Genomic DNA, 57,671 nt, shown 5'->3' on the forward strand with positions numbered 1-57,671 from the left:
CCTTCTTCTCTAATCTGTGCTTCCACAATATGAGAACCAGGTACTACCCAAGCCGTTACGTGATCCGCCTTCTTACGACCTTTGACAATCGAAGCAAAGGCACGGAAATCTTCAATACGACCATTCGTACAAGAACCAATGAATACGTAATCCACTTTCTTTCCAATCATGGAATCGTTTTGAGCAAAGCCCATATATTCCAAAGACTTCTCATAAGTCGCTACTCCACCCTCAACGTCATCCGCATTCGGAATTTGCTTAGAGATACCCATTCCCATTCCTGGGTTTGTACCGTAAGTGATCATCGGCTCAATATCTGAAGCTAAGAATGTGATTTCTTCATCAAATGTAGCGCCCGAATCCGTCTTCAACGATTTCCAATAAGCTAATTGCTTATCCCAATCAGTACCTTTAGGAGCTAATTCACGACCTTCGATATAGTCAAATGTTGTTTGATCTGGAGCAATCATTCCACCACGCGCACCCATCTCAATAGATAAATTACAAACCGTCATACGGCCCTCCATTGACATTTTTTCGAACACATCTCCTGCATATTCTACGAAATAACCCGTAGCACCAGAGGTCGTTAATTTAGAAATAATGTATAAGGCAACATCCTTTGGCGTAACTCCCTTCCCTAATGTTCCATTGACATTAATGCGCATTTTCTTAGGCTTAGGCTGCATAATGCACTGAGATGATAGCACCATCTCTACTTCAGAAGTACCAATACCAAAAGCAATCGCACCAAAAGCACCGTGAGTAGAAGTATGAGAATCACCACAAACGATGGTCATACCTGGCAAGGTAATACCATTTTCTGGTCCTACCACGTGCACAATACCATTCTTGGGATTACCTAAACCCCAGTGAGAAATACCGTATTTCGCCGTATTCTTCTCTAACTGCAATAATTGATTCGCAGATAATGGATCTTCTACGGGTAAGTGTTGGTTAATCGTAGGCGTGTTATGATCCGCAGTCGCAAACGTACGCTCTGGGAATAATACGCCTATACCGCGTGTTTCAAGACCTAAAAAGGCTACAGGAGATGTCACTTCGTGAATAAAATGACGGTCAATGAAAAATACATCTGGACCATCAGCAATTTTACGAACGACGTGTGAATCCCATACTTTATCAAATAAGGTTGTTGGGGAATTGCTCATTATATCAATTAGTTTTAAGGCGCTTTTATTATAATTAAGCTACAAAAATGGCGTTTTTTTTGCAAAAATGCAAAGCAAATAGGCTGTTAAAGTAGAATTTTGCCAAATATTATACAAGTCAAAGGGATGCGCGGGAAATAAAAACAAAAGGATTTTGCCATTTAGCCCGCTCATTAGAAAGCACCAATTCGGCTGCTTTTCGACCCAATGTTTCAAAATCCGTCGAAATCGTAGAAATACCGTCAAATAACAAACGCTTGATAGGAGTTTCATTGTACGAGATAATTCCTATATCTTTCCCTAATTGTAACGATTCGTTGCGAATCCGCTCCAGTAAAATTAGTAAATCATCTTCCATTACGGTGATGTATACTTGGCCTACACTTACTGTAACATCAACTAACGATTCCACCACCTCATATTCAAAGGCATAATCCCGGCAAAAATTGATGAATCCTTGAACGATTTCTTTAGGGTAATAACTCTGCGTAGGAAAAACGAGCCGAATTTGCTGATAAGTGACTAATGAATCTTTGGCTTGTTGTAGACTTTGGTAAATATCATGTTCAAAATCTTCATACACTGCCCCAAACTTCCCTTGAATCCCGGGCAATAACTTATCCAATAAAACCAACTTCTCTTTGGGCAAAGAATTAATCAAATCAATTGCCATCTCCTCTCCCTCCACAAAATGAGGAATCAATACCAGGTGCGTATAATCTCGATCGCGACTATCTACAATCTTTTTGAAGAGATTAAAATCGTTATTGTAAATGTAAAAATCAATAGACCCTTGGTCTCCAATCGCCTTAACAAAGGCATCATAAATGATTTTCTTGTGAACACTTAACTTATTAAATAAAAGAAAAATACGTAGGTTTCTGGGCACTTCATCTACCTTAATATAGAAACCCTTTCCTCGAACAGAATCTATAATTCCTTGCTGTTTGAGGTAATTATACCCCTTCTCCACCGTGATCCGAGCCATAAAATGCTCAAAACTTACTTCATTAATCGACGGAAGCAATTCACCCTTATGTATTTTTCCCTGCTGAATTCCTTCAATAATGGCATTCGCTAACTGTCGGTACTTAGGCGTAGAGGAAAATTCATCGATTTGAATCAACTGTAACATTAGTGAATAGAATTACCGATCCCCACAATAATAACTGAAATCAAAATCACTACAATGCCACCTATAACGGTACGCATTGTCTTAGCTGAAACACCTTTCCATTCCTTGAAATAAAGACCCCAGAAATTCGATGTGATGATAATTGTAGCCATGTGTAATATCCAAGAACTCGCGCCATTCCCTAATTTACTCTCCCCCATTCCATAAAAGAAGAATTGCAAAAACCAGGTTGTTCCTGCCACAGCGGCAAAAAGGTAGTTCATGCGAAGTGGCGCTGAAGCATTTACATAATCACCAAAAGTCTTATTCGAAAAATTTAAGTACAGGCAATACACGAAGTTTGTCAAAAATCCTCCCCACAACACCACGATAAAAATGACATTGTTTTGGAACAAGGGATCACAGCCTTTAGCCACCGCAGCATCAGCCATATCCTTACCTGCTTCAATGCCAAAATTAAAGCAAGCCGAACAGAGTCCAGAGATCGTCGCAACAATTAACCCTTTCGTTAAACTAAACTCCTTAATTGTTTCCTGCTTCTGCTCTTGAGATAGCTCATTCTCTTTCATCATTCCTGCTTTACCGCAAAGAAAAATCCCAAAAACACAGACCAAAATCCCCAATAAAACCACTTGACCACCTGTACTTCCTACGATATGAGAAATCGTATCACCTTCCACTCCAGCTAATTCCCGGTAAATAGGCGGAACTAAGGCACCGAAAATACTACATAAACTTAAAGCAATGGACATCCCTAAAGACATCCCTAAATAACGCATGGCTAAACCAAAGGTTAATCCTCCAATTCCCCATAATAACCCAAAAACAAAAGTCCAGAAAAAGGTGTCCGAATCAATCGATTGAATAATTCCCATAAAATCCGGAATGGTTAGCCAAGCCGCCACAACTGGGACAATCAACCAAGAGAATACTCCACCCACTAACCAAGCACTTTCCCAAGACCAAACTTGAATCTTACGGTATGGGATATAAAAACTACCCGAGGCGAAACCGCCTAAAGAATGAAAGAAAAGACCTAAAATCGAACCCATAGTTGCTAGTTTATATTTCCCAAAGTCATCAAGTGTCCAATATTACCCATATTATCAGAAAAGAAATCGAAATTAAACTTTTAACAGTGAACATCTATACTTAGCCTACCTAGGTAAGTAAAATAAAAAAGCTGCAGTAGGAATTATCTCCCACTGCAGCTTTCTTTGAAATTAATTTATACTATTCTTTTACAATCGTTGTTGCAAAAGGCTTTCCTGAGGAAATGACATGTAGTACATATTTACCCACCCGAATACCAGAGAAGTCCGTAAAAACGATTTCCTTAATAGGCGCCTCATACGTATGCTGGTAAATAACAGATCCTAATTGATCATAAATAGCGACAAAAGTGGGCTTAGTGCTTGGCACAGAGAATCCAATAGTCAATTTATCAACAAACGGATTCGGATAAGTAGTGTACGTAATTGGATTTTCTTCTTGCACATTCAACTTAATCCCAGAAGCGGCAATACTGCGTTCTAACAAAGATGGCTGTTTAAATCCTTGACGAACAACCACACCACCATTGGAAGATGTACCAGTCACTGCACTTTGCTGACCTATGATTTGAGAATAATATTTACCATCAACCACCGTTGTAGCACCACCTGCTCCAATGGCAGAACTTATTACTTTTTGGGCATAAACCACTTGCAATACGCACAAAAGGACAATCGTCATTAACACACTTTTCATAACGCTATTTATTAAATGTAAGAATAAACTCTTTTATACTTTGACCTTCAAATTCACTAAAGAAATACTCTAAATCCTCAGAACAATCAAAACCCGAATCACTATACAAATTCTGCAAACAGGCTTTCTGTAAGCATCCTTGTTTTATTAACTTCTTCGCAAACTGAACACGTAAACGGTTCATTTCATCCGTGAAGTTAGTGAAAAGATAAAGTTCGAAAAAATCATGCAATTCTTTCGTATCCTTTTGGACTAATTCCCCGAATTGAACCAAAGTCAAATGAGGTTTCAAAAAGGGCTTATCAAATATATAGCAATCATTCATCGCTTGATCCATCTTCCACCAATAAACCTCTTGAGGATTTAATAGGCGTTTAAAGCGATCCACATTTAAATAAATTACCTGTGGAAAGAAATACAATGTACATACCATCACCATGTAAGCAACTAATGAGATGTATTTTATTTCGCTCGGATGATTAAATAATGAAAAATCCAAGACGTTTTCTAACCAAACACCAAAAAATACGGAGCTCATCCCAACGAATACCAACCATTGAAAAAACAGAAATATACTTAACCACCTACCTAAATTAGTTGCTTTGAAAAAATAGACCTTGTTGTTTATCAAGTAATTTGCTCCCCAAAGGCTATAAAAGGTTAATAATAATGGTCTTAATACATACAAATGAGCTGCATTAAAGACAAAACCTAAACGAATACGAAACATGGAAGTCCAATCACTAAATACTTGCCTAACAACTTCTACCTTGTAAGCATAAGCAGACAAATAATAGGGAACTGTATCAATAAAAACGAACAGAAATGGGATAAAGTGCAAAAAATCTACTCCTCGCAAAGCTGTCGAACCTGTTTTTAGACTTCTTAGGTAGAAATACAATAAGGGACCGATTAAAAAATAGATGGAGGAAAAATTTCCATACAATAGAACTGTAAATAACAAGCTATGGCCCAAAGACATAGAATAAACAGTCAAACAATAGACACCGGAAATAAAAAAAAGCAAGGCTAAATAAATGTTCGGATTTGCGAATAAAGATCCCCGTGATTTCAGAAAGATGATCGATGGCGTCATAAAACTAGTAAATAGCGTCATGACAAATATCGATTGAAATAGAAACAGCATTATGAAGTGGTTAGATATAAATGTAATGTACAAAAATATAATGAACCAAAATCATTACTTAGTAAATTACACACCTATTGATCTTGCATATGAAACTAAAAAAACGAATTACCCGGTTTTGGAAACTTTTAGGCCCTGGCTTAGTCACTGGAGCCAGCGATGATGATCCGTCTGGGATAGCTACCTATTCTCAAGCGGGTGCAGGCTTGGGGCTTTCTACTCTTTGGACGGCTTTAATTGCTTTCCCATTAATGGCTGCGATTCAGCAAATGTGTGCTAGAATTGGTTTAGTGACTAAACAAGGACTTACGGGTACCCTCAAAAAGCATTATCCAAAACCTGTTCTGTACCTAATGCTAGTATTTAGTTTCCCTGCCATTATCATGAATATTGGAGCTGACATAGCCGGTATGGGAGCTGTAGGAAACCTATTATTTCCTACCATCGACGCAAGTTATTTTAGCGTCCTTTTCACTCTTTTATTAATTGGGTTAATTATATATTTACCTTATGCCAAAATTGCGGCCGTCTTAAAGTACTTGTGTATAGTCATGTTGGTCTATTTCATCGTCCCTTTTTTATATAAACAAGATATAAACGAGATATTAATGGCCACATTTATCCCCAAAATTGAATTCACGAAAGAATATATTGCGATTTTAGTGGGCATATTAGGTACCACCATTTCACCTTATTTATTCTTTTGGCAAGCTTCAGTAGAAGTAGAAGAAATGTCTATCCATAGAAAATTAATAGTGAATAAGCGGATCATTCATGAAATGGAACAGGATGTAGATTTTGGAATGGGGTTTTCGGGCTTTGTCATGTATTTCATCATTTTGACCACGGGGACAGTTTTATACAAAAGCGGTATCCATCAAATCGACACCGTAGAACAAGCCGCCATTGCACTTAAACCACTAGCAGGCGACATGGCCTATTTGTTATTTGCTATTGGAATTATTGGCACAGGACTCATAGCTATACCTGTCTTAAGTGGGTCACTTTCGTATATTTTCACTGAAACTTTTGGATGGGAACAAGGTTTAAATAAGAAATTTCACGAGGCCAAGGGCTTTTATTCCATTATCGCCTTTTCCTTATTAGTAGGATTGTCCTTAAATTATGTAGGCATTTCTCCGATCAACGCCTTGATTTATACAGCGATTTTGTATGGAATAACCGCTCCCGTATTAATTGCCATCATTTTACATATTTCAAATAACAAGCTGATCATGGGAGAAAATACCAATTCTCCCCTTTCGAATGTGCTAGGACTAGCCGCCTTATTGATTATGACATTGGCAGCCGGGGCATTACTTTATTTGGAATTCATTGCATAAAAAAAACCATACTCCCTTTTCAAGAGTATGGTAAAAAAAATGTGGACCAGCATGGGCTCGAACCATGGACCCCCTGATTATGAGTCAGATGCTCTAACCAACTGAGCTACAAGTCCGCATTGTACATCCCCTAGAGGAATTCAATGTGACACAAAATTAAGGAATACTAACCTTTTTAGCTAAATTTCGGAAAAGAATCTCCCATGTACCCGACTAAAATTATTAATGATCCGATTTACGGTTTTATTAAAATCAATAATCCATTAATTCTTGAACTCATTGATCACCCTTATTTTCAACGACTTAAGCGAATAAAGCAATTAGGATTGGCTGAATTTGTTTATCCGGGTGCACACCATACTAGATTCCACCATGCATTAGGAGCTATGCACTTAATGGATCAAGTTTTAGATAACTTAAAAGCGAAAGGCTATTCGATTTCAGCAGATGAACGCCAAGCAGCAGAAATTGCCATTCTATTGCATGATATTGGCCATGGACCATTTTCACACGTATTAGAATACACCCTGCTAAATGAAGTAAAGCATGAAGATGTTTCCACTCTATTAATGGCAAAATTAAATCAGCATTTTAAAGGTAAATTAAGTCTTGCTATTGAAATGTTTGAAAACAAATATCCGAGAAAATTCTTTCATCAATTAGTTTCATCTCAATTAGATGTCGATCGTCTTGATTATTTAAGCCGGGATTCTTTTTATACCGGTGTCCGGGAAGGCTTTATAGGTTCTGAAAGGCTATTGAGCATGATGGACTTGAACAATGAACAATTGGTCATTGAAGAGAAAGGAATCTATTCGACAGAAAACTTTTTGATGGCACGTCGTTTAATGTATTGGCAAGTTTATTTGCACAAAACTGCTATTGCTGCAGAAACGATGTTAATTCAAATTTTACGCCGGGCTAAATTTTTAATATCTGAGGGCCAAAAATTACCCTGCTCAACACCCTTAAAAACATTCCTTAAAAGTAGTTACACTTGGGAGGAATTCTCCTCTAAAGAGAGTTTGTTACTTGCTTTCACTGAATTAGATGACCATGATGTTTGGGCTGCGATAAAAGAGTGGAAAAATTCCAACGATAAAATATTAAAACATCTGTGTACGCATTTTTTGGGAAGAAAATTATTCACTTGCAAATTAGGTTCTCAACCTATTCCTAAAGCCAAAAGAGTCGAAATCGAAGAGAATATCAAACGAGAATATGGAATAACAGACGAAGAATTATCCTACTTTGTAGTGGAGGGTTCCACCTCTAATGCAGCATATGTACAAGGCGACAACACCATCAAGATGGTCGACAAACAAGGTCATGTAGTCGAGTTACTCGAAGCATCCGATTTACCCACGATACAAGCTTTAAGTAAGATTGTAAAAAAATACTATTTTTGTTGTCCAAAGAGCGTATATTTGCAAGGAGAATTGAGCTAATGGATATTCTCTTTGCCTTTATTAAACAACGTGTGACCGAATGAAATTTACTGTTGATCAAATAGCCCAATTAATTCAAGGAACAGTAGATGGCGATGGTTCAGCAAGTATAAGTACGTTTAATAAAATTGAAGAGGGAAAAACGGGCAGTATTTCCTTCTTGGCAAATCCGAAATACGAATCCTATTTATATCAATCTGAGGCTACAGCCATCATCGTGGCAGCTGATTTAGTCTTAAAAGAAAAGCCATTAGCGACTTTAATCAAGGTTAAAGACCCCTACTCTGCTTTTACCCTATTACTCCAAAAATACCAAGAGTTTACAAGTGTAAAAGAAATAGGTATTCAACAACCTAGTTACCTTGCTGAGGACGCAAAAACAGGCCTTAATCTATATTTAGGCCAATTTTCTAGTATAGGTAAAGGCTCTACAATAGGGAAAGATACCTATATAGCTGCGCATGTGACGATCGGGAATAAAGTTTCTATTGGAGATAATTGCGTCATTTATCCTGGTGTTGTTATTTATAACGATACCGTGATTGGAAACAATTGCACCATTCATGCCAATGCAGTAATCGGATCTGATGGATTCGGATTTGCACCACAGGCAGATGGCACTTTTTCAACCATTCCTCAATTAGGTAATGTGGTCATTGAAGATGGTGTGAGTATTGGCGCGAATGCTACGATAGACCGAGCAACCATGGGTTCTACCTTGATCAAAAAAGGGGTGAAAATTGATAACTTAGTTCAAATTGCCCATAATGTGGAAGTTGGTGCGAATACGGCTATTGCAGCCCAAACAGGTGTATCTGGTTCAACTAAAATAGGTCAAAACTGCTTAATCGGAGGTCAAGTAGGTGTGGCAGGGCATATTAGTATTGCAAATAAAACCATCGTAACCGCACAATCAGGGGTTACGAAAACCGTTCGAAAAGAAGGACAAATATTAGGTGGAACGCCGGCCTCCCCTAATAGTGAATATTTGAAACGTAATGCCTTATTACGTCAATTACCGGACTTATTAAAACGATTAGAATCTTAATAACGCGTATGAACAATAAGCAACATACTATTACCAAAGCTGTAACCCTATCTGGTGTAGGTTTACACACTGGCGTAGTTGCCAACCTGACTTTTTTACCTGCTCCTGCAAACCACGGGATCAAATTCCAACGTGTTGATTTGCCAGGTCAACCTATCGCAGATGCGGATGTAGATTACGTCGTGGATACATCTCGCGGAACAACCATTGAGCACAATGGAGCTAGAATTAATACCGTAGAACACGTATTAGCGGCTCTTGTAGGTCTAGAAGTAGACAATATTTTAATTCAATTAGATGGACCTGAACCTCCAATTATGGATGGAAGTTCTATCAAGTTCGTAGAGGCTTTAAAAGATGCTGTCCCATTAGAACAAGATGCACACCGTAAATTCTTCGAACTAACAGAAGAGGTACGTTACAAAGATCTAGAAAATGGCATTGAATTAGCTGCATTACCATTAAACGACTACCGTATGGCGGTGATGGTAGATTATAATTCCAAATTCTTATCTAGTCAACATGCGAACTTAAGCCATGTTTCTCAATTTGAGAAAGACTTCTCCATGTGTAGAACATTCTGTTTCGTACATGAATTAGAGGTTTTATACAAAGCAGGTTTGATCAAAGGTGGGGACTTAAATAACGCCATTGTAATTGCAGATAAAGACTATTCAGAATCTGAATTAGCCCACTTGTCAGAAGTATTAGGTAAACCGAAGATTTCCGTTTCTAAAGAGGCGGGTATCTTGAACAATACTAACTTGCATTTTAATAACGAGATGGCTCGCCACAAGTTATTGGATTTAATGGGAGATTTAGCTTTAGTAGGTCGCCCTATAAAGGCGCAAATTTTGGCATCACGCCCAGGTCATGCTTCTAACGTTGAATTAGCGCGTAAGATCAAGAAATTGATGTTAGATGCGGAGAAGAACAAAGTGCCTACCTACGATCCAAAACAGCCTCCTATTTTCACGCACGAACGCGTATACGAGCTTTTGCCTCACCGGTATCCATTCCAAATGATTGATAAAATCATTTATTTGGATGACAATAGCGTAGTAGGTGTAAAGAATGTGACGATGAATGAAAATTATTTCATGGGTCACTTCCCAAACAATCCGGTGATGCCAGGTGTTATGCAAGTGGAAGCTATGGCGCAGACGGGTGGTATCCTTGTATTGAGCTCAGTAGAAGACCCAGAGAATTATTGGCCCTATTTAGTGGGAATTGAAAACTGTCGCTTTAGAAAAAGCGTTATCCCTGGAGATACAATCATATTTAAGTGCGAACTGCAAGCACCTATCCGCAGAGGTATCGCTAAAATGATTGGTAAGGCTTACGTAGCTGGTCAAGTAGTTTGTGAAGCAGAAATGACTGCTAGTTTAGTACGTAAATCGTAAGATTTTATATATGATTCATCAATTAACTCATATTGATCCTAAAGCTAAAATCGGTGCTAATGTAAGTGTCGATGCTTTCACTTCTATTCATGAAGATGTAGAAATTGGTGAAGGAACCTGGATAGGGTCAAACGTAACGATTTATCCGGGTGCGCGCATTGGTAAAAATGTACGTATATTCCCAGGTGCCGTTATCTCCGCCATTCCTCAAGATTTGAAATTTGGAGGAGAAACAACGACTGCTGAAATTGGTGACAACTCTACCATTCGGGAATGTGTGACCATCAACCGGGGAACTACTGATAAGATGAAAACGGTCATTGGCAAAAACTGCTTAATTATGGCCTATGTTCACGTTGCTCACGATTGCTTTATCGGAGACAATTGTATTTTAGCCAATGCCGTGCAAATGGCTGGACACGTTACAGTGGGGGATTTTGCTATTATTGGCGGATCGACAGCTATACACCAGTTCGCTACTATCGGTCAACACGTGATGATTTCAGGTGGTTCTTTGGTTAGAAAAGATGTCCCTCCTTTCACTAAATCAGGACGTGAACCATTATCTTACGCTGGTATTAATTCTGTAGGATTGCGTCGTCGCAATTATACAGATGAGCAAATAAATATTATTCAAGAAGCTTATCGTTATTTGTATCTGAAAGGACTCAACACGAATGCAGCCTTAGCTGAAATTGAATCTCAATTACCTAATACTTCGGAGAGAAACGAAATTCTAGATTTCGTTAAAAATTCCGAAAGAGGTATTATGAAAGGCTAAAATGCGATGGAAATTCTTGTTCAAAATCTTTCTAAAAAGTTCAGACAGGAATTTGTCATTCAATCCTTTACTTATTCATTCCATTCAGGCAATTCGTATGCCATCACAGGTCCTAATGGTTCAGGAAAATCCACCTTACTTCAATTAATCGCTCAATATACTTTACCTAATAAAGGTTCAGTAGAGATGGTGGGTATAGATGATGAATTAGCCTATAGCCAAATTACCTATGCAGCTCCCTATGTCGAGTTAATTGAAGAATATACTTTACAAGAACATCTAGAGCTCCTTAAAAAAAATAAATACCTCCCCCCATCGGCGAGCATAGAATCATTTGAGGCCTTTATCGATTTACAACCAAATCGATTTAAATTAATAAAAAACTATTCGTCTGGAATGCGCCAAAAAATCAAGCTAGGCTTTGCGTTACTTTCAGATAGACCCGTTTTATTGTTAGATGAGCCTACCACGAACTTTGATGAACAGGCAAAAGAATGGTTTTTCAAAAGGCTTAACGATCAGCGAGAAAAATTAATCATTATCGCTTCAAATGAAATAAGTGAGATCACGTTCTGTTCAGAAAAAATTTCAATTTCTGACTTTAAATAAGTCGACGTAGCCGAATTTGAGTTATTCCAATAACAACAGCTATAAATCCCCCATAAAATACTACGTCCTCGTAACTGACTAATCCCATACTCATTCTATGGTAATGAGCAGATAAATCAAGCATTTCTACTCCCAATTCATTTGCTCCTTGCCAAAACAAAAAATTGAAAACGAGGCCTAATAAAAAAGCCGCGGGTTGCCTTTTTGTTAAACTAGAAGCTAAAACCCCGAGGCAAATAAAACAAAAATTTAAGAGTATCAGGGATAGATAGCCGCCAAATATAAGGGATGAATCAAAATTATTCCTAGGTAACCCTAATTTACCAATGGTATACACAAATAGGATACTAGGCACCAAAGTAATCAGTACCATAGTGAATAAGGATACTATCTTGGCCAGTAAAATTTGACCCATAGTTAGTGGCAAGGATCTTAGTAATTGAAAAGTCCCCTTATCAATTTCGTCTGAAAAACTATTCATTGATAAGGCGGGTACCAAGAATAAGAAGAACCAAGGACTTAAATCAAAGAAAACAGACAATTCAGCAAAGCCGAAATCCAACACATTTCCATCAATGAACCATACATAAACGCCCATTAAAACAAAAAAAGACGTAACTGTTCCCCAACCCATCCAAGAGCTAAACAAACCTTTTACATCTTTTAGAATTAGGGATAACATATTAGTCGAAGATGGGCTTTTCGCGTTTAACGATAGCGGAAACGATTAAGCCTAACAAGAATGTAATAACGAAATAAAAAAGAAGTAGTAAAAAAAATTGAAAACCCGGTTTATTTATAAAAATCAACAAATGTTCAATTTGATTCAAATTACTTTTACTAATAGATTGGTCTTTAAATCGATCTTTGGCTATTTCAATATTTTTAGACAAATATTCAATATTAATAAACTTCAAATAAATATAATTAAAACCACCATTAATAAGACCAAATAACGCACCCAATAAAGTTGTTAAACCTAAACTCTCTCCATAAGAAATATAGCCTCCATTAGAACTCCGAAATTCAAAAAGACAAAGAATCGAAAAAATAAAAATCAAAACAAAAAAACCAATTAAGGATACCCAACCTATAAATTCTTGGAACTCGAAAGACCAACCCATTAAATCAACAATGACCGTATATAAAAAACATACGATTCCATGAATAAAACCATATTTTAAGGCTATAATAGAAGAAGATGCTGTTGATTCTGTTGTACTTTCCATCCTATTTTTTATAATAAAGTGATATTAACAAATTAGGTAAAAAACCTAAGGCAATCTTTTGCGCAAAATCATCCTTTGCGATACTATATGCATCAATTGATTTTATCCCAGCGTGCAAGGAATTATAATATTCTCCACCCTCTTGACTAACAATAACCTCCTTATACGAATTCAACTGTAATAAACTTTGCTGAATGTAGTCATCCAATAGCTGTAAACCCAAAGTAGATTGAAAGAAATAATACAAAAAGTAGGCACTTAGAATAGCCGTAATAATAATCAACAGATATTGTAAGGCAAAATAACCTAGAAAATGCCTCTTTTCTCCACCGTGACGCTTGGGAAACCGCGTCACATACCACCATTGAAAAAACAATAAAAAGACATAAGTTGGGGCCTTTTTACCACCAATGGGAATGATGCCGAATTGCTGCAAAACCATACTATAAGCAACTAATAAGATGATAAATAGTACAGCATACAATACAAATCGACCTATTTCAGCAAACCAATTATTGACCATAGGAATAAGTTAAACCAGTAAATACGCCTACAATTTGGTGTGTGAATTTATAGCCTGTAAAAATTGAATTCTTTGATTTAGAAACAATATCTGCTGTTGAATACTCCTTTGATGCAGTAGAAAGTAGCATTCCTTTCAGTTCTTCTCCTACCTGTAACTCAGGCAGTTCAATTCCTAAAAAAGCCCCTGGTGCATGGGACAAATACTTATCTACCTGTACAATTCCCTGTTGCTTAGCTTCACTAATAAAAGCAATCGCCAATGTCTCTAATCCAATCGTACCAAAGCTCGCTAGATCAAATTCTAAGTCTTTATTCTCGACCTCTACTGGATGATGATCCGAAACCACAGCCTGAATAACCCCGTCTTTTAAACCTTTCCACAAGGCTAACCGATCATTTTCAGTGCGTAATGGAGGATTCACTTTCTTCAAGGTATCAAAATCAGAAACAGCATCCTCTGTGAAGATGAGGGAGTAAATGGCAACATCAGCGGTAACCGGTAATCCTGCTTGTTGAGCTTCCCCTATCAATCTTACCGACTCAGCCGTAGAGATGCAAGTAAAATGAAGTGAAAAATCAGAGTTAGCTAAACCAAATGAATGTTGCATCACATAGGCTAACAAATCTAGATCGCGCTTGACATGCATCGTTTCAGCTAAAGCAGGTATACCTTTTAAACCTAATAAGGTACTTTGAAGTCCTTCATGTATTTGTCCAAATAAGGACAGGCCTTTCACATCAGGCCGAGAAATAACTTTTACAGGCAAGGGTTGTAAATATTGCAGGCATTTTAACATCAAATCCGTATCCTGCAAAGCATCAGCACCATGGCTAAACCAGGAAGCTCCTGCCTCATGCAAATCCATCAAATCACTAAAATTCTCCGCTTTATTCCCTAAGGTTAATGGGGCAGCAGGAAAACAGGTTACTCCGGAACCAGCTAATTTTTCAGCGATATAGTGTATAGCTTCTGGCTGCTGAGGGACAGGGTCACCTGTAGGCAATAATAGAAAGTCTAAAACACCACCTTTCCAGGCGGCAGATTTCAAGCTAGACCAATCTTCCTTGTGTTCTCCACCTGGTAAGGTATTGTGTACGCGAAGATCAACAACAGTTGGAAACCACTGCAAATCGACTCCTGCAATAACTTGATCTGCTTCTACTTGAATCGAGGGTGCTATTTCTACCCAACAACCATTTTCTGCTAACAAATCAATTTTCTTTCCATAAAAAGTGGAACGACTATCTTGAATTAAAATCTGTTTAAATAAGATCCGCATTTGTTTTTGGCTTATAAAAAAACCCTGATTAACAGGGTTTTAGAATCAATGTCCGATAAAAGATTTATAGGTTTCTACATCCATCAATTGGGAAAGGTCACCAGCGTCAGCTGCCTTAATTTTCACAACCCACCCAGCACCGTATGGATCTGAGTTAATTAATTCTGGACTGTTATTTAATGCTGTATTGAATTCAACGATCTCTCCAGCTACAGGTAAGAACAAATCAGAAACTGTTTTAACTGCTTCCACTGTTCCAAAAACACCATCTTTTGCTATGGTCTGCCCCACTGTCTCCACTTCAACGAAAACGATATCTCCTAACTCACCTTGAGCAAAGTCCGTGATACCTACGATAGCGACATCGCCATCCAATTTAATCCACTCATGTTCTTGAGTATATTTTAATTCGCTTGGAAAATTCATATGATTATTATTTGCTCACAAAGGTCACGAAAATCTCGATTTTTTGCAAACGATTTGAGATTATTCACTTAAACTATACCGAATTTGAAATCCGCCAGCCACCGTAGAACGATAGAATGAATTAGAAACCAACGGATTGTTCATCATCTTATCGAAATAGGCCGTAACCGTTAATTTATTATTGACATTATAACTTAATTGTGGTCTAAATTGAAAGTTTACGAATCCTTGTGTCACAATGGTTTCTGCATCTAATTTACGTTGAAGCGTACGTGTATCTCTGATGGTCAAATTCATATTGAAACGTAAATCATTGGGTAAACGAACAGCTCGGCCGTTGATCTTGAAAGGGATTAGCATATTCGCTTTGGTAAAACCTACCGCTACCGTGAAATCCTTATTCGCTAATTCCGCCACTTGTGAATTAGCTAGATTCAATCCTACATTCCGATCTTGATTGTATTCTAAACGCAAAGAAATCTTACTCTTTGTCACCGCATTAATTCCCACTAAGGGCGAGAAACGTTCCACAAAAGAGATTGTACTCATGACATAAACGGGTATTAATGTATTCGTCACTGGATCAAATCGGGACGAAAGTGGGTACAATAAACTGTTCAATGAAAGATTCATATAATCTGTTGCAAACTGACCATACTCTAAAGAGGAGACAAAATTCCCCACGTTATAGGTGCTCGAGTACATATGGGAAATGGTGAACGAGGCGAACTTACTCTTTATACCAGGCAATAAATTCAGTCCATTATAATCCACTTTCCAGTTAGGAAGAGGAATATCATAGAAAGGTGAATACTTAACGTTGTTTGCCGAAACGCCAGAGTAGGCAGCAAAAAAGGCCGGAATTAATACATCCTGTGAATTCTGATTGTAGGTTCCTATCTCCGTCGGCTTAGATCTATTTAATCGTGATAATAAAATAGAACGATTCGATCTGAATTCTTCAAAAACAGTTTCTGGGTTTGAGAACGCCGTCATGAACGATAAAAATGACATGGAGTAATTACCTGAGCGGATCGGACTTTGGGATTTAAAAGGACCTCCAGCTATTTCTGGTCGGAAAAATTCCTGGTAATTATCTCCCCGATTGTAATTGCCATCCACTTGAATACGTAAATCCTTTGTAGGCTCTAACTGAGTAGAATAGGTGAGTTTTTGGGTCCTTAACTGAGTAAATGGGGTATTTTGAACCGTACTTTTCGTTAACCAACCATTGTTTGCCGCTTTGAATCGAATCGCATCATCTTGCCCCCCACTTATAAAATCTAACCCAGGGGCCTGATTCAAGGCATTCATTCCCAATACACCAGGATTAGGCATAAAGCCTGGTAAGGTGGTTGATTCATTCCTCGAATAATTCACTTGGATACCCCGTAATGTTAGCAGCAATCGAGTGACTGACTTTAAGGCATTATTAGCTGGAATAACAATATCATCATCATCACCAGGATTTCGAGCAATATTCTTGCCAAAAGAACGCGGACTATTTGCCCATCGCAAAGCTTTCACGCGATTGTATAATGCCACAAAATCAATTTTTCCACTAATCGCCTGTTCCCGTGTGTTCTTTATAATATTTCCAAAAGGTAAGCCTAACGAATCTCGAATGTCAAACGAGTTAGCATAATAATTATACCCAATACGGTGTGTGTAGTCTGCATTCATCCAATCCGTTAACACCGATTTCTGCAAAGGCAAACGCCAAACCATGCCGGCTTGTTGATCAAAACTTTTAGCCCTCCCTAAAGCACGTAAACTAATTAGCACTGAATCACGCTTTTCTTGCGTATCCAAATCACCAATGGGTTCATCAATAATCGAATTTACCTGAGCATTGTAATTAAGCACTACACTCTTAGTTAAATTCCAATTCAAGGCATATTGACGATTTAAAAACCAATATTTCTCAAATTGTGGTGCTACTCCTACAGTGGTAAATTCAGCATTACGAAGCTGGGTCTTAATAAAACTACGATCCATGTCTAATCTAACCATCAAAGAAGACGGAACGAGATTTAAATTAAAGTCTTTAATCAAATCAAAAGAAACCTTTTTGAAAGGTTCGAAAAATTTAGACGAAGTCGTATAAGCATATAACACACTCCCTTTATGGCTAAAAGAACTGTATTCCGCGATTAGTGGACTCGTCCGAAGCATTTCTGAATAGGCGTAGCTAAAGGTAAAATTAGAAAAATCCCAAGGATAAAATGTCTTCGATTGAGCGCTACGCGATTTCTTCACATTAGAAAAGTTAAATCCTTTTCGCTCCGTATTATCTTCCACTAATGTTAAATATGATTGCTTTTTAGACTCTGAGCTGAATTTCTGTATGGAGTTTCGCAAGAAAATATCAGGATCAAAAGGATCAAACTCTGGCGATATATTTCGGCGGTCATAGGTAATAAAGAATGGAATTTTAAAGCCCCATTTCCTAGGCAACAACTTGTCTAAGTTTAAATTAGCTGTTATACCGTACTCTAAATTATTCTCGCGACTACGTTCAGAAATTTTGGCCTGTACCCCACCGAAACCATAATTCTTAAAGCTTCCATTCAGTTGAATCGTACCTAAATCAGCTAACTTCAAACCTAATTTACCAATAGCTGCCTCTCCTGAAGTTTGGTCAAAACCTGAAGCACGCAACTCATTCACCCAAATACAGAAAGTTTTATTTGTATTGCTTGTATTACGAACGCCTATCATCGTGACCATCGTCGCACTCTGATCTGGCCGCCCCATTACCGTAATTTTATAGGTCTTTCCCGTGGAACTAGTAATAAGCATCGTAAAACGCTCATTTAGGCTTTTACCTTGCTTATCACGCTCCGTCTTTACTTGTTTCACTAAATCAAACTCCATATCGAACTCATTCTCTATTGGCCAAACTTCGGTATCTAAACTTTGCCCTTTCTGAGTTTGAGTTAATCCTGTATTTTCAATTTCATAATAATTATCTGTTAAATCCGTACCTATCCGCAAGAAAGCACTCACTTGGCCATTAATCGCGTCAGGACTCTGCATCGATACAAACATCTTTAAACGCTTATAATTGATAAAATCAAATAACGTATTTTTAAATACAGCCCTAGCATCATTTGGTCGCAAATTATCGACACAAAGACTCATCGATTGTTCATTCAATCGTGCATTATTAATCGTTGTGATATCTTGATCACGTACAAATCCTGGAGGAACAACATAAGGGATAGCTGTTTCCCCCTTATTCGCTGGACCATTTTCCTCAATATTGACACTAGAAACCCGGAATTTAGCATCATATGGCTCAGGTAAATCTTGGCCACTTCGTTTATCTAAATCTCCTACAAATTTGCGATAGCTATAACCAGATAATTGTAATTGGGCAAAACGTAAAACAACTGGCTCCTGAAACTCTTTTAAAACCATCCGCATAAATCGAATGGATTTGAACGAATTAATCTCCCCAGCCGGAGTCTTATAATTTCGTTTATCTTTAATAGGTATCCGGAACAAGTACCAATTAACTCCTCCCTCTGTAATTTTATCTACCACAAATCCATTTCCAATTTGTAAGCCATTCGGCTTTAAATCGACCTCATATTCAAAATAGGCCTCGTTTTCATTTACGGTATTATCATTATTTAGATCTTCGCGATCCGGTAACATGCTGTTTGCCTCCGTAAAATTTGTATTGGATGGATTAGCCGTTGTAGGGCTATTATTCTCCATTCCTAAATAATTTTTATAGCGCTGTATTAAGGACTCTGTACCCGTAAACTTTTGATTTAAATAATAGTCAAAGTCATCCGCTGCTGGGTCATTTTGTATTTTAGCCAAAGCCGAAGCATCCGTCACCCGACCTTTAATCTGATCTAAATAAGCTTTAAAGTGGGTTGTTTCTGTTAGTGTATTGGCATCATCAGAAACGTTAGGCAAACCGTCCATTCCTACGTCTTGCTTCTCACGACCCGCTGAATTATCAAACGCATTAATGACAAATTGACGCGCAGGGGCCAATCCCCAATCGGTTTTTTCTACATTCTTTCCAGTACCTGTGATGATTTTTTCCCCAGCAGGAATACCATTTTCAAAATTCGAGTAACCATCTGGAATAAAATCTTCCGAAACATCTCCTAGATGAAAAACTAATTTACCCCCAGTCTCATTATTTTTATTGAAAACACCATCTCTAATCTTCCCTGCTTCACCTCCGATAAATGGATCCATCAACCAAAACTCAATCTGCTCTACATTCGCATTATCAAAATCGGTATCAGAACTAATTGCCCTCGTTATAGCTCCAAAATTAGAGGCGGGTGTAGGAAGTAACCCGGACGATGATAAGTTAGTGTTGAAATTATATAAACCTCGCTCTGATGGGAAATATGCCACATCCAAGACTCCAATCGGAAGATTGGTAATATTGTTAGCGAAGTCTTTATTGGGGAATAAGCCTTTCGGTGTAACTACTCGCTCATAGGCATAGGCGTTTACTTTAGTAGGATCTAATCCTGGGACATCTAAAGCAAAACCACCTTGGCCATAAATACTGGCATCTACCGTATAGGCGGATATTTTAGCCCTATTATAACCCGCAGCTAATTTATTTCCTGCTAGCACATACGATTTAGGGGTAGCAGCTGATTTCCAAAGCGTAGGCTGTGAACTTAAATTATAAATCACACGAGCAGCCTCGAAATCATCAATAAAGGCATTTCCTTGAACTCGATCATTCACATTTGGAATTAACTTCGCAAATTCACCTTGAAAGTCAATCACCGATGTTTCTTTCGTAGAAATCAAAGGTAGTTTATCCAACAAACGAGTAAGTCCCTGAGAATTTTGTAAAATAGTGGCATCAAACCCTAACAAGGTATTATTTACGGGTTCATTCCCCATCGCCACCCGTCTAAAAAAGGCGGGGGGACTTTCTGACATATTTTGAATGGTGGCTCCTAAATGGACATTCTTACCCAAATTATAATCAAGCCTTGTTCCTAACAACGTACGGATTTGATTAGAAAACAAATCTGGCTTTTCATAACAAACTTTAATTTCTCTACCTGAGCTAAAAACTCCCTCATTAATGATTTTTACTCGCCCAGATTGCGGTTCCACTATATAATCTGTACCTGCTGACAAAGATTGTCCACCTGCTGTCACCGTAACAGATTTAGCCTCTACACCAAAAGGCAATGAAATATCTCCGCCTACCCCAGACTGAAATGAACCTTTGATGAAAAATTTATTCTTTGACGATAACTGAGCAGCATCCGTTTGAGTCCCGGAATATAATTTATCAAAGACATATTTATCGACTAAATTAGATTCTGCAGAAGTAAATTTCGCTCTTAAACTAGCCCCGAAAGGTTCTAATACAGGGAAAATAATCTTCCCGTTTTTGGAATCGATTGTAATATCTTCTACATAATCAAAGTTTCCATCCGGTTGTGGATCTCCCGCAAAGTTCAACTTGTCTAGACCTAATACCTTAACTAAAGGAACATCTTTAAAATTAGAACCCTCAATTAAATTACTATTGTCAATCCCTGTTGCATCATCTTTGTAAACAATACGTAATTGAAAATTCTGTTTCGTTAAGGCCGAAGTATTTAAGGAATAGATATTCTTCATCATCAAATCCCAAATCGGATGGGGCTTACCCGTCAAACCAGCATTTAAATTATTACGAATAGTACTTGATTTTAACATTTTAAGGAGTAGAACCTCATCATCTTGACGAGCCTGGTAATCCTCCGTTAACTCCCCTACTTTATATTTTCGCCCATTCAACGTGTATTCATACGAGACGGCTAATACCTCATCATTTCGCAAAGGAGCTATTAAGGATATATAACCTAATTGCGGATTGAATTTGAATTCACGATCTGTTAAACGTTTAGCCCCTTTCAAGACATCAAAATCAGTCCCACGTTTTAAATTATACACCGTTTCTAATCGATCAGTTGCCTCATTCGACTTCCGTAAATTCGCATCTGCCAAAAGCTTCGCATACATACCATTCGCCTTATTATCAACAGGGCTCGTCGAATTGATAGGTTGAACTAACGGGTTTGTATTATTAAATGGACTAGCTTCTCCTAAGTCATACAGTGAAACTAAATTCCGTAATGTTTCCGTACTCTGTGTCCGATTAGTCACATATACCTCCACACGGGTAACCGTAATTCCACTTGAAATGACTGGCAAATTATTTAAGGCTCTTTCATAATTATTTCTAAAGTAGGAAGACAAAAAGAAGTGCCTATTTTCATCATATTGATCCACTCTCACTTCAAAATTCTTTCCTTGAGTACCTCCTTTTAGCGTTATACAATCTTGCTTAGACCGTTGCTGTGCAGCTACGACTGTCATATCAAGCGCTCCAAACCGCAATAAAGTTTTAACACCGAACAAATTTTGAATACCCGGAATTAATTGTGAATTCAAAGTCCAAGAGGTATTTCCGACTTCGATGTTTTGGAGAATATCTTCCTCCTGCGTCTTCCAATTCAGTTTCAATTGATTCTGAAAATTAAAACTAGCTTTGGTATCAAAATTGACATTCAGATTCAACTTATCCCCTATCTTACCTTGAAAGTTAATCTGCGCCTGTTCATTAAAGAATAGATTACCCACATATCGCAACTGAACAGGAATAGCCGGGTTATCTACAAACTGCCCCATGTATCCCACATCCAACAGTAAGGAACCGTTTGGCTTAAAGGAAACTTCCGTTCCTCCAAAAATCCGATCAATGGCAGGTGGTAATTCAATTTTAGGAAATAGACCCCGGGATTTCAGATTACTACTCCCATCTAAACTTTTAGAATACGTTCGCCAAAAACTACGATTAACTTCTTGATTTTGTAATCGATTGTACTGATTAAAATCAGTCAACACATCGGTCCCCGTGGCATCTTTTTGAATGACCAGCTTAGGATCTGATTCAAAAGAGTAATTATTTTTAGCCTTTTGTGAATAAATAGAAAAGGGTGATTTCCCCGAGGGGTGGATTGGCTTTTTCAAGGATAATCGGGGCTTTTTACCCGATTTTCCAACTGAATCCACCTGAGAATAACTTGTAAGAGACAAAACCATTCCGAGCACCAAAAATAGGAGCCTATAGTGGAAACAGACTTGTCTTCTGAAATGATTCAATTATCGCAAAGCTAATTTGATTAAATTTTCAACCGTTGCGTCTGGATTCGATTTCAATATCGTATCTAAACTTTTTTCTGCGGCTGTCCTAGGAATACCTAACGTAACTAATGCAGCCAAAGCTTCATGCTTATTTCCATAATTAGCATCATGTGAAGCAATTCCAGCTTCCACAAATAAAGCATCTTTCTTGCATTTATCTTTTAATTCAAGAATTACGCGTTGTGCAGATTTAGACCCAATTCCTTTAATCGATTGAATCAATGCAATATTTTCATTCATAATTGCCGAACGAATTTCGTTCGAAGAAAACGATGACAACATCACTAACGCGGTACTTAATCCGATACCTGAAACCGATATCAAATCAAGAAATAACAATTTTTCATCCATCGAATGGAAACCCACTAACGTATGAGAGTCCTCTTTCACCTGCAAATGAGTAAAGAGTTTACAACTTTCTTCACCATCTGATAAAGCACCGTAAGTTTGCAACGATATCTTCACTTCATACCCTATCCCATTCACATCAATAATTACATGCGCACGGTCTTTGTGGGCTAATTTTCCTTTCAAATAGGCTATCATGATTATCTGCGTTTACGGCGTTTTTTTGATTTACTCTTTTTCTTAGACGACTTTTTCTTTTTAGAATGCTTACGTCGACTTGACTGCTTACTACGTTTTGACGAACTTTTTCTGTATGAAGACTTCGTGGAAACAGATTTATAATAATATAAAATTTGCCCTTTACGTAGCTTACTTCCCTTAATTCGATTCGTCTTTTTGAGTGCTGAAACAGTCAGTCCTAATTTCTTGGCTACCCTCGTTAAATTTTCACCGCTTCGAACTTTGTAGGAAAATCGTTTAGATGTATAACTTGGGCTTGCGTCAAATTCCTCCTCCTCATCTACTTCAGTAGAGTCTGAATCATCTTCTAACTCCTGAACTTTTCCTTTCGCATCATATCGGGCCGAATCTAAAATTTTGACCCTGTTTTGTGAAAAGTAATCAAACTTACTTTTGGGAATATGAAGCTTAATGTTTTGGGTATTTTTAGGCAAAAAATGACTCAGAATATGCGGATTAAGCTTTTTTAACGTATCTAATGAGAAACCTGTTAATTTGGTCAAAATCGACAAATTTAAATACCCACTCACCATAATACTGTCCTTAGGTATATCAATTACCCAGTTTTCAGGCTGTATAGAATGATCCCAATGATAATTCATCATATAGGTCATCGCAATAAATTGAGGAACATAAGCTCTAGTCTCTTTAGGTAAACAAGCATATATTCCCCAAAAATCACTTGCACCACACTTGCGGATAGCTCTTTTAAGATTCCCAGGTCCTGTATTATAGGCTGCTAAAGCTAAATGCCAATCCCCAAAAGTGGTGTACAATTGCTTTAAATACCGGCAAGCCGCATCAGTAGCCAGTTCTGCGTCATATCGTTCATCAATATATTGATCCACTCTTAAGCCAAAGCCATCACGAGCTGTGTAAGGCATAAACTGCCATAAACCACCTGCACCCTTATTTGATTTTGCTTTATTTTCTAAACCAGATTCAATTAATGATAAATACTTTAATTCATCTGGAAGACCATATTTCTTTAAATATTTTTCATATAGTGGAAAATAAACATCCTTTCTTTCCAACATTTTTTTGGTAAAACTAGCTTTACGGAAAGCAAAGATTTCTACAAATTGATGTGTGACAAAATTATAATTGAGCGGAATTTCATTCTCCAACTTTGTTAATCTATCTCTAATTAGACTAGGATCAATCAACATTCCATTGGTATTACTTTGCCCAACTTTAGCGATAGAATCTATCTGCTTAAAATCATAAGCCGGCTGGTAAGCCCCAGTAATTTGCCCCTGAGTTACCAAGGAACCTAAGAAAAAAAAGAAAAACAGAATTTTAAGCCTCATAAGCAGTTAATTTTTCACCCAAATCAAGCATTTTAGCCTCTTGAAATGGGCCTGTCATTAATTGAAAACCCATCGGTAGACCAGCAGAATCTAACCCCATAGGAATAGATAATCCGGGTATACCTGCTACATTCGCTTGAACTGTAAATAAATCACCTAAATACATTTGAATGGGGTCAAGTGTCTTTTCTCCTAAACGATAGGCGGTTGTAGATGTGGTAGGGGAAATAATAAAATCATAATCCGACAAGATAGCCAGTGTTTTATCTTGAATCAAGCGTCGCACTTTCTGAGCTTTCGTATAATAGGCATCATAATAATCTGCACTTAACACAAAAGTGCCCAGCATAATACGCCTTTGAACCTCCTCACCAAAACCTTCTTGACGTGTACGTTTGTACAATTGAATTAAATCAGTTGGATTACTCGTCCGATGACCATATTTAACTCCATCAAAACGGGCTAAATTCGAACTTGACTCCGCTGTCGTCAACACATAATAAGTCGGCAATAAATGATCAATATAGGGAAAACCTACACCATCAACGGTATATCCTAATTCCCTCAACTTCGCTACTTTTTCTTCAAAAGCAGCCTTAATCTCGGGTTGAAGACTTGAGTGCTCCACCACTTCTTTAATATAGGCAATACGTCTATTATCTGAAATAGGTGGAGGAACGCTTGATGTCAAGGTACTATCTTGACCGTCATCCCCTTTAATCATATCTAATACTAGGCGAGCATCCGAAACATGGGAGGCAATCGGCCCAATAGTATCAAAAGAGGACGCATAAGATATTAATCCCCATCTAGAAACTAAACCATATGTGGGTTTCAATCCAATCACACCACAAAATGCCGCTGGCATACGAATCGATCCGCCTGTATCCGTTCCTAGTGAAACTTGACACATTCCTGCCTGAACGGCTACTGCTGAACCGCCAGAACTTCCACCCGCCACATAAGCATGATTTGCAAAATTCAAAACAGGGCCGTAAGCAGAATTTTCATTCGTACTCCCCATCCCAAACTCATCACAGTTTTGGCGACCAATGATAATCGCATCTTCGTCTAGCAATCGCTGCACAGCAGTCGCAGAAAAAGTAGATGTAAACGACTCTAAGATTTTGCTACCCGCATAAGAATGATGCCCCTTATAGCAAAGTAAGTCTTTAATTCCGACCACTAATCCGGCTAATTTACCAGCCGACCCAGCTTTAATTTTAGCATCAACCCGCAAAGCTTGCGCTATAGCCTCATCCTCATAAACCTCCAAAAAAGCATTTAATACTTCATTATGAGCATGTATCTGATCTAAATGGCTTTCGACAATAGCAGAAACAGAAAGCTTACCAGCTAACAATTTCTCCCTGATCTTCGCATAGGGCTGACTTTTATAACTCATTAAATAAGGGGAATCTGTATAAACACAAAAGCATAGTTGAATTTCTTCAACTATGCAGATATAAGGTAGTAGAAAGAGATTACTCTTTCGTTTCTTCTAATTCTTTATTGATTTGATCTTTTACATCATTCTTCGCGTTTTGAAACTCGCGAATACCTTTTCCTAAGCCTTTCATTAATTCTGGAAGTTTCTTTCCTCCAAAAAATAATAAAATCAATAGACCAATAAATAGCATTTCACCGCCACCTAGGCCATTTAAAAATAAAAATATGCTTGCAGTCATCATATCGTGTTTTGTCTAAATTTTCGTAAATATATTTAAAAAAGGTTAATTATTCGTGTATTTAAAGATGTTTTTCAAACTCATCTAACTCCTCTTTGATGGCCTTTCCCACCCAAACTACAATCGCCAAATCATCCGCAAATCCAACAAATGGCAAAAAGTCAGGAATAAAGTCAAACGGCATCACAAAGTAAAGTAGAGCTGCCGTGATTTTAACTAACGTAACCAGCGGTAGTTTAGTATAAGATCCTTGCACATAGGACTTAATTAACTCGCTAAACAAGACAATATAGCGATTCAACAACTTCACCACAGTTAAATTGTTTGTGGCAGCTGTTTCTTGAACCTTTTGCAAAGCTCCTTTTATCAAGGTCAAAAGTCCTACTTGATTTTGATTAAAGAGTAAGGTGCTCTTTTCCATTGCTTCCTTGAAAAAAGGCGAGTCCACAATACGCTTTACCCAAGTCCTTGAATGTGACATAATAATTTCGATTAATGCTTAAATATAATGAAATCATTTAAGGATTTGTCGTATTTTTGTATCGTTTTTTGAATCATTCTTACCAAAAATTATAACAATGAAAATCACAGTAGTAGGAGCAGGTGCTGTAGGAGCAACTTGTGCTGACAACATTGCCAGAAAAGAATTGGCAGATGAATTAGTTTTATTAGATATCAAAGAGGGTATCGCAGAAGGTAAAACGTTAGATATGTATCAAACAGCTAGCTTGTTAGGTTTTGATACAACCTTAATCGGTTCTACGAATGATTACACAAAGACAGCTAACTCAGATGTAGTGGTAATTACTTCAGGACTTCCTCGTAAACCAGGTATGACTCGTGAAGAGTTGATCGGGGTGAACGCTGGAATCGTGAAAAGTGTGGTAGAAAACATCTTAAAATATTCGAAAAACCCAATTATCGTCATCATCTCTAACCCGATGGATACGATGACATATTTAGCTAAATCTGTAGCTGGATTAGACAAGCACCGAATCATCGGTATGGGTGGAACCTTAGACTCAGCCCGGTTCAAATGCTATTTAGCAAAAGCAATGGATGTGTCTATCAATGATATCTCCGGCACTGTTATCGGTGGTCACGGTGATACAACGATGATTCCATTGAAGCGTTTAGCAACTTATAACGGTGTTCCGGTTTCTCAATTCTTAGATGATACAACTTTAGATAAAGTGGTGGCTGATACGATGGTAGGTGGAGCTACTTTAACAGGCTTATTAGGAACATCTGCATGGTACGCACCAGGAGCTGCTGGAGCCGCTTTAGTAGAAGCAATCGTTCGTGATGAGAAGAAAATCATGGCATGTTGCGTATCACTTGATGGAGAATATGGCCAAAAAGATATCTGCCTAGGCGTTCCTGTCGTTTTAGGCAAGAATGGTTGGGAGAAAATCGTAGATTACAAATTAACTAAAGACGAGCAAGCTGCATTCAATAAATCAGCTGATGCGGTTCGTAATATGAACTCGGTATTAGATACCTTATCTTTGTAATTACTTCAATTTAAAAAGCCTCTCCTATTCAATTAGGAGAGGCTTTTTTATGGCATATACTAACAGTGGACAGTCGGCAGTGAATAGTTATTTTGATCGAATCGCGATCACTGGGTCCATCTTAGCGGCCACCCAAGCAGGGATAATACCGGAAAGAATCCCAATAAAGCTCGAAATAAACAGCCCAGTCACGATATTCTTCATAGAAAGCACCAATGGCAAAGCATCCTGCGGTATCAAGGTTAGTAAGACGACTAGACCAATTCCTACTAAACCACCAATCAAACTCAAGAATACTGCTTCAAAAAGAAACTGGAATAGTATAAAATAGTTCTTAGCACCTAGCGATTTTTGGATACCGATAATATTAGTGCGTTCTTTCACGGAAACAAACATTATATTGGCAATACCAAACCCTCCCACTAATAAAGAGAAACCGGCAATTAATGCCCCAGCAACGTTCAATGCAGCAAAGATTCCATCAAAGAATTGATTTAACCCGTCTAAACGATTTACCGCAAAATTACTTTCTTGTTTCGGCTTAATGGAACGTAAAGAACGCATAAGACCTGTTACTTCTCCCTCTAAATTCTCTTGACCTACATCATCGTCCATCGCTTTAATAGCGATATCAGGCGCTGGTTTGTCTTTTTGAAAAACAGCTGAAAATGTTGAATAGGGAATGAATACCTTTTCATCCGGTGTCCCTCCAAAACCCAACATATCATTTCCTTTCTTCTCAATGATACCTATTACTTGAAATTTAATTCCATTCAACTTGATTTGATCTCCAATAGTAGCTTGCAGGTTTTCAGCTACTTTAGACCCTATAATAACAACATTCAAAGCATTTTCTGACTCAATTGGTAAAAAATAACGACCAAACTGCACAGGAACGCTCGTAATTTGATTATAATCATAACTAGCCCCTGTCATATTCACATCCATACTAGAACTACCTCGTGCAGCTGAAGCAGAACGACCATTATCAATAATGGCAATAGCTTTTGCAGACTTCAGATTATCTTTTAAGAATTGAAATTCTGAATATTTCATTTCCGGGCGATTCAAATATTTCCACCACGGATAGTTATTCTGCATAATCCAAGGCCATTTACCAACGTACAAAACGCCAGAGCCAGCAAAAGAATCAATCTCAGAACGAATATTCTTATTTAGGGAATCGACAGCCGTAAATACAGCTACAATGGCAAAAATCCCTACACTAACACCCAATAACGATAAAGTGGTGCGCATTAAATTCGAACGTAATGCCTGGTAGGCAAAAATTAAACTCTCGTAAACTTGAATTAAAAACTTCATAAGATTTTGCTAGAATTCAAATTTAGAAAATTAATCCCTAGAAATACGCTTCCTTTTTATGAACAGAGTGTATAAACTTTAAATGGCAATATGACCTTAAGATTGGATTTTGTAAATTCACTTTTCCTTTTGGAATTATGAGCTGGAGCAATTACGAAGTACGTTTATTGAAAGACCATTTTGAAGGTCAACTGTTTTTTGATGAGAGCCAATCCTCGCAAATTGCTAAACGTATATACGCTACTGATGCCTCTGTTTACCAAGTTAAACCAGCGGCAGTCGCCATTCCAGCTACGGTAAAAGACATTAAAAGGCTGATACAATTTGCTAATCAAGCTAAAACAGGATTAATTCCAAGGGCTGCAGGCACTTCTCTCGCAGGTCAAGTAGTAGGCGATGGGATTGTGATGGAAATCTCAGCTGCCATGGGGAAAGTCATTTCCCTTAATCGGAAAGAGAAATCCGTTTGGATTGAGCCAGGTATCGTTCGAGATGATTTAAATAAGCATCTAGCGTCAGCTAATTTGTTTTTTGGACCTGAAACCTCCACAGCAAATCGGGCCTTATTAGGTGGAATGCTAGGTAATAATAGTTGTGGACTTCATAGCATTGTTTGGGGAAATGTGCGCGATCATATAGTGGAAACACGTGCATTTCTATCCGATGGAACGGAGATTCATACACATCCTTTGACGCGAGAGGAATTTTACCATAAGACAACGCTACAAAACTTAGAGGGCAAGATTTACCGGGAGATTCACCGGATGTTGAATAACCCAGAGGTTCAGTCTTTCATTCGAACCAAATTTCCCAAAAAGTCCATAAAGCGCAGAAATACAGGTTATGCCCTGGATGCCTTAGTAGATATGCAGCCATTTACTCCAGACGGAGAGCCGTTCAATCTATCCAAGTTATTAGCTGGATCAGAGGGAACTTTAGCCGTGGTTCATGCCATGAAATTGAATTTATTGGATCTACCTGAGCCAGAAGTGGCTTTAGTTTGTATTCACTGCCATAGCTTACAAGAATCACTGCAAGTAAATATTGAGGCACTCAAGCATCCCATTTTGGCTTCAGAATTAGTAGACGACTATATACTTTCTTTCACCGAGGGGCATCCTAATTTCGAAAAAGACCGTGATTTTATTGATGGGAAGCCAGCCGCTATTTTAATGGTGGAATTTCGCTCTTCGAACCGAGCAGATTTAGATAAGCAAGTGTCAGCTTTTATTAAACAGATGCAAGCGCAAAAATTAGGCTATGCTTATCCTACTTTGTATGGTGCTGATATTGCCAAAGGTTGGGACATCAGAAAAGCCGGTCTTGGATTAATCAGAAACCTACAGGGAGATACTCAGCCCGTAAATTTAATCGAAGATTGTGCTGTAGACCCTTTGGATTTACCGGCATATGTGGCTGAAATTCAAGCTTTGCTTATCAAACACAAAATCAAAGCGGCTTATTATGCACACGCTGGAGCAGGAGAATTACATATAGAGCCTTTTATAAATTTAAAGAGCGAAGACGGAATTTTCATTTTCCGCCAATTATTAACTGAAACTGTAGAAATTCTAAAAAAATATCAGGGATCCTTAAGTGGAGAACATGGAGATGGACGTCTTCGCGGAGAATTTATTCCCGCCCTGATGGGGAAAGAAGTGTATCGTTTTTTCAAAGAGATTAAGCACGTATTTGATCCAAATAATATCTTCAATCCAGGTAAAATAACAGACAGTCCCGCCATGGATACCGCGTTTCGATTTACTCAAAAGAAAGCGGCTGAACCAACTTATTTCTTCGATTATGGGGTTTGGAAAAATCCACTCGGTCTAGCTGAGAAATGCTCAGGTTCAGGCGATTGCAAAAAAACAGCCTTGAGTGGTGGCACCATGTGCCCAAGCTATATGGCAAGTTTACAAGAAAAGGATTCGACGCGAGCGAGAGCTAATATGCTTCGTCAATTATTAAGTTCACCTCAGGAAGAAACATTTAGCAATCCAGCGCTGCATGAGATATTAGATTTATGTTTATCCTGCAAAGGTTGCCAAACCGAATGCCCATCCGGCGTTGATATGGGTAAGTTGAAAGCGGAAACGATGCAACAGTCTTATCTGAAAACTGGCGTTCCATTGCGTACGAAATTAATAGGTCACTTCCCTACCCTACAACGTTATGTAAGTTACGTGGCACCTTTGTATAATTTTATCGTCGAATTTCCATTAACATCCTCTCTTGTTAAACTTGCGATGGGCTTTTCCATCGAGCGAAGTTTGCCTACGGTGCAATTCACCAGTTTAGAAAAATGGTTTGAACGCTATGCAAAGAAAAATCCACAAGAGGTTTTTGAAAATGGATATGTCTATCTTTTAGCCGATGAATTCACGAATCACAATGAGGTTCCACTAGGCCAAAAGACGGTTAAATTATTAAATCAATTAGGTTATGGGGTAGTGATACCTACAGGTATTGTGACTGGCCGTAGTTTTATTTCCAAAGGGATGTTAGTAGAGGCCAAAGCCTTAGCAAACACAAGCGTCGATCAATTAGGTGACCTCATTTCAATAGAACATCCCTTAGTGGGAATTGAACCTAGCGCATTATTAACTTTTCGAGATGAAATCCCTGCACTAGTTGATCCCGAAAAAAGAGATAAGGCCACTAAATTAAAGCCCAATTGTCTGTTAATTGATGAATTTATCGCGCGCGAATTTAAGGCCGGTAAAATTTCAGCCGCATCATTTCACGGAAAGCAACAGAAAATAATGCTACATGGCCATTGCCACCAAAAATCAATCGCCGGACTTACCTCCACCCGAATTGCCCTAACCATTCCAGCTCAATACGAAGTAGAATTATTACCTACGGGATGCTGTGGAATGGCTGGTTCTTTTGGCTATGAAAAGAAACATTATAAGTTATCTCAACAAATAGCTAACCTAGTATTATTCCCTCGTTTGTTAAACAAGCCCATTAAAAGTATCATTGCCACTAACGGAACATCCTGTAGACACCAAATCAAAGATGGTATCGAACAAACAGGTTACCACACGGCAGAAATTTTATTCAACGCACTAAAATGATCCAATACAACATCTCCCTTTTCATTGAGCCCAGCATTACAGAATCCGCTCTAAAGGCCTTGAAAACAGTTATTATACCAGAAATTGAGAAACAAGTTTTCATCGACCAAATCCATTTGTTCGAAATAAGTTCACACCAAGAACCCGATTCAAATGGCTATTCCTTACAATGCTGGCTACCTAAATTTGAAGAGGCTCATCAAGAATTTATTGAGGGAATTGTGTCAGGTTTTTTCCAAAAGGAATTTGCGAACCAGTATGTGTACTTTCCGAGTCAGTTGAAGAGAGTATAGAAGTCCGGAGGAAATGAGTCCGGAGGAAAAGAGTTAAAAGATTAAGATAGTAAAGATTGGAAAATGATTTCCCGCCTGACTTCGGACTATTTCCCTTCGGACTACCTTGCCCAATCAATCGGAGTCTGACCACTCCCCACCAGGTACTCATTAATCTTCGAAAAAGGCTTCGTCTTAAAAAAACCACCTCGATTAGCTGATAATGGAGATGGGTGCGAAGCTTCAATAATAAAGTGTCGTTTGAGATCAATAAATTTAGACAACTTTTGGGCGTAGGCACCCCATAGAACAAAAACAACGTTCTGTTTCTCCTTACTTAATTTTTGGATCACTTCTTGTGTAAAATCCTCCCATCCTTGTTTCGCGTGCGAATTGGGTTCGCCTGAACGAACCGTTAAAACAGCATTCAGTAGTAGAATTCCTTGGGCAGACCAGCCTTTTAAATCACCATCCATTCGAATCACTTTAAGATCGTCATATAATTCTTTGTAGATATTTCGCAGCGAAGGTGGTAAAGGGAATGCAGGAGGAACAGAAAAAGACAAACCTTGAGCCTGACCTAAACCGTGGTAGGGGTCTTGACCAATAATAACTACTTTAGTACTCTCAAAACTACAGCATTGCAATGCGGCAAAAATCTGATTTATTGGTGGATAAACGACCTGCGATTCTAATTCCATCTCGAGGTATGCACCTAACTTTTGGAAATAAGGAGCAGAAATAGACGAATTCAACACCATTTTCCAGTCATTATTCAAAGTTTCAGCTAATTTTACACAGAGATTATTCATTATTCCAAATCATAGGATGACAGAAGCATATTCAAACGGATACTTGGTTTCAGTAGATACAACCCATCTACCTGAATTTGAACTAAATCCACCTTACAAGCATTTTTTCTCCTACCAAATTACAATCAAAAATCTAAGTAATCAACCGGGACAATTGGTGAGTCGATATTGGGAGATTGTAGATGGAATAGGGTCGAAAGAAACAGTTAATGGATTAGGCGTTGTGGGTCAACAGCCCATTATTGAGTCAGGAAATTCTTTTACTTATACTTCAGGATGCCCATTAATCTCTTCTATCGGTAAGATGAGTGGTCACTATGTATTTTTAAATTTAGAAGACCAGTCTACTTTCAAAGTAGAAATTCCCGCCTTTGAACTCATCCCTGCCTACCATTTGAATTAATGAATCGGCTACAATTTTACTTTAAGGCGCAAACAGCACACGGATTACACTCTCCATCCATCTATACTTTGTATTGTGAAGTACTAAATCCCTATTTAAAAGGGCAACTAACTTATCCTCAATTAATAGAGGGACTAAGGCATCACTATTCAGATTGTGCTATTATAGAAATGGAACAAACAATGGATCCAGCACAAATATCCCAAAACACGGTAATCGTCGTTAAAAATCCACATGCAATAGAAGAGAATTGGTATGCCATGTACTCACATGAAGCGGTGATTCAGACGGTTGATCTATTTGACTTAGGGCTCCTATTCTTTAAACCCATATGCCCTAAACAGCATTTCTATTTACGCAAAATGGCCTAAAAAAAGGGGCTCAAATTGAGCCCCTTTTGATTATTTGTCTGCTTTCGCAATATCGACATTCACTCGCTTACCCTTGATTTGGGCGCCGCTCATTTTGTCTAATACGACATTCGCATATTCTTTCGGTACATCCACAAACGTGTGTTTGTTCTCGATTTGAATTTGACCTAATACGTTTCCTGGTATACCTGATTCTCCAGCAAAAGCTCCCACGATGTTCGATGGAGAGATTTTTTCGTTAAATCCAATGTTCACCACTAGACGTACCATATTTTCATCTGATTTGTAAGGCTTACCATCGCGATCCACACGAGGACCACGTGGAGCTGAGTTACGATCACCGCCTCTTTCGAAACGACCACCGCGGTCTCCACCACGATCTCCACCTCTTTCAAAACGGCCAGCACCGCGACGATCACCGCCACGATCGCCACCGCCCCAACGATCACCGCCACCGCCTCTTTCGAAACGACCACCGCCACCGCGTTCATCGCGACCATATTTACGTGAGCTACGTTCCATATCGCCTTCGAGATTTTCATCTCCGAATTCGTTCTTCACGACACCCATGTTCATCTTCACTAACGCAGCCACTACTTGCTCCACAGTGAAACCAGCATGTTGGAAATTAGGTAAAGCATCATCGAATAACTCTAGACCGCCTTCAGCGATTGTAGCACCTACCCGATCAATAAACATACCCTTTTTCACACCTACTACGTCAGAGAAAGTAGGAATCACTCCTTTATCAATCTTTACTTTCGTATAATTCATGATATCACGCAAACGATTGCGCTCAGCTCCTACTACTAACGTAAATGCCTTACCAGACTTGCCAGCACGACCTGTACGTCCGATACGGTGTACGTAATATTCTTCATCTAATGGAATATCGTAATTGATTACAGCATCCACATTATCTACGTCCAAACCACGTGCCGCCACATCCGTCGCCACTAAGAAACTTACATTTCCACCACGGAAACGATTCATTACTTGGGTACGTTGTGATTGACGTAAGTCACCGTGAAGACCTTCAGCCGCGTATCCACGCAACATCAATTCTTCCACTACTTCGTCCACACGTTTCTTTTGGTTACAGAAAATCAAGACTAATTTCAACGAATAGAAGTCGATCAAACGAGTCGTCACTTCCATCTTAGCACGTCCTTTCACATCGTAGTATAATTGCTCGATGTTCACGTTCGTGATTTCGTTCTTAACCACCTTCACTAACTTAGGGTTAGTTAAATAACGGTTTGTCAAGGCCATAATCGGCTTAGACATTGTCGCTGAGAACAAGACTGTTTGACGCTCATTTGGAATTTCTTCCAAAATACTTTCGATATCCTCACGGAAACCCATATCTAACATTTCATCCGCCTCATCTAAAACGATCATCGAAGCTTGATTTAATTTCAACGCACGACGCTCGATTAAGTCGATGACACGACCCGGTGTTCCCACCACAATGTTAGCCCCTGCTTTCAAGGACTTGATTTGACGATCGATGGAATCTCCTCCATATACCGTCGTCACCCAAACTCCTTTAGTAAACTTAGACAACTTCTTCATTTCCTCAGAAACTTGAACCGCTAATTCACGCGTAGGACATAAGATGATTGCTTGAACATACTTCTCAAAAGGAACAATATGCTCAATCATCGGAATACCGAACGCGGCTGTTTTACCAGTACCTGTCTGCGCTTGACCGATGACATCACGACCTTCCATGACGAAAGGAATTGCTTCTGATTGGATGGGAGAAGCAAACTCAAAGCCCATTTCTTTTACTGCTTCTTGGATTCCTTCCGACAATGGAAGCGAATCGAAGCGAATTTTTTCACTCATTTGATATATTTAATTACGATGCCCGAACACATCCGTAATTTAACTCCTGCCGATAGCCTTTGAATAAAGGAAAAAAGAGAGTTCCTGCGGATGTATTTAATAAACAAAGCACAAAAGTACTCTTTATTAAAGTAGCATCCAATAAAATTGTACTATTTTAATGAGGAACGCTTCTTAAAGCTGAAAATGATTTGATTATTCGAGGAATTAGGCAAAGTAGCTACGGTGATTCGCTTCTGATTTAAGCCCTCACCTACTAAGCGATTCTTTAACACGTAAGCGTGTTCTTTGGCTACTGTCCCTCCTTTTGCAGACGAAACTTGTACTTGCAAATCTACCTCCTTAAATTTATTCATACCGGCGGCAATTTGCTTAAATAGGTACGTTTTAGGGGAAGCTAACAACTCTGTTTTATCACTAAAATCAAGCTCCGTACAGGTCAAGTCCAAAGGCGTGACCACCGTAGAATCTGACAGATAGGCATGAAATGCCACCACTATTGATCCTTTAGGTACCTGAAAAGGCTTACCCTCTGGCCAGGATAAGGAAACTAAGGAATCATTTGATACCTTGGCAGAATCAACCACCGCTTTTGTTAAACTATCGTTTAATTTATTTAAACTATCGATTGGGATAATTTGATCGGCGTCCTCTTTTACCACAACCTCTTCTGAGCCACTATTACGTAAGATAAAAAACAAACCGATTGCCACCACAACGATACCTGCGATTACGCTAGCAATTAACTTATAATTACGCGCAGGACGATCATCAGCTGCCACGAAAGGCTCGTCAAAAACAAATGAATCCCCTTTCAATACATCATTTAACACCAAAATATCAATTAATGCCACTTGTAATTTAGCCGGTGTCAAGGCATAGAAATCGGATGTAGCAGGTTGATAATACTCTCCAAAAGACTTATAATCCCGCAATGCATCGTAATCATATTCTTTCAGGCGGTACCCGTACAAGGCATAACTCAAAGTTAAGCCTTTGATGATGGTGGAACTTTTGGCCCCTAATTGACCTCCTAATAAAGTCGCAATCGCACTTTTCTTATCCGGTAATAGGATACCCATCATTCCTTCACCAAAACGATACATCGCCTCATAATCCGGCATCCCCATACCAGAACTCAGTAACTTAGCCACGTCTTCCTGAGGAGCAGATTTTGCTAACGTGAAATTATACAAAGCATTGAACCGAATACGATTACGGAATAACTTTAATACACTCCCTAAAACAACTGCTTCAAAGGCTGGAATTAATTCCAACACTTTCTCTTGCTTCTCTGTGCAAAGATCTGCTAGACGTTTGGCAAAAAACGCTTTTTCTTCGGGAGTAATTAATGTAAATACCTGGCTCATATGGATTATTTCTAGAACAAAATTACCTTATTTTTTTTATTTGCTTACCTTTGTAAGATGAAAAAGGTGTTATTTATTGACAGAGATGGGACTTTAATTGAGGAACCTAAAATTGACCAACAAGTAGATAGCTTTGAAAAGCTTGCTTTCTTGCCTGGGGTCATCTCAAATCTAAAGAAAATAGCTACCATAGCTGACTACGAATTAGTGATGGTGACTAACCAAGACGGCTTAGGGACGGATTCTTTCCCGGAAGAAACCTTTTGGCCAGCACACCAAAAAATGCTAGACATCTTTGCATCAGAGGGAATCATCTTCCAGCAAATTCACATAGACCGTAGTTTTGCTCACGAAAATAAATCAACACGTAAACCAGGTATCGGTCTATTAGGCGAATATTTCACGAACGATTATGATTTGGCAAACTCCTATGTCATCGGTGACCGTATAACAGATATTGAATTAGCAAAAAATTTAGGGGCCAAAAGTATTTTAATAGGTGACCTTGAAATTCCTGTTGAATTACAGCCATACACGGCGTTGCAGTGTGCAAACTGGATTGACATTCACGAATTCTTTCTATTACCAGCTAGACGCGTATTCCATGAGCGCAACACGCATGAGACTAAAATCGCTATCGATTTGAATCTAGATGGCAAAGGAGTAGCTAAGAATGAAACAGGCCTAGGATTTTTTGATCATATGTTAGACCAAATCGCAAAACACGGAAACCTCGACTTAGCGGTCAAAGTGGATGGCGACCTACATATTGATGAACACCATACCATTGAAGATACAGGTATCGCCCTAGGTGAGGCTTTTTCTTTAGCTTTAGGGACAAAGAAAGGCATAGAACGTTATGGCTTTTTATTACCTATGGATGATTGCTTAGCGCAAGTGGCTATTGATTTCTCTGGTAGAAATTGGTTAGTTTGGGAAGCTACTTTTAAACGTGAGATGATCGGTGAGATGCCTACTGAGATGTTTTATCACTTTTTCAAATCGTTCTCGGACGGAGCGAGATGCAATCTAAACATTCAAGCTACGGGGGAGAATGAGCACCACAAAATTGAAGCCATTTTTAAAGGCTTTGCTAAGGCTATCAAAATTGCCGTAAAACGCGATAGAAAAAATTTAGATTCTTTGCCTAGTACCAAAGGACTTCTTTAAAATAATTTGTAAATTTGCATCATTAAACAATAATACAATGGGATATTCAGGAGCAGCGTTTTTTATCATCTTATTTGCAATTTCAATTGTAGTAGGTGCTAAACTTCAAAAGATCTATAAAGAGAGAGGAAAATAATCCTCTCTCTTTTAGTTTAATTTCCCCTCGTCAGCAAAACTATAAAAGCTAGACGCCCCCACAATTAGGTGATCTACCACATCAATACCAAATAGTCTCCCCGCTTTGACAACCTGTTTAGTTAACTCAATATCCGATCGACTTGGTCGCATTTGATTACTGGGATGATTATGAGCCAAAATAATCGATGATGTTAATCGCTCCAAGGCAGATTTATACAATAAGCGAATATCCACTGTAGTTCCTGCTACACCACCAATGCTTAATTTCTCTGCTAATACAACCGTAGAGGCGCGGTTAAGATGAAATACCCAAAACTCTTCCCGAATTAAATCTGCTAAATAGGGTTTAATCAGACTATAGGCATCGATTGAATTGCGAATAACCTGTTTAGAGCTTGATTCAAAAATCTGTCTTCTACGCCCTAATTCTAAGGCTGCTACCAATAAGGCACCTTTGGCCGGTCCAATTCCTTTCAGTTTTTTAAAATCGTAATAATTATAACGAGCAAGTAAACAAAGGTCGCCATCAATGGCATTGAGTAATAATTGCGCTAAATCCGCAGCTGAATGTTCCGCAAATCCAGAACCAATCAAAATGGTCAAGATCTCGACCAACGACATATCGCTTGCTCCTAGACGAGCTAATTTTTCTCGAGGCATATCCTCTTTCCTGACGGTTTTCATTCCAGAAAGGTATGCCTTATAAACGAATAAACCCCTCTTGTGGAGGGGTTTATCACTATCTTGATTATCTAATTATTAAGCAGCTACTTTGTTCACTAACTTAGCTAACTTAGATTTTTGATTCGCAGCTTTATTCTTGTGGATGATGTTTTTCTTAGCCAATTTATCCAAAGAAGAAGAAACTTGCTTGAAAAGCTCAACCACCACAGATTTATCAGTCGTCAATCTCAATTTCTTGATTAATGTACGAGTTGATTTGTGTTGGTAACGATTACGTAAACGCTTTGCTTCGTTAGAACGGATACGCTTTAGTGCTGATTTATGATTTGCCATCTGTTAAATAAAATTCTCTTTTTACAAAATTGAAATGCAAAAGTAACCAATATGAAATTAAATAACAAGGACTGCCTTAAAATTTATATGTTTATTCTGTGTGTTTTGACAGCACAAGCTGAAACAGGTGGAACCTGGGGATTCTTTGGTCATCGAAAAATAAATTTACTGGCTACCTATACCCTTCCCCCTCCCCTATATTCTTTTTACCGACGTCATCAAAAAGAACTACAAGAACTAGCAGTATTGCCTGATTCTAGACGTTATATATTGGATATCGAAGCAGCCAGGCATTATATCGATCTAGATCAATACGACCTGAATCAAGTAAGTTTTAGCTCCTGGGAACAAATGCTACGCAAAAAATCGGAAGATTCACTTCAAAAACACGGCATCGTCCCATGGCACATTCCAATAGTATACCAACGTTTAGTTCAGGCATTCTTAAAAAAGGATACACTTCAAATCATCAAGTTATCCGCAGAATTAGGACATTACGTGGCAGATTCACATGTCCCTTTGCATACAAGTTCGAATTATGATGGCCAAAAAACAGGCCAAAGTGGCCTGCATAGTTTTTGGGAATCCCGTATTCCAGAGATTTTAGGAACCCAATTAGATCAATTTAGTGGTCCCGCAACTTACATTCGGGATGTGCAATATAGCGCCTGGACTTGGGTACTTGCTTCACACAAACAATTGCCTCACTTGTTTTCAATGGCTTCTAAAGTAAGCGCTTCCTTGCCAGAAGGTGATAAATATAGTTTTGAACAAAAGGGCCAAGCTTTAATCAAAACACAGAGCCTAAAATACAGCTTTGCGTACCACAAGGCATTAAATAGACAGATTGAATCTCGTTTTTTAGCCGCCGTACAACACGTAGGAGATTTGTGGTATTCGGCTTGGCTTTCCGCCGGTCAACCATCTTTCGAATAAATTTTGCAATTTTGCAGGATGAAATCCACTCTTTTTATTCAATTGAAGCCGGGGAAAGACGCACCGGTCAAACGTTTTCACCCTTGGGTATTTTCTGGAGCAATAGCAAAACAAAGCCCCAATCTTCAAGATGGAGACTGGGTTAGCGTCTTTAGTTCACGAGACGAATTCTTAGGAACCGGTCATTACCACAATGGAAGTATTGCCGTAAAAATAATCTCTTTCCAAGAAATTGAATCGAAGAGTACGTTTTGGGAGAAGCGCATTCAAAATGCGTGGGATCTACGCTCATTATTGCCTTTAGAAAAAACCAATGCCTTTCGCCTCATTCACGGAGAAGGTGATGGCTGCCCAGGTTTAATTATGGACCTCTACAAAGATGTACTGGTTTTTCAAGCCCATACTATCGGTATGCACCGCGATCGTGATGAGATTGTGGAAGCGATAAAACAGGTTTTAGGAAAGAAAATTAAGGCTATTTATGATAAAAGCCGGGAGACATTGCCCACTGAATATGCCCAAAATTGCACAAATGGCTATGTTTTTGGCGAGGTAGCCGTACCCTATACCGTAAAAGAAAATGGAATCTCTTTCTCCATTAACTGGATTACTGGCCAAAAAACGGGCTTCTTTATAGATCAACGTGAAAACAGAGCCCTATTAGCTAAATACGCTAAAGGCAAATCAGTACTGAATACGTTCTGTTATTCAGGAGGATTCTCGCTCTATGCATTAGAAGCTGGTGCAGCTTCCGTTATTTCATTAGATGCCTCTGCTAAAGCCATCGATTTAGTTAACGCTAACATCGAATTAAACAAGATGAAAGACTTGCAGCATGAAGCCATTGTAGGCGAAACCCTACCCTATTTAAAGGCCAATGAAGACGAATTCGACATTATCGTCTTAGATCCACCTGCCTTTGCAAAATCAATGAATGCGAAACACAAGGCACTTCAAGGTTACCAAAAAATTAACGAATTAGCTTTAAAGAAAATAAAGAAAAACGGTTTACTATTCACTTATTCTTGCTCTCAAGTCATTACGCGCGATTTGTTTTACAACATGCTCGTGGCCGCAGGAATCGCAGTAGGCCGAGAAATTCAGGTGATTCACCAAATGACACAGTCACCTGATCATCCTATTAATCTATTTCATCCTGAGAGTAATTACTTAAAAGGATTTGTACTGAAAGTCTTATAATCAAAAAAGGCAGCTCGAGAGCTGCCTTTTTCATTAGTCTACAAATCTAAAAAGTCGATTCCAACGAATCTTGTTCCAAGAGAATAAAGGCTTATTCGGATCTAACGACATCCAAACAAAGAATGCCTTACCTACGATGTGATCTGACGGAACGAATCCCCAGAAACGAGAATCAGCCGAATTGTGGCGATTATCCCCCATCATAAAATAATAATCCTGCTTAAAGGTATAAGACGTAATTGCCTTACCATCTATCGTAATTTGATAACCATTAACGACTACATTCTTATTCCCCTCGTATTTCTGAATCGCTTCTCCGTACAAAGCTACATTTCCGGGTGTTAATGGAACTGTTAAACCTTTCGCAGGCACCTTTAAAGGACCATAGAAATCTCGGTTCCATTTAAACAAGGTTGTATCGTGTGGGAAAATATCAACAAAAGTGACCCCTTTAGGATCCTTGAATAAATTGGTATCAAACGTTTTCTTAAAAGGCAACGCTTGAATCTCCTCCATCATGGCTTTCGAAGTATTCATTTTATACCCCCATAAAACATTTTGAGAATCAGGTTCTGCTAACGGTAACCAATCTGCAGAATCATAACTGGCATCTGGGGAATTACGTATACCGTATTCTTCAAAAAATTTCTCATCTAAATTTTCTTTCGATTTCATGAAAATTGGATGCTGCATCCGGACTGGATTTTCCATTGATTTTCCATTCACAGTCACTTGTTGATCACGCACCTCTAACACATCACCGGGAGTTGCCACGCAACGTTTCACATAAAAAGTACGCAAATCTACCGGTGCATCTCCATCTTCATCGAAATTAGGCACATTAAAGACAACCGCATCCCCTTGTTTGACAGACGAGAATCCCGGAAGACGGAAAATAGGTAAATCTAACCAACGTAAATAGGAGGGAATATCCGTAAACCAAATTTTTTGGTGCGTTAATGGTAATTGCAAAGGTGTCTTAGGCGTACGAACCCCGTAATGCAATTTACTAACGAATAAGAAGTCCCCTACCATTAAAGAACCCTCCATGGAGGGAGTAGGAATCGTATATGCTTCAAAAATAAAAAAGCGAATTAAGGTGGCAGCCACAACAGCGAATGCAACAGAATCTAACCATTCCCTGAAAGCCGATTTTTGTTTTTTAGGTGTTTCTTTTGTTTCCTTCATCTTATTTTAACATATCGTCCATACCTAGAACGCCTTTTTTATCTTGAACCCATTCCGCTGCAATCACAGCGCCTAAGGCAAATCCCTCGCGGCTAAAAGCCTCATGGGTAATTTCAATTTGATCTACTTTGGAAATATACTTCACCGTATGCGTGCCCGGAATAATGGATTCACGTTGAGACCATATGGCCACCTCATTCGCTGCCGGAATCTCATTATTCACCCAGTTATCTTTCGAAGCATACGCATCAATAATGCCCTCTGCAATAGTAATTGCAGTTCCACTAGGTGAATCTTTCTTTTCCAAATGGTGAATCTCATTTGTGTAGATGTCATATTCCTGGTGTGGAGACATCAATTGAGCTAACATTTTATTTAACCGAAAGAACAAATTCACCCCGATCGAATAGTTAGACGCATAAAAGAATGTCGAATTCTTTTCTTTCGTTAAAGACTCCACCTCTGATTTCTTCTCTAACCAACCCGTCGTTCCACAAACCACGGGGATTTGTTTTTCAATACAGGTTAGTATATTGGAATAAGCAGAAGCTGGATTAGAGAATTCAATGGCAACATCCACCTCAGAAGAGGATAAGGCCTGTAAATCAGCCTGATTATCTACATCTATTTTAGCTACAATCGAATGGCCACGACCTAACGCCAAGCGCTCAATCTCTTTACCCATTTTACCATAACCAATTAAAACTATCTTCATCTTTATTTAAAATTAAATGATAAGGTAATGCCAGATACCAAACTTTGAGAAAAAGGCTGATAATCCACAGTTGGTTTTACCTTCAAACTAATATCATCTGAGACATCAAATGTTCTCAAATGAGCACTCACATTCGCATCTACCACATTTAAAGTCCACGCTAAAACCATACCAATGTAGGTATAATCCCTATTTCTTCGGTACCCGTCTGTCAACCGCTTTAACTGATTGACATCTAAATCCCGTATCGTTCCATCTTCATATGGCACTTCAACCGTGGTAGGCGGTTTGTATGATGGGTCATCGACATGGGGAGAAACTTGGTAATAAAATTCTCTGTACTTCGAATAACGCACATGATTCCAATTTGCAATCATCCCTAATGAAACAAATGCCCCAGCTACCAAGGGCAATTTCCAATATTGTCTGTTATATAATTGGCCCCACCCCGGGATCATTAATGACTTCAATGTGGCTTGTCGCGGAATGATTTTATAGGGCTTAACCACTGGCTTTACTTGCACAGAGTCTTTCAAATCCACGGCTGTTAAGCTAATAGGTAGCAACAAAACTATAAGAATGACCCGAAAGTGCATTATTGAACTTTGTTAAGAATGGTTAAAAGCTCCTCTTTCGTCTTAAAGCTTAACTTGATCTCCCCCTCTCCTTTTTCATTCATTTTCAACGCAACAGGTGCTTTGAAAAATGATTTCAAGGTTGCTTGCCAAGCTTGAAGTTCCTGAGCTGAAACCTTGACCGAGGCTGTTCCAGACGCAGGTGTATCCATAGTACCAGACTGGCGAACAGCATCTTCCAGACGCCGAACGGACCAATCTTCAGCGATCGCTTTTTGAAATAATGCATTCTGCAAAGCGGTGTCTTCTAAAGAAATTAAACAACGAGCGTGACCCATCGATAATTTATTATCACGAATAGCCACTTGAATGTGTGGCGGCAATTTCAACAATCGCATGTAATTCGTCACGGTGGAACGGTTCTTACCTACTCGAGCACCCAAATCCTCTTGTTTCAAATCACACTCCTCCATCAATCGCTTGTAGGAAAGGGCAATCTCGATGGCATTTAGGTTCTCCCTTTGAATGTTCTCGATCAAGGCCATTTCGATCATTTGTTGATCGTCAGCCGTCCGAACATAGGCTGGAACCGTCTTTAAGCCTGCAATTTTTGAAGCTTGAAAACGACGTTCCCCTGAGATTAATTGGTATTTTTTGGCAGAAACCTTACGAACCGTAATAGGTTGAATAATACCTTGCACACGGATAGACTCTGCTAATTCTTGTAAAGCCTCCGGTGCAAAATATTCACGTGGTTGAAATGGATTAGTCTCGATCAATTCTAAGGCAATCTCATCCATCAGATTAACCCCCTCCAAACTCCCTGCGAAATCGGATGGATGACGCGCCTGTATGCCACCTCCATCAGAATCCTCTAATAAGGCACCTAAACCACGACCTAAACCCGTTCTCTTCTTTGCGTTTTCTTGCTTTGCACTCATATGATAAAACCTACGTGGTCACTAATAAACCATTCTTACGAATAATCTCTTTAGCCAAATTCAAATAACTAATTGCCCCTTTACTGTCTGCATCATGTAAAATAGCAGGTACACCAAAACTAGGCGACTCTGACAAACGAATATTACGTGGAATAATCGTTTCAAAAACCATATTCTTAAAGTGAGAATTCACTTCATTTACTACCTGATTCGATAAGCGCAAACGTAAATCGTACATCGTTAATAGTATACCCTCTATAACCAAAGACGTATTTAAACGAGATTGAATAATCTTAATTGTATTTAACAATTTACCCAAACCCTCTAAGGCATAATATTCACATTGAACGGGAATAATCACAGAATCTGCCGCAGTAAGGCTATTAATAGTAATTAACCCCAATGACGGCGAACAATCCATGATGATAAAATCATATTGATCTTTCACCACTTCTAACGCTTCTTTCATCTTCCGTTCTCGATTATTTAAATTAATCATTTCAATTTCCGCACCTACTAAATCGATATGTGATGGAATGATGTCTAAAAAAGGGACTTCAGTGGGTAGAATACTTTCTTGTACGCTAGACAGACCTACCATACATTCGTAGATACTGTTCTTCACTTCTTTCGGGTTAAACCCTAATCCTGAGGTGGAATTAGCCTGTGGATCCGCATCTATCAACAAGGTTTTGAATTCAAAAGCAGCTAAACTGGCAGCTAAATTAATAGCCGTCGTTGTTTTACCTACTCCCCCTTTTTGATTTGCAATTGCGATTGTTTTGCCCATAGGATGTTTACCGAAATGAATTAACAATATTACAAAAAAGGTTTCACATCTATCTCGAAATTAAATTACATTCTTGTATCTTGTCATCAAAAATTCAGCAAACCTATATGTCATCAAACAGTACATCACACCCTAAAGGACTTTATTTTTTGTTTTCAACAGAAATGTGGGAACGTTTTAACTTTTATGGGATGCGCGCTCTTCTATCGCTATTTTTAGTACACGCGCTAGATTTTTCTCAATATAATTCCTCTATCTTATATGGTGGATTTTTAGGCCTCAGTCTATTAACACCTATGCTAGGTGGTTACATCTCCGATCGGTATATTGGTAACCGAAATAGCATCATTGTAGGTGGCTTTGCGATGGCTTTTGGGCAACTATTATTATTTAGTTCAGCAAGTTCATTTAAGCTTGATATTAATTTAGCAACTAATTTTATGTATGGAGGTTTGCTGTTTGTGATTTTAGGCAATGGTTTCTTTAAACCTAATATTTCTTCGATGGTAGGTCAGTTGTATGCCAAAGGGGATAGCCGCCTAGATGCCGCATTCTCCATATTTTATATGGGAATTAATACAGGCGCAACCCTAGGTATGTTAATTTGTCCTTGGTTAGGTGATGTCGTTATAAATGGGGTTCGGATGACAGAATCATTCAAATGGGGCTTTTTAGCTTCTGGTATTGCGATGCTTATCGGTACAACTACGTTTGTTATTTATAGAAGCATCTTTTTAAAATCAGAGGATGGTCAAGAAATCGGATTAGCCCCTACATTTAAGCAAATGAAACAAGATGCTTCTGAAACTGAAAAAGCAGAGTTTTCCATAAAATTTATTCTAATCACAATCCTTTTATTTGTCACTTTCACCTTGGGTTTTCATCAATTATTTAAAGAGGAAATACCAAATTTGATAAACGATTGGGTTTATCCGGTCATATTTTCCTCATTTTTTAGTTTGGGATTTCTCATTATTACCGAAAAAAACCTTTCCAAAATTGAGAGAGATCGAATTATGGCCATCTTTATTATTGCATTTTTTGTCATTTTCTTTTGGGCAGCCTATGAACAGGCGGGATCTTCTTTAACTTTCATTGCAGATAAACAAACTGATTTAAACTTTCTTGGCTTTCAATTGCCACCAAGTTCAGTACAAAATGCTAGTTCTATATTTATTATATTATTGGTATTACCTTTTAGTTGGCTATGGATTCGACTTGCCAAAAAAGGTATTGAACCGAACTCACCAAGTAAACAAGCTATCGGCCTGCTTTTATTATCTATTGGTTATTTAATTATCGCAATGAAAGTAAACAACTTGGGAGGTGATAAATTAGGGGTGATTTGGTTATTCATCATGTATTTATTTCACACAATGGGCGAATTGAGTCTTTCACCTATTGGACTATCATTAGTTTCACAGTTAGCTCCTAAGCGTTTCTCCTCATTATTAATGGGGGTGTGGCTATTAGCTATTGGTGCAGGTTCTGCCCTAGCTGGTAAATTAGGAACTTTATTACCCCCTGCCACCGCAGTGGCGGGCCAAACGGTCTTTCCTAGTTTCTTAGGGTTTGAGATCAAAAACCTCTATGATTTTTTTATTTTATTTGTAATAATGGCCGGAATTGCCTCTGTAATTTTGTTTGGCCTGGCGAATGGTCCACTTAAACGTATGATGCACGGCATCCGATAATATGAATTCACACGATCATCATTTACATGAACAACATTTAAAAAGTTCTGACTTCATTACGGATATCGTAATCGGGATGTCAGATGGCTTGACAGTACCCTTTGCCTTAGCAGCTGGACTTTCTGGTGCAGTAGCATCAGCAAGCATAGTAACTACTGCAGGAGTCGCAGAAATCGTAGCTGGTTCTATAGCCATGGGACTGGGTGGTTATTTAGCCGGCCAAACAGAGCAAGAGCACTACGAGTCAGAATTGAAACGCGAATACGAGGAAGTTGAGCGTGTACCAGAGAGAGAAAAACAAGAAATCAGAGATGTATTTGCAGATTATGGATTGAGCCCAGAAGCACAAGAAATCGTCGTAGAATGCATTTCCAAGGATAAAGACAAATGGGTGGACTTTATGATGAGATTCGAATTAGGATTGGAACGTCCAAACCCTAATCGCGCCAGAAACTCAGCCCTTACTATTGGAATATCATATATTGTGGGTGGTTTCATTCCACTTCTACCCTATTTCTACGTTGAAAAACCTCAGGACGGTTTAATCTACTCAGCGGAAGTAACTATTTTGGCTTTATTGGTATTTGGCTATTTCAAGAGTAAAGTAACCGGTCAAAACCCCATCATTGGATCATTAAAAGTAACCTCCATAGGTGCGGCAGCTGCCGCTGCCGCTTATTTCGTCGCTACCCTATTTCAATAGGCTGACACCGTATCATCCCCACGGGAATCTGCACCACCTTGCAGGTTCCCATTAGGTAGCACTAATATCCCCTCTACTAAACCAATGGCTGAAACAGGAGCAAAAGTGTAGCCTTTCTCTTGCAGACGAATTTGTTGTTCTTCTGAAAAACGCTTTGGCTCTGCCGTAATTTTCTCTGGCATCCATTGGTGATGAAAACGAGGATATTCCACCGCTTGCTGCATATTCATCCCCATTTCTAAGGTATTCAACACTACCTGAAAGACACTTGTAATAATGGTAGAGCCGCCTGGCGTTCCTACGACCATCTTTAATTGACCATCCTCTTCCACAATCGTAGGAGTCATACTCGAAAGCATTCGCTTATTGGGTTGAATTTCATTCGCCTTGGAACCGATTAAACCGTAAAGATTGGGTGCACCTGCTTTGGCAGAAAAATCATCCATTTCATCATTAAGTAGGAAACCTGCGCCGCCTACAAACACCTTAGATCCATAGGAATTATTTAAGGTCGTGGTAATGGAAACGGCATTACCCTCCTTATCTACAATACTGTAATGTGTTGTTTCGGGGCTTTCATATCCAGGAAAAGCACCTGCTTGAATATCAGCACTCTTCGTTGCTTGGGTAAAATTCATCGAAGCCATTCGAGACGCGGAATAGGCGGAATCGATTAATTCGTTAACAGGAACTTTGACAAAATCCGGATCTCCTAACCAGTTAGACCGATCTGCATATACGCGTCTCTCTGCTTCTACCATTACTTGAATTGTCGAATCAGATGTAGGGCCCCACTTATGGAGAGAATAGGGAGCTACCATTTGCAAAAGTTGTGCTAAAGCCACACCACCACTACTTGGCGGTGGCATTCCAATAATTTGGTAATTCTTGTATTTACTTTTAATAGGTGTACGCCAAACTGCTTGATAATTCTTTAAATCTTGTTTAGTAATCAAACCATGCTGACCATTCATCTCTTTTACAATAAAATCAGCCGTTTGACCCGTATAAAACCCTTTTGCTTTCTTCTTTAAAATCAATTCCAATGTATTGGCCAGATCTGATTGAATCAACAAATCACCTACTTTCCACTCTTTCCCCTCCTCGGATAACAAATAATTTTTACCTGGATTCTCTTTGATAAATTCAGCTCTTAATCGGTTTAAACCTCTGGCTTCCTTTTCTGTTAAAACTAAACCAACTCTAGCTAATTCAACCGCAGGCTGCAATAAAACGGCCCATGGTAAACGCCCTAATTTATCATGCATCTCTTGCATACCAGCCACTGTCCCTGGAACTCCAACGGAGAAAATACCTGTCATGCTTTTGCCTGGGATAATTTTACCCTCAGTATCTAAATACATGTCTCTGGAGGCTGCAGCTGGCGCTTTCTCGCGGTAATCTAACGCTTTTACATTTCCTTCCTTATCCCTGTAAACAAGGAATCCACCTCCACCAATATTTCCCGCAGAGGGATGGCAAACAGCTAAGGCGAAATTAACTGCAACAGCAGCATCAATCGCATTGCCCCCTTTTTTCAAAATGGCTAAACCAATTTCAGATGCGGCGGGATGCGTAGAAACTACCATACCTTGTTTTCCCTCAATGACAGGTTTTTTTGTACTTTGAGTAAAAGCAGAGAAAGACAACAAAAGGAGAAAAAAATACTTGGTCATACAGGTAAGTTTTGAAATGAAATGACAAATTAATAGAATCGGATGATTTACTAACATTGTGATAATAAAAATATAATTTAACTTTGTGATTATTTAAAGATTTTTTCAATAAAACGTATACTAACAGTGGATATTTTCGAGAAGGTAGCTAATAACATGGGGCCAATCGGTGCACATGCACATTATTCCCATCATTATTTTTCATTCCCCAAATTAACAGGCGAATTAGGCCCACGAATGACTTTCATGGGCAAAGAAATGTTAAACTGGTCATTAAATAATTATTTAGGACTAGCGAATCATCCAGAAGTTAGAAAAGCAGATGCAGACGCTACCGCAAAATATGGCTTAGCTTACCCCATGGGTGCGCGTATGATGTCGGGTAACACAGACGAACATGAAGAATTTGAACGTCAATTAGCTGAATTCGTAGGAAAAGAAGATGCGTTCTTGTTAAACTATGGTTACCAAGGGGTCATGTCTGTTATCGAATGTATGGTGGATCACAAAGATGTGATTGTGTATGATGCAGAATCTCACGCTTGTTTAATCGATGGTATTCGTCTTCACAAAGCTAAAATGGGCCAATACTATAAGTTCAACCACAATGACATGGATTCATTGCGTAAAAACTTAGAGCGAGCAACTAAAATTACAAACGAAACAGGTGGAGGTATTTTAGTCATTACGGAAGGTGTTTTCGGGATGTCTGGAAAAGTAGGATCATTAGACAAGATTGTGGAAATGAAAAAAGACTTCAATTTCCGTATGCTAGTAGATGATGCACACGGTTTTGGAACGATGGGTGACAATGGAAAAGGGGTAGGTGAATACTTGAACTGTACGGAAGGAATTGACTTATATTTCTCCACTTTTGCAAAATCAATGGCAGCTATCGGAGCCTTTGTAGCTGCACCTAAGGAGATTATCATGTATTTAAAATACAATATGCGTTCTCAAACTTATGCGAAAGCATTGCCAATGCCCTTTGTGATAGGTGGAATGAAGCGCTTAGAACTAATTAAGAAACACCCAGAATTAAGAGAAACACTTTGGGCAAATGTTCGTGCTTTACAAAAAGGTTTGAAAGATAAAGGTTTTGATATCGGAGAAACTCAATCTCCGGTAACTCCCGTATTCTTACATGGTGATTATGATATTGCAGCCGTTACGAAATTAGTCCGTGACTTACGTGAAAACATGGGTATCTTCTGTAGTATAGTTGTTTATCCGGTAGTACCTAAGGGCCAAATCATGTTAAGAATCATTCCTACCTCATCTCACAGCTTAGCAGATATTGAATATACTTGCGACTGTTTTGCTGAAGTTCAAAAAAGATTGAAATCAGGCTACTACGCGCAATAATTGATTGATTAACCGGTATTTTTTTGTGAAAATTGGATTTTTTTGAATTTTTTTTCTGTTTTTTCTTGATTTTAATTTGCACAGAACAAGTTTTTTACTAAATTTCGCTTATTAAAGCTCATTTAAGGGCATAAAGACAATCTAATATTATTTACACAACCTAAAAAACAAATTATCATGAGTAGATTTGCACAAGTAAAGGACTTAATTTTATCTTTAGAAGGAGATTTCGAAAAATTCTACGATAAAGGAAATCAAGCAGCTGGTACTCGCGTAAGAGGTGGTTTACAACAATTGAAAACTTTAGCACAAGAAATTCGTACTGAAGTTCAAAACAAGAAAAACTCAGGAAAATAATTTTTCCCCTCTTTGATAAAAAAAGCCCAATTTTCATTGGGCTTTTTTTATGTTAAAACAATTCAGCATGCATGGCTGATGCTAGGCCATCTACCATTAATTTACCACGTTCTAATTCAAAGACTTGGGTTGAAATTTCAGCCGTGTGCTTGGCTGGATTCGTACTTACAATTTCAAACTTGGCTTTATAGGTCAATCCCACATAAAGTGGTCGCTTAAACTCAGAGACCTGCTTTAGGTAGACACTCCCCTCTCCAGGAAACTCCATACCCATCACACGAGAGAAAACACTCGCAATTAATGCGCCATGAATGATGGGTTTTTTAAATGGAGTGTTGGCTGCATAGGCCTCATCCCAATGCAATGGATTAAAATCCCCTGATATTTTACAGAAATCATTCACTTGTTCTTGAGTGAATGAGAACTCAATTTCATACGAGTTACCTACTTCTAACATAGTTTGATCATTTTTTGTAAAATTAAACCAAATTTTGATTCTATTTTTGTGGGTATCTAATTTATTCCCATGATTCATTTTATTCTAAATCCGAATGCAGGAACTAATTCTCCTCAAAAACGGGCACGAATACGAACGGTTCTGGAAGCTATTCCTACGGCTAAGGTTTGGCTAACAGAAAAGGTAAATCATGCGAAAGAATTAACTCAAAAAGCCATCAACGAGGGGGCTACTAAAATCATCGCCATAGGTGGTGATGGAACAATTAACGAAGTCGCATCCACTCTTTTATACAGCCATATCCCGTTAGGAATTATACCTATGGGATCAGGCAATGGCTTAGCAAGGCATTTAGGAATCCCCTTATCTTTTGAAATGGCACTAGAACGAGCCCTAACTGGAACGTTGATAACCATTGATTCAGCAAAGTGGAACAATCGAATGTTTTTTTGTACCGCTGGTATTGGATTTGATGCCACTGTTGCGGCAAATTTTGCCCTAAGAGGAAAACGAGGTTTTATTAATTATATCTATTCTACTTTTGTGTCACTTATTACTTACCGTCCAGTTATTATAGATGAATTAGGTCCCATATTCTCTTTCACCGTCGCCAATGCCAATCAATTTGGAAATAATGCCTACATATCACCTGAATCAGATTTACAAGATGGTCTATTAGAGGTTATCCAAATAAATCCAGGCACAACTCTACAATTAGTGCATCTTGGAATAAGTCTATTTCGCAAAAAGTTACATTTACATCCATTGGTGAACATTAAAACGGTCAAATCCTTGCAATTCCATGCCCCAAAAGGAATCCCGTATCATTTAGATGGAGAAAGTTTGGTACTTGAAAATGATAGCGTAGAGATTACAATTATTCCCAACTCGCTTCTGGTAGTTAAATAATTTTCTTATACTTTTTCAAGTAAAAGAATGATTTAACTACACTTAATTTGAACAATTTTTAGAAGCAAATATTTGTTCATTTTTTTTCGCAAAAAAACTGGATTTATTTTCGTTTTCAAATTTGGAACGACATCTTATTTTACTATTTTTGTCTCCCCGCTTAAGAAAAATAGTTACCGTTTTCTTAGTACAGAACCAGTAGAAACTTATAAACATATTTTCCCAGGTGAATTCCTCAAAAATTCACCCTAAGAACTGTTTGACCTAAAATATTAATGCAAATCGAAGTTAGAGACTTGTGGAATCAATGCCTGAATATCATCAAAAATGATATTACAGAACAAAGTTTCGCAACTTGGTTTGCACCGATTGTTCCGCTTAAATTCCAAAACAACACGTTAACTATACAAGTCCCATCGCAGTTCTTCTACGAATGGCTTGAAGAGAAGCACGTTTCGGATTTACGGAAAGCAATTGATCTTACCATCGGACGTCAAGGTATGTTAGAGTATTCCATCGTGATCGACAAGGGCGATCGCAAGAATCCTCCCATCACATTTAATCTTCCGCCGACTAAGCAAGGACAAAATTCAACCGATAAAGGAAGTAATTTCCCTAACCCTGCTAAGAGCCCATTTGAGCTCAAAAATTTAGATTCATTAGAATTAGATTCTTATTTAATTCCAAAATATACTTTTGACAAATTTATTGAGGGTGATTGCAATCGCCTGGGTCGCGCGGCAGGTATGGCCGTTGCTAACAAACCAGGTTTAACTGCCTTTAACCCCTTAATGATATATGGAGGTGTTGGCTTAGGAAAGACTCACTTAATTCAGGCGATAGGTAATCAAATCAAAGATTCGTTTCCAGATAAATTTGTTTTATACGTTTCTACAGAGAAGTTTACCAATCAATTTGTCAATGCCATCCGAAATAATTCCATCGAGGCATTCACTAATTTCTATTTACAGGTAGATGTATTGATCATTGACGATGTTCAATTCTTATCTGGTAAAGAGAAGACACAAGAAACATTCTTTAATATCTTCAATCACCTACATCAATCGGGAAAACAAATCATTCTTTCATCAGACCGCGCTCCTAGAGACTTAGCTGGAATGGAAGATCGCTTATTATCTCGTTTTAAATGGGGATTAACGGCTGATTTACAGCAACCGGATTTCGAAACAAGAATTGCCATCATTCAAAAGAAACTACAGGAAGATGGAATACAAATCGATTTTGATGTATTAGAATACCTAGCCCATTCGATTCAAACTAACGTTCGTGAGCTAGAGGGTGTTATTATTTCTTTAATGGCACAAGCCTCACTTACACGTAAAGAGATTGATTTAGAATTAGCTAAGTCTACTCTAAAAAGTATTGTTAACGAACAAGAAAAAGAGTTAAGTGTAGAAAGTATTTTGGACGTGGTTACAAATCACTTTGATGTGGATTTAGAAACTTTACGTGGGAAATGCCGCAAAAAAGAAAATGTATTCCCGCGCCAAATAGCCATGTACATGCTAAAGGAATTAACAAATTTACCTTTAAAGTCGATTGGTTACCATTTTGGCGGACGAGATCATAGTACAGTAATACATGCAGTACAAGCTGTATCCGAGGCGATGGAAATAGACCAAAATGTCGAAAAGACCATTCGAAACCTCTTTACTCGATTCAATCTCAAAGGAGTTCAATCATAAAAAAAGCGACTAATTTCTTAGCCGCTTTTTTTATTCACTTGTGTGTCGCTTATTCAGCCACTGCATCTTTATCAATCAGCGCACTGTCATCTACTTTCACTTTATCTTTAATCTTAGCCTCTAACTCCTCCATTAATTCAGGATTATCCTTGATCAAGTCTTTCACCGCGTCACGACCTTGACCTAAGCGATTTCCATTATAAGAGAACCAAGATCCTGATTTGTCGATGACATTTAAATCAACACCTAAATCCAAAATCTCCCCTGCTTTCGAAATACCTTCGCCATACATGATGTCGAACTCAACAACCTTGAAAGGAGGCGCTAATTTATTCTTGACTACTTTTACTCGTGTTCTATTACCTGTAATCGAATCTGCACTCTCTTTGATTTGACCCGCACGACGTATATCTAAACGTACTGAGGCATAAAATTTAAGTGCATTACCTCCAGTAGTTGTCTCTGGTGATCCAAACATTACCCCGATTTTATCGCGTAATTGGTTAATAAAGATGCAGCAACAACCGGTCTTATTAATAGTACCTGTTAATTTTCGTAATGCTTGTGACATCAATCGAGCTTGAAGACCCATTTTAGAATCTCCCATCTCGCCCTCTATCTCCGCTTTAGGAACTAAAGCAGCCACCGAGTCAATCACAATGATATCAATGGCTCCTGAGGAAATTAAATGTTCTGCAATTTCTAGTGCTTGCTCACCATTATCTGGTTGTGAAATTAATAGGTTCTCGCAATCAATACCTAACTTCTCTGCATAAGAACGATCAAAAGCGTGTTCAGCATCAACGAAAGCAGCTAAACCTCCTGCTTTCTGGGCTTCAGCAATCATGTGTAATGTCAAAGTTGTTTTACCTGAGGATTCAGGACCGTAAATTTCAACCACACGACCTCTAGGCACACCACCAATTCCTAAGGCTAAGTCTAATCCTAATGAACCTGTTGAAATGACAGGAACATCCATCACTTTACTATCTGATAAACGCATAACGGTACCTTTACCGTACGCTTTATCTAATTTTTCTAACGTTGTTTGTAAAGCTTTTAACTTTTCAGCCGCTAGGCCTTGCGCATCACTAGCTTGTTTCGCCATTTTCGTTTTTTATCTAAATATTTATAGGGCAATCGACTATATTTGTTTAATCATTTGGCCTATACAAAAATAGAAAATTGCCTCTAATTTTTTATACAAACAATTGATAATATATTGTGCTTTGTCATGAAAAATCAGTCTCTTGTTATTTTTCTATTCTTATGTACTTGCTTGAACCTTTTCGGGCAAGAAAATAATGCCTTGATTGCAGGAGAAAATTTAAAATACCGAATACATTTAGGATTCATCAATGCAGCAGAAGCAACGATTAAGAGCAGTACAGGAACGAGTGTTTTAGATAATCAAACGGTTAGAAAGGTTGAAATAGAGGGCAAAACAACAGGGATGCTTGAATTATTTAGTCCACTGAGAGACTATTGGTCTGCTCAAATCGATACAAAAACTTTATTTCCCATACGGACCGAAATGCGTAAACGCGAAGGACGTTACCGCAAAGAAGAAACGGTACTATATCAAATGGACAAAGGTTTTGCAAAAATCACCTCTCCACAAAATAAACCGGTGTCCAGTACCATATCGGGACCTAAAGATTTACTAGATCTCATTTCAGCCTATTATTTCTTGCGCAGTAAACCCGTAGCAGACAAGAAGCCTGGTTCTAGATGGTCCGCTCAAGTATTAGTAGATAGTAAGATTTACGAATTAGTTTTAGTGGTCAAAGCCAAAGAAACTATCGATACCGAAGCAGGTAAAAAGGCTAGCATCAAAACAAACATATTGTTACCTAAAAACAATTTATTTAAAGAGGAGGATGCTATTCGTCTTTGGATTAGTGATGATGAATACCAAGTCCCCTTGAAAATTCAGGTCAACCTAAAGATAGGTTTTTTAACTATCGACTTAATCGATTACAGCATACAAGGGAAGAAAATCTACTTCCCCAGAGCGTCTTTATAAGCAGCTAATACACGAACCCGAGCGAATTCGTGGTTAACGATAGGTGCAGGATACGTCAATTCTTGCAATTCTGGCACCCATTTTTTGATATAAGCCAAAGATTGATCAAACTTTTGTGTCTGCAAAGTGGGATTAAAAACTCTAAAATAAGGAGCCGCATCACAACCGGAACCAGCCGCCCACTGCCAACCTCCATTATTCGCAGCGAAATCAAAATCTAACAGTTTTTCTGCAAAATAAGCTTCGCCCCAGCGCCAATCTATTAATAAGTGCTTCACTAAAAAGCTTGCAACAATCATTCGAACTCTATTATGCATAAAGCCTGTAGCATTCAGTTCTCGCATTCCTGCATCCACAATCGGATAACCCGTCTTTCCTTCGCACCATGCTTTAAATTCATCTTCGTTATTGCGCCAATTCATTCGATCGTACTCCTTTCTAAAGGAGTGTTTTTCGGAGATGTGAGGAAAATGATGTAGTATATTAAAGTAGAAATCACGCCAAATCAATTCATTCAACCATACCTCCGATTTACCCAATGCCTGGCGAACCAAAGCGCGAATCGAAACCGTTCCAAAACGCAGATGCACTGATAGTCTAGAAGTTCCTGGTTTGGCAGGAAAATCACGATCCTGACCATAGGCTTTAATTAATTCATCCGCAACAGTAGCCTGGGGGAAAACTAAACCTGACGGTTGAAAACCAATATCTTCTAATGATGGTATGGTAAAGGTATCGGATATATAATTTGTACTAGCCGATGAATGAAAATTAGGAAGCGAAGTCTCCGCTAATATGGCTTTCCACTTACGTGAATAAGGCGTAAAAACGGTATAAGGTGTACCTGCTCCAGACAATACTTCGTCTTTCTCAAATACCACTTGGTCCTTAAATGTGCAAAATTCGATACCGCTTTCGTTTGCCAAAGTGCTAATCGCAGCATCGCGATCTATTCCATACCGTTCATAATCATGATTCGTATAAATTCGAACTACGTCCCATTCAGCTAGCAACTCTTTAAAAATCGCTAG

At 38.5% G+C, this 57,671-nt stretch carries 52 protein-coding genes and 1 tRNA gene (2 of these 53 running past the window's edge); 21 read left to right on the forward strand and 32 right to left on the reverse strand.

Annotated elements, in window-relative coordinates:
- The 5 genes from leuC to SKC37_RS04245 form a co-directional block, all read right to left on the reverse strand.
- A protein-coding gene (gene leuC, locus SKC37_RS04225; RefSeq protein ID WP_377980254.1) for a 3-isopropylmalate dehydratase large subunit crosses the window boundary here: on the reverse strand, nt 1–1,172 show its 5' portion. The gene continues 232 nt to the left of window position 1, outside the view; only the first 1,172 of its 1,404 coding nucleotides appear in the window; its start codon is at nt 1,170–1,172; its stop codon lies off the left edge, out of view.
- A 118-nt stretch (nt 1,173–1,290) separates the two neighbouring features.
- Complete coding sequence (locus SKC37_RS04230) at nt 1,291–2,307, reverse strand: GntR family transcriptional regulator (RefSeq protein ID WP_377980255.1); 1,017 nt, start codon at nt 2,305–2,307, stop codon at nt 1,291–1,293.
- Nucleotides 2,307–3,359, reverse strand: a complete 1,053-nt coding sequence (gene rhaT / locus SKC37_RS04235; protein ID WP_377980256.1) for an L-rhamnose/proton symporter RhaT — start codon at nt 3,357–3,359, stop codon at nt 2,307–2,309. Before rhaT ends, SKC37_RS04230 begins: the two co-directional genes overlap by 1 nt.
- A 181-nt stretch (nt 3,360–3,540) precedes the next feature.
- Complete coding sequence (locus SKC37_RS04240; protein ID WP_377980257.1) at nt 3,541–4,056, reverse strand: T9SS type A sorting domain-containing protein; 516 nt, start codon at nt 4,054–4,056, stop codon at nt 3,541–3,543.
- Nucleotides 4,057–4,060: 4 nt separating this feature from the next.
- On the reverse strand, nt 4,061–5,152 hold the full coding sequence (locus tag SKC37_RS04245) for a hypothetical protein (RefSeq protein ID WP_377980258.1): 1,092 nt from the start codon (nt 5,150–5,152) through the stop codon (nt 4,061–4,063).
- 140 nt (nt 5,153–5,292) lie between these two features.
- Between SKC37_RS04245 and SKC37_RS04250 the strand changes: the two genes are divergently transcribed.
- Nucleotides 5,293–6,546: an NRAMP family divalent metal transporter gene (locus tag SKC37_RS04250; RefSeq protein ID WP_377980259.1), complete on the forward strand. Its 1,254-nt coding sequence runs from the start codon at nt 5,293–5,295 to the stop codon at nt 6,544–6,546.
- A 42-nt stretch (nt 6,547–6,588) separates the two neighbouring features.
- Here the strand turns inward: SKC37_RS04250 and SKC37_RS04255 are convergent.
- Nucleotides 6,589–6,662: transfer RNA gene (locus SKC37_RS04255), tRNA-Ile, on the reverse strand.
- Between the two features lie 87 nt (nt 6,663–6,749).
- On the opposite strand from SKC37_RS04255, the gene SKC37_RS04260 reads away from it, so the two are divergent.
- From SKC37_RS04260 to SKC37_RS04280, 5 genes are read left to right on the forward strand one after another with little or no spacing between them, the layout of a single operon-like run.
- Nucleotides 6,750–7,994 carry an HD domain-containing protein gene (locus SKC37_RS04260; protein ID WP_377980260.1) on the forward strand — a complete coding sequence of 415 codons (1,245 nt, stop codon included), beginning with the start codon at nt 6,750–6,752 and terminating at the stop codon, nt 7,992–7,994.
- Between the two features lie 40 nt (nt 7,995–8,034).
- On the forward strand, nt 8,035–9,042 hold the full coding sequence (lpxD, locus tag SKC37_RS04265; protein ID WP_377980261.1) for a UDP-3-O-(3-hydroxymyristoyl)glucosamine N-acyltransferase: 1,008 nt from the start codon (nt 8,035–8,037) through the stop codon (nt 9,040–9,042).
- Between the two features lie 8 nt (nt 9,043–9,050).
- Nucleotides 9,051–10,445, forward strand: coding sequence for a bifunctional UDP-3-O-[3-hydroxymyristoyl] N-acetylglucosamine deacetylase/3-hydroxyacyl-ACP dehydratase (locus SKC37_RS04270; RefSeq protein WP_377980262.1), 1,395 nt, complete (start codon nt 9,051–9,053; stop codon nt 10,443–10,445).
- 10 nt (nt 10,446–10,455) lie between these two features.
- The gene (lpxA, locus tag SKC37_RS04275; RefSeq protein WP_377980263.1) at nt 10,456–11,226 is read left to right on the forward strand and encodes an acyl-ACP--UDP-N-acetylglucosamine O-acyltransferase; all 771 of its coding nucleotides are present in this window, start codon (nt 10,456–10,458) and stop codon (nt 11,224–11,226) included.
- Nucleotides 11,227–11,232: 6 nt separating this feature from the next.
- Nucleotides 11,233–11,835 carry an ABC transporter ATP-binding protein gene (locus SKC37_RS04280; RefSeq protein WP_377980264.1) on the forward strand — a complete coding sequence of 201 codons (603 nt, stop codon included), beginning with the start codon at nt 11,233–11,235 and terminating at the stop codon, nt 11,833–11,835.
- Here SKC37_RS04280 and SKC37_RS04285 read toward each other — a convergent pair.
- From SKC37_RS04285 to SKC37_RS04335, 11 genes are all read right to left on the reverse strand, one after another.
- The gene (locus tag SKC37_RS04285) at nt 11,828–12,517 is read right to left on the reverse strand and encodes an ABC transporter permease (RefSeq protein ID WP_377980265.1); all 690 of its coding nucleotides are present in this window, start codon (nt 12,515–12,517) and stop codon (nt 11,828–11,830) included. The two genes, SKC37_RS04280 and SKC37_RS04285, sit on opposite strands and share 8 nt — an antisense overlap.
- Nucleotide 12,518: 1 nt before the next feature.
- Nucleotides 12,519–13,064 carry a DUF4199 domain-containing protein gene (locus SKC37_RS04290; protein ID WP_377980266.1) on the reverse strand — a complete coding sequence of 182 codons (546 nt, stop codon included), beginning with the start codon at nt 13,062–13,064 and terminating at the stop codon, nt 12,519–12,521.
- Between the two features lies 1 nt (nt 13,065).
- Nucleotides 13,066–13,587 (reverse strand): hypothetical protein, encoded by a 522-nt coding sequence (locus SKC37_RS04295; protein ID WP_377980267.1) that lies wholly within the window; start codon nt 13,585–13,587, stop codon nt 13,066–13,068.
- Nucleotides 13,577–14,869 carry a dihydroorotase gene (locus tag SKC37_RS04300; RefSeq protein ID WP_377980268.1) on the reverse strand — a complete coding sequence of 431 codons (1,293 nt, stop codon included), beginning with the start codon at nt 14,867–14,869 and terminating at the stop codon, nt 13,577–13,579. Before SKC37_RS04300 ends, SKC37_RS04295 begins: the two co-directional genes overlap by 11 nt.
- A 45-nt stretch (nt 14,870–14,914) precedes the next feature.
- Nucleotides 14,915–15,295, reverse strand: coding sequence for a glycine cleavage system protein GcvH (gene gcvH, locus SKC37_RS04305; RefSeq protein WP_377980269.1), 381 nt, complete (start codon nt 15,293–15,295; stop codon nt 14,915–14,917).
- Nucleotides 15,296–15,355: 60 nt separating this feature from the next.
- Entirely contained in the window at nt 15,356–22,393 is a 7,038-nt protein-coding gene (sov, locus tag SKC37_RS04310; protein ID WP_377980270.1) for a T9SS outer membrane translocon Sov/SprA, read from the reverse strand.
- A gap of 60 nt (nt 22,394–22,453) precedes the next feature.
- A complete protein-coding gene (ruvA, locus tag SKC37_RS04315; protein WP_377980271.1) occupies nt 22,454–23,041 on the reverse strand; it encodes a Holliday junction branch migration protein RuvA in 588 nt (195 codons plus the stop codon).
- A gap of 2 nt (nt 23,042–23,043) precedes the next feature.
- Nucleotides 23,044–24,393, reverse strand: a complete 1,350-nt coding sequence (locus SKC37_RS04320) for a lytic transglycosylase domain-containing protein (RefSeq protein ID WP_377980272.1) — start codon at nt 24,391–24,393, stop codon at nt 23,044–23,046.
- Entirely contained in the window at nt 24,383–25,798 is a 1,416-nt protein-coding gene (gene gatA / locus SKC37_RS04325; RefSeq protein WP_377980273.1) for an Asp-tRNA(Asn)/Glu-tRNA(Gln) amidotransferase subunit GatA, read from the reverse strand. Before gatA ends, SKC37_RS04320 begins: the two co-directional genes overlap by 11 nt.
- A 79-nt stretch (nt 25,799–25,877) precedes the next feature.
- Nucleotides 25,878–26,084, reverse strand: a complete 207-nt coding sequence (locus SKC37_RS04330; protein WP_377980274.1) for a Sec-independent protein translocase subunit TatA/TatB — start codon at nt 26,082–26,084, stop codon at nt 25,878–25,880.
- A gap of 58 nt (nt 26,085–26,142) precedes the next feature.
- A complete protein-coding gene (locus SKC37_RS04335; protein WP_377980275.1) occupies nt 26,143–26,562 on the reverse strand; it encodes a YkvA family protein in 420 nt (139 codons plus the stop codon).
- Between the two features lie 97 nt (nt 26,563–26,659).
- Here SKC37_RS04335 and mdh point away from each other — a divergent pair, with 97 nt between their 5' ends.
- Entirely contained in the window at nt 26,660–27,595 is a 936-nt protein-coding gene (gene mdh / locus SKC37_RS04340) for a malate dehydrogenase (protein ID WP_377980276.1), read from the forward strand.
- Nucleotides 27,596–27,682: 87 nt separating this feature from the next.
- On the opposite strand, the gene SKC37_RS04345 is transcribed toward mdh, so the two are convergent.
- Nucleotides 27,683–28,918, reverse strand: coding sequence for an ABC transporter permease (locus SKC37_RS04345; RefSeq protein ID WP_377980277.1), 1,236 nt, complete (start codon nt 28,916–28,918; stop codon nt 27,683–27,685).
- Between the two features lie 137 nt (nt 28,919–29,055).
- Here SKC37_RS04345 and SKC37_RS04350 point away from each other — a divergent pair, with 137 nt between their 5' ends.
- Complete coding sequence (locus tag SKC37_RS04350; protein ID WP_377980278.1) at nt 29,056–31,998, forward strand: FAD-binding and (Fe-S)-binding domain-containing protein; 2,943 nt, start codon at nt 29,056–29,058, stop codon at nt 31,996–31,998.
- Nucleotides 31,995–32,291, forward strand: a complete 297-nt coding sequence (locus SKC37_RS04355) for a DUF4286 family protein (protein WP_377980279.1) — start codon at nt 31,995–31,997, stop codon at nt 32,289–32,291. The genes SKC37_RS04350 and SKC37_RS04355 overlap by 4 nt, the downstream gene beginning before the upstream one ends.
- A 101-nt stretch (nt 32,292–32,392) precedes the next feature.
- Here SKC37_RS04355 and SKC37_RS04360 read toward each other — a convergent pair whose 3' ends face one another.
- Nucleotides 32,393–33,082: a uracil-DNA glycosylase gene (locus tag SKC37_RS04360; RefSeq protein WP_377980280.1), complete on the reverse strand. Its 690-nt coding sequence runs from the start codon at nt 33,080–33,082 to the stop codon at nt 32,393–32,395.
- A gap of 16 nt (nt 33,083–33,098) precedes the next feature.
- Between SKC37_RS04360 and apaG the strand changes: the two genes are divergently transcribed.
- Both apaG and SKC37_RS04370 read left to right on the forward strand, forming a co-directional pair.
- A complete protein-coding gene (apaG, locus tag SKC37_RS04365; protein WP_377980281.1) occupies nt 33,099–33,485 on the forward strand; it encodes a Co2+/Mg2+ efflux protein ApaG in 387 nt (128 codons plus the stop codon).
- The gene (locus SKC37_RS04370) at nt 33,485–33,856 is read left to right on the forward strand and encodes a hypothetical protein (RefSeq protein WP_377980282.1); all 372 of its coding nucleotides are present in this window, start codon (nt 33,485–33,487) and stop codon (nt 33,854–33,856) included. Before apaG ends, SKC37_RS04370 begins: the two co-directional genes overlap by 1 nt.
- Before the next feature lie 30 nt (nt 33,857–33,886).
- On the opposite strand, the gene SKC37_RS04375 is transcribed toward SKC37_RS04370, so the two are convergent.
- Entirely contained in the window at nt 33,887–35,707 is a 1,821-nt protein-coding gene (locus tag SKC37_RS04375) for a DEAD/DEAH box helicase (protein ID WP_377980283.1), read from the reverse strand.
- A 152-nt stretch (nt 35,708–35,859) separates the two neighbouring features.
- The gene (locus tag SKC37_RS04380) at nt 35,860–37,077 is read right to left on the reverse strand and encodes a hypothetical protein (RefSeq protein WP_377980284.1); all 1,218 of its coding nucleotides are present in this window, start codon (nt 37,075–37,077) and stop codon (nt 35,860–35,862) included.
- Between the two features lie 57 nt (nt 37,078–37,134).
- Between SKC37_RS04380 and hisB the strand changes: the two genes are divergently transcribed.
- Complete coding sequence (gene hisB, locus SKC37_RS04385; RefSeq protein WP_377980285.1) at nt 37,135–38,247, forward strand: bifunctional histidinol-phosphatase/imidazoleglycerol-phosphate dehydratase HisB; 1,113 nt, start codon at nt 37,135–37,137, stop codon at nt 38,245–38,247.
- 147 nt (nt 38,248–38,394) lie between these two features.
- Here the strand turns inward: hisB and radC are convergent, their stop codons facing one another.
- Nucleotides 38,395–39,069: a RadC family protein gene (gene radC / locus SKC37_RS04390; RefSeq protein ID WP_377980286.1), complete on the reverse strand. Its 675-nt coding sequence runs from the start codon at nt 39,067–39,069 to the stop codon at nt 38,395–38,397.
- Nucleotides 39,070–39,144: 75 nt separating this feature from the next.
- Nucleotides 39,145–39,402, reverse strand: coding sequence for a 30S ribosomal protein S20 (gene rpsT / locus SKC37_RS04395; protein WP_223130782.1), 258 nt, complete (start codon nt 39,400–39,402; stop codon nt 39,145–39,147).
- A 51-nt stretch (nt 39,403–39,453) separates the two neighbouring features.
- On the opposite strand from rpsT, the gene SKC37_RS04400 reads away from it, so the two are divergent.
- Nucleotides 39,454–40,338, forward strand: a complete 885-nt coding sequence (locus tag SKC37_RS04400) for a zinc dependent phospholipase C family protein (protein WP_377980287.1) — start codon at nt 39,454–39,456, stop codon at nt 40,336–40,338.
- An 18-nt stretch (nt 40,339–40,356) separates the two neighbouring features.
- Nucleotides 40,357–41,538 (forward strand): class I SAM-dependent rRNA methyltransferase, encoded by a 1,182-nt coding sequence (locus tag SKC37_RS04405; protein WP_377980288.1) that lies wholly within the window; start codon nt 40,357–40,359, stop codon nt 41,536–41,538.
- A 33-nt stretch (nt 41,539–41,571) separates the two neighbouring features.
- Here the strand turns inward: SKC37_RS04405 and lepB are convergent, their stop codons facing one another.
- Genes lepB through SKC37_RS04430 form a run of 5 tightly spaced genes read right to left on the reverse strand, consistent with a single transcriptional unit; the run spans nt 41,572 to nt 45,747 of the window.
- The gene (gene lepB, locus SKC37_RS04410) at nt 41,572–42,726 is read right to left on the reverse strand and encodes a signal peptidase I (RefSeq protein ID WP_377980289.1); all 1,155 of its coding nucleotides are present in this window, start codon (nt 42,724–42,726) and stop codon (nt 41,572–41,574) included.
- A gap of 1 nt (nt 42,727) precedes the next feature.
- Nucleotides 42,728–43,441: a 4-hydroxy-tetrahydrodipicolinate reductase gene (gene dapB, locus SKC37_RS04415; RefSeq protein ID WP_377980290.1), complete on the reverse strand. Its 714-nt coding sequence runs from the start codon at nt 43,439–43,441 to the stop codon at nt 42,728–42,730.
- Nucleotides 43,442–43,443: 2 nt separating this feature from the next.
- Nucleotides 43,444–44,007, reverse strand: a complete 564-nt coding sequence (locus tag SKC37_RS04420) for a DUF5683 domain-containing protein (RefSeq protein WP_377980291.1) — start codon at nt 44,005–44,007, stop codon at nt 43,444–43,446.
- A gap of 29 nt (nt 44,008–44,036) precedes the next feature.
- Complete coding sequence (locus SKC37_RS04425; protein WP_377980292.1) at nt 44,037–44,957, reverse strand: ParB/RepB/Spo0J family partition protein; 921 nt, start codon at nt 44,955–44,957, stop codon at nt 44,037–44,039.
- Between the two features lie 10 nt (nt 44,958–44,967).
- The gene (locus SKC37_RS04430) at nt 44,968–45,747 is read right to left on the reverse strand and encodes a ParA family protein (RefSeq protein ID WP_377980293.1); all 780 of its coding nucleotides are present in this window, start codon (nt 45,745–45,747) and stop codon (nt 44,968–44,970) included.
- An 80-nt stretch (nt 45,748–45,827) separates the two neighbouring features.
- Between SKC37_RS04430 and SKC37_RS04435 the strand changes: the two genes are divergently transcribed.
- Together SKC37_RS04435 and SKC37_RS04440 are read left to right on the forward strand one after the other, a co-directional pair.
- On the forward strand, nt 45,828–47,441 hold the full coding sequence (locus SKC37_RS04435; protein WP_377980294.1) for a peptide MFS transporter: 1,614 nt from the start codon (nt 45,828–45,830) through the stop codon (nt 47,439–47,441).
- Nucleotide 47,442: 1 nt separating this feature from the next.
- Nucleotides 47,443–48,144 (forward strand): VIT1/CCC1 transporter family protein, encoded by a 702-nt coding sequence (locus tag SKC37_RS04440; protein ID WP_377980295.1) that lies wholly within the window; start codon nt 47,443–47,445, stop codon nt 48,142–48,144.
- Here the strand turns inward: SKC37_RS04440 and ggt are convergent.
- Nucleotides 48,138–49,820 carry a gamma-glutamyltransferase gene (gene ggt, locus SKC37_RS04445; RefSeq protein ID WP_377980296.1) on the reverse strand — a complete coding sequence of 561 codons (1,683 nt, stop codon included), beginning with the start codon at nt 49,818–49,820 and terminating at the stop codon, nt 48,138–48,140. The two genes, SKC37_RS04440 and ggt, sit on opposite strands and share 7 nt — an antisense overlap.
- A 126-nt stretch (nt 49,821–49,946) precedes the next feature.
- Here ggt and SKC37_RS04450 point away from each other — a divergent pair, with 126 nt between their 5' ends.
- Both SKC37_RS04450 and SKC37_RS04455 read left to right on the forward strand, forming a co-directional pair.
- A complete protein-coding gene (locus tag SKC37_RS04450) occupies nt 49,947–51,185 on the forward strand; it encodes an aminotransferase class I/II-fold pyridoxal phosphate-dependent enzyme (protein WP_377980297.1) in 1,239 nt (412 codons plus the stop codon).
- A gap of 177 nt (nt 51,186–51,362) precedes the next feature.
- The gene (locus tag SKC37_RS04455; RefSeq protein ID WP_223130792.1) at nt 51,363–51,542 is read left to right on the forward strand and encodes a histone H1; all 180 of its coding nucleotides are present in this window, start codon (nt 51,363–51,365) and stop codon (nt 51,540–51,542) included.
- 52 nt (nt 51,543–51,594) lie between these two features.
- On the opposite strand, the gene SKC37_RS04460 is transcribed toward SKC37_RS04455, so the two are convergent.
- Nucleotides 51,595–51,999, reverse strand: coding sequence for a MaoC family dehydratase (locus tag SKC37_RS04460; protein ID WP_377980298.1), 405 nt, complete (start codon nt 51,997–51,999; stop codon nt 51,595–51,597).
- Nucleotides 52,000–52,068: 69 nt separating this feature from the next.
- Here SKC37_RS04460 and SKC37_RS04465 point away from each other — a divergent pair, with 69 nt between their 5' ends.
- Together SKC37_RS04465 and dnaA are read left to right on the forward strand one after the other, a co-directional pair.
- The gene (locus SKC37_RS04465) at nt 52,069–52,908 is read left to right on the forward strand and encodes a diacylglycerol/lipid kinase family protein (RefSeq protein WP_377980299.1); all 840 of its coding nucleotides are present in this window, start codon (nt 52,069–52,071) and stop codon (nt 52,906–52,908) included.
- Between the two features lie 275 nt (nt 52,909–53,183).
- Entirely contained in the window at nt 53,184–54,614 is a 1,431-nt protein-coding gene (dnaA, locus tag SKC37_RS04470; protein ID WP_377980300.1) for a chromosomal replication initiator protein DnaA, read from the forward strand.
- Nucleotides 54,615–54,663: 49 nt separating this feature from the next.
- On the opposite strand, the gene recA is transcribed toward dnaA, so the two are convergent.
- On the reverse strand, nt 54,664–55,722 hold the full coding sequence (gene recA / locus SKC37_RS04475) for a recombinase RecA (RefSeq protein ID WP_377980301.1): 1,059 nt from the start codon (nt 55,720–55,722) through the stop codon (nt 54,664–54,666).
- A gap of 126 nt (nt 55,723–55,848) precedes the next feature.
- Between recA and SKC37_RS04480 the strand changes: the two genes are divergently transcribed.
- Nucleotides 55,849–56,640: a DUF3108 domain-containing protein gene (locus SKC37_RS04480; protein WP_377980302.1), complete on the forward strand. Its 792-nt coding sequence runs from the start codon at nt 55,849–55,851 to the stop codon at nt 56,638–56,640.
- On the opposite strand, the gene SKC37_RS04485 is transcribed toward SKC37_RS04480, so the two are convergent.
- Nucleotides 56,616–57,671: the 3' portion of a cryptochrome/photolyase family protein gene (locus SKC37_RS04485; protein WP_377980303.1), read on the reverse strand. It continues 234 nt past the right edge of the window; the window shows 1,056 of its 1,290 coding nt (coding positions 235–1,290); the start codon falls outside the window, past its right edge; its stop codon occupies nt 56,616–56,618. The two genes, SKC37_RS04480 and SKC37_RS04485, sit on opposite strands and share 25 nt — an antisense overlap.

This window comes from Aquirufa esocilacus (assembly GCF_042715595.1).
GTDB classification, from domain to species: Bacteria; Bacteroidota; Bacteroidia; order Cytophagales; family Spirosomataceae; genus Aquirufa; species Aquirufa esocilacus.

Coding starts and splice junctions, on each gene's coding strand:
- SKC37_RS04230 (WP_377980255.1), bottom strand. CDS start 2,307: ATGTTACAGTTGATTCAAATCGATGAATTTTCCTCTACGCCTAAGTAC.
- rhaT (WP_377980256.1), bottom strand. CDS start 3,359: ATGGGTTCGATTTTAGGTCTTTTCTTTCATTCTTTAGGCGGTTTCGCC.
- SKC37_RS04240 (WP_377980257.1), bottom strand. CDS start 4,056: ATGAAAAGTGTGTTAATGACGATTGTCCTTTTGTGCGTATTGCAAGTG.
- SKC37_RS04245 (WP_377980258.1), bottom strand. CDS start 5,152: ATGACGCCATCGATCATCTTTCTGAAATCACGGGGATCTTTATTCGCA.
- SKC37_RS04250 (WP_377980259.1), top strand. CDS start 5,293: ATGAAACTAAAAAAACGAATTACCCGGTTTTGGAAACTTTTAGGCCCT.
- SKC37_RS04260 (WP_377980260.1), top strand. CDS start 6,750: ATGTACCCGACTAAAATTATTAATGATCCGATTTACGGTTTTATTAAA.
- lpxD (WP_377980261.1), top strand. CDS start 8,035: ATGAAATTTACTGTTGATCAAATAGCCCAATTAATTCAAGGAACAGTA.
- SKC37_RS04270 (WP_377980262.1), top strand. CDS start 9,051: ATGAACAATAAGCAACATACTATTACCAAAGCTGTAACCCTATCTGGT.
- lpxA (WP_377980263.1), top strand. CDS start 10,456: ATGATTCATCAATTAACTCATATTGATCCTAAAGCTAAAATCGGTGCT.
- SKC37_RS04280 (WP_377980264.1), top strand. CDS start 11,233: ATGGAAATTCTTGTTCAAAATCTTTCTAAAAAGTTCAGACAGGAATTT.
- SKC37_RS04285 (WP_377980265.1), bottom strand. CDS start 12,517: ATGTTATCCCTAATTCTAAAAGATGTAAAAGGTTTGTTTAGCTCTTGG.
- SKC37_RS04290 (WP_377980266.1), bottom strand. CDS start 13,064: ATGGAAAGTACAACAGAATCAACAGCATCTTCTTCTATTATAGCCTTA.
- SKC37_RS04295 (WP_377980267.1), bottom strand. CDS start 13,587: ATGGTCAATAATTGGTTTGCTGAAATAGGTCGATTTGTATTGTATGCT.
- SKC37_RS04300 (WP_377980268.1), bottom strand. CDS start 14,869: ATGCGGATCTTATTTAAACAGATTTTAATTCAAGATAGTCGTTCCACT.
- gcvH (WP_377980269.1), bottom strand. CDS start 15,295: ATGAATTTTCCAAGCGAATTAAAATATACTCAAGAACATGAGTGGATT.
- sov (WP_377980270.1), bottom strand. CDS start 22,393: ATGGTTTTGTCTCTTACAAGTTATTCTCAGGTGGATTCAGTTGGAAAA.
- ruvA (WP_377980271.1), bottom strand. CDS start 23,041: ATGATAGCCTATTTGAAAGGAAAATTAGCCCACAAAGACCGTGCGCAT.
- SKC37_RS04320 (WP_377980272.1), bottom strand. CDS start 24,393: ATGAGGCTTAAAATTCTGTTTTTCTTTTTTTTCTTAGGTTCCTTGGTA.
- gatA (WP_377980273.1), bottom strand. CDS start 25,798: ATGAGTTATAAAAGTCAGCCCTATGCGAAGATCAGGGAGAAATTGTTA.
- SKC37_RS04330 (WP_377980274.1), bottom strand. CDS start 26,084: ATGATGACTGCAAGCATATTTTTATTTTTAAATGGCCTAGGTGGCGGT.
- SKC37_RS04335 (WP_377980275.1), bottom strand. CDS start 26,562: ATGTCACATTCAAGGACTTGGGTAAAGCGTATTGTGGACTCGCCTTTT.
- mdh (WP_377980276.1), top strand. CDS start 26,660: ATGAAAATCACAGTAGTAGGAGCAGGTGCTGTAGGAGCAACTTGTGCT.
- SKC37_RS04345 (WP_377980277.1), bottom strand. CDS start 28,918: ATGAAGTTTTTAATTCAAGTTTACGAGAGTTTAATTTTTGCCTACCAG.
- SKC37_RS04350 (WP_377980278.1), top strand. CDS start 29,056: ATGAGCTGGAGCAATTACGAAGTACGTTTATTGAAAGACCATTTTGAA.
- SKC37_RS04355 (WP_377980279.1), top strand. CDS start 31,995: ATGATCCAATACAACATCTCCCTTTTCATTGAGCCCAGCATTACAGAA.
- SKC37_RS04360 (WP_377980280.1), bottom strand. CDS start 33,082: ATGAATAATCTCTGTGTAAAATTAGCTGAAACTTTGAATAATGACTGG.
- apaG (WP_377980281.1), top strand. CDS start 33,099: ATGACAGAAGCATATTCAAACGGATACTTGGTTTCAGTAGATACAACC.
- SKC37_RS04370 (WP_377980282.1), top strand. CDS start 33,485: ATGAATCGGCTACAATTTTACTTTAAGGCGCAAACAGCACACGGATTA.
- SKC37_RS04375 (WP_377980283.1), bottom strand. CDS start 35,707: ATGAGTGAAAAAATTCGCTTCGATTCGCTTCCATTGTCGGAAGGAATC.
- SKC37_RS04380 (WP_377980284.1), bottom strand. CDS start 37,077: ATGAGCCAGGTATTTACATTAATTACTCCCGAAGAAAAAGCGTTTTTT.
- hisB (WP_377980285.1), top strand. CDS start 37,135: ATGAAAAAGGTGTTATTTATTGACAGAGATGGGACTTTAATTGAGGAA.
- radC (WP_377980286.1), bottom strand. CDS start 39,069: ATGAAAACCGTCAGGAAAGAGGATATGCCTCGAGAAAAATTAGCTCGT.
- rpsT (WP_223130782.1), bottom strand. CDS start 39,402: ATGGCAAATCATAAATCAGCACTAAAGCGTATCCGTTCTAACGAAGCA.
- SKC37_RS04400 (WP_377980287.1), top strand. CDS start 39,454: ATGAAATTAAATAACAAGGACTGCCTTAAAATTTATATGTTTATTCTG.
- SKC37_RS04405 (WP_377980288.1), top strand. CDS start 40,357: ATGAAATCCACTCTTTTTATTCAATTGAAGCCGGGGAAAGACGCACCG.
- lepB (WP_377980289.1), bottom strand. CDS start 42,726: ATGAAGGAAACAAAAGAAACACCTAAAAAACAAAAATCGGCTTTCAGG.
- dapB (WP_377980290.1), bottom strand. CDS start 43,441: ATGAAGATAGTTTTAATTGGTTATGGTAAAATGGGTAAAGAGATTGAG.
- SKC37_RS04425 (WP_377980292.1), bottom strand. CDS start 44,957: ATGAGTGCAAAGCAAGAAAACGCAAAGAAGAGAACGGGTTTAGGTCGT.
- SKC37_RS04430 (WP_377980293.1), bottom strand. CDS start 45,747: ATGGGCAAAACAATCGCAATTGCAAATCAAAAAGGGGGAGTAGGTAAA.
- SKC37_RS04440 (WP_377980295.1), top strand. CDS start 47,443: ATGAATTCACACGATCATCATTTACATGAACAACATTTAAAAAGTTCT.
- ggt (WP_377980296.1), bottom strand. CDS start 49,820: ATGACCAAGTATTTTTTTCTCCTTTTGTTGTCTTTCTCTGCTTTTACT.
- SKC37_RS04455 (WP_223130792.1), top strand. CDS start 51,363: ATGAGTAGATTTGCACAAGTAAAGGACTTAATTTTATCTTTAGAAGGA.
- SKC37_RS04460 (WP_377980298.1), bottom strand. CDS start 51,999: ATGTTAGAAGTAGGTAACTCGTATGAAATTGAGTTCTCATTCACTCAA.
- SKC37_RS04465 (WP_377980299.1), top strand. CDS start 52,069: ATGATTCATTTTATTCTAAATCCGAATGCAGGAACTAATTCTCCTCAA.
- dnaA (WP_377980300.1), top strand. CDS start 53,184: ATGCAAATCGAAGTTAGAGACTTGTGGAATCAATGCCTGAATATCATC.
- recA (WP_377980301.1), bottom strand. CDS start 55,722: ATGGCGAAACAAGCTAGTGATGCGCAAGGCCTAGCGGCTGAAAAGTTA.
- SKC37_RS04480 (WP_377980302.1), top strand. CDS start 55,849: ATGAAAAATCAGTCTCTTGTTATTTTTCTATTCTTATGTACTTGCTTG.